48 protein-coding genes and 2 pseudogenes (1 of these 50 running past the window's edge) are annotated in these 57,671 nt (G+C 71.7%); 34 read left to right on the top strand and 16 right to left on the bottom strand.

Going from position 1 to position 57,671, the window contains the following annotated elements:
* The first annotated feature begins 85 nt into the window (after positions 1-85).
* From tsf to HNQ79_RS34795, 9 genes and pseudogenes are all read left to right on the top strand, one after another.
* The gene (gene tsf, locus HNQ79_RS24050; RefSeq protein WP_185034431.1) at positions 86-922 is read left to right on the top strand and encodes a translation elongation factor Ts; all 837 of its coding nucleotides are present in this window, start codon (positions 86-88) and stop codon (positions 920-922) included.
* 186 nt (positions 923-1,108) lie between these two features.
* On the top strand, positions 1,109-1,861 hold the full coding sequence (gene pyrH, locus HNQ79_RS24055) for a UMP kinase (RefSeq protein ID WP_185034432.1): 753 nt from the start codon (positions 1,109-1,111) through the stop codon (positions 1,859-1,861).
* A gap of 121 nt (positions 1,862-1,982) precedes the next feature.
* Positions 1,983-2,540, top strand: a complete 558-nt coding sequence (gene frr / locus HNQ79_RS24060; RefSeq protein ID WP_185034434.1) for a ribosome recycling factor — start codon at positions 1,983-1,985, stop codon at positions 2,538-2,540.
* Entirely contained in the window at positions 2,540-3,718 is a 1,179-nt protein-coding gene (locus HNQ79_RS24065; RefSeq protein WP_185034436.1) for a phosphatidate cytidylyltransferase, read from the top strand. Before frr ends, HNQ79_RS24065 begins: the two co-directional genes overlap by 1 nt.
* Positions 3,719-3,798: 80 nt before the next feature.
* Entirely contained in the window at positions 3,799-4,905 is a 1,107-nt protein-coding gene (gene rlmN / locus HNQ79_RS24070; RefSeq protein WP_185034600.1) for a dual-specificity RNA methyltransferase RlmN, read from the top strand.
* Positions 4,906-5,152: 247 nt separating this feature from the next.
* Entirely contained in the window at positions 5,153-6,241 is a 1,089-nt protein-coding gene (locus tag HNQ79_RS24075) for a thiamine ABC transporter substrate-binding protein (RefSeq protein WP_221508116.1), read from the top strand.
* 128 nt (positions 6,242-6,369) lie between these two features.
* On the top strand, positions 6,370-7,989 hold the full coding sequence (locus HNQ79_RS24080; protein ID WP_185034440.1) for an ABC transporter permease: 1,620 nt from the start codon (positions 6,370-6,372) through the stop codon (positions 7,987-7,989).
* Between the two features lies 1 nt (position 7,990).
* Positions 7,991-9,085, top strand: coding sequence for an ABC transporter ATP-binding protein (locus HNQ79_RS24085; protein WP_185034442.1), 1,095 nt, complete (start codon positions 7,991-7,993; stop codon positions 9,083-9,085).
* A 293-nt stretch (positions 9,086-9,378) separates the two neighbouring features.
* Positions 9,379-10,380 (top strand): annotated as a pseudogene (locus tag HNQ79_RS34795) (glycosyltransferase 87 family protein); the annotation flags it as partial.
* On the opposite strand, the gene HNQ79_RS24095 reads toward HNQ79_RS34795, so the two are convergent.
* The 7 genes and pseudogenes from HNQ79_RS24095 to HNQ79_RS24125 form a co-directional block, all read right to left on the bottom strand.
* Positions 10,372-11,298 carry a DMT family protein gene (locus HNQ79_RS24095; protein WP_229923650.1) on the bottom strand — a complete coding sequence of 309 codons (927 nt, stop codon included), beginning with the start codon at positions 11,296-11,298 and terminating at the stop codon, positions 10,372-10,374. The pseudogene HNQ79_RS34795 and the gene HNQ79_RS24095 overlap by 9 nt on opposite strands.
* 138 nt (positions 11,299-11,436) lie before the next feature.
* Positions 11,437-11,802 (bottom strand): annotated as a pseudogene (locus tag HNQ79_RS24100) (VOC family protein); the annotation flags it as partial.
* Between the two features lie 42 nt (positions 11,803-11,844).
* Complete coding sequence (locus tag HNQ79_RS24105; protein WP_185034446.1) at positions 11,845-12,966, bottom strand: LOG family protein; 1,122 nt, start codon at positions 12,964-12,966, stop codon at positions 11,845-11,847.
* Positions 12,967-13,046: 80 nt separating this feature from the next.
* The gene (locus HNQ79_RS24110; protein WP_185034448.1) at positions 13,047-14,363 is read right to left on the bottom strand and encodes a hypothetical protein; all 1,317 of its coding nucleotides are present in this window, start codon (positions 14,361-14,363) and stop codon (positions 13,047-13,049) included.
* Positions 14,345-15,088 carry an ABC transporter ATP-binding protein gene (locus tag HNQ79_RS24115; RefSeq protein WP_185034450.1) on the bottom strand — a complete coding sequence of 248 codons (744 nt, stop codon included), beginning with the start codon at positions 15,086-15,088 and terminating at the stop codon, positions 14,345-14,347. The genes HNQ79_RS24110 and HNQ79_RS24115 overlap by 19 nt, the downstream gene beginning before the upstream one ends.
* 237 nt (positions 15,089-15,325) lie before the next feature.
* Complete coding sequence (locus tag HNQ79_RS24120; RefSeq protein ID WP_185034452.1) at positions 15,326-16,729, bottom strand: aspartate aminotransferase family protein; 1,404 nt, start codon at positions 16,727-16,729, stop codon at positions 15,326-15,328.
* On the bottom strand, positions 16,714-17,220 hold the full coding sequence (locus HNQ79_RS24125) for an Lrp/AsnC family transcriptional regulator (protein WP_185034454.1): 507 nt from the start codon (positions 17,218-17,220) through the stop codon (positions 16,714-16,716). Before HNQ79_RS24125 ends, HNQ79_RS24120 begins: the two co-directional genes overlap by 16 nt.
* A 170-nt stretch (positions 17,221-17,390) precedes the next feature.
* On the opposite strand from HNQ79_RS24125, the gene HNQ79_RS24130 reads away from it, so the two are divergent.
* Both HNQ79_RS24130 and HNQ79_RS24135 read left to right on the top strand, forming a co-directional pair.
* Positions 17,391-18,830, top strand: coding sequence for a gamma-aminobutyraldehyde dehydrogenase (locus tag HNQ79_RS24130; protein WP_185034456.1), 1,440 nt, complete (start codon positions 17,391-17,393; stop codon positions 18,828-18,830).
* A gap of 72 nt (positions 18,831-18,902) precedes the next feature.
* Positions 18,903-20,108 carry a polyamine ABC transporter substrate-binding protein gene (locus HNQ79_RS24135; protein ID WP_185034458.1) on the top strand — a complete coding sequence of 402 codons (1,206 nt, stop codon included), beginning with the start codon at positions 18,903-18,905 and terminating at the stop codon, positions 20,106-20,108.
* Positions 20,109-20,141: 33 nt separating this feature from the next.
* Here HNQ79_RS24135 and HNQ79_RS24140 read toward each other — a convergent pair whose 3' ends face one another.
* Complete coding sequence (locus tag HNQ79_RS24140; protein WP_185034460.1) at positions 20,142-20,855, bottom strand: glycerophosphodiester phosphodiesterase; 714 nt, start codon at positions 20,853-20,855, stop codon at positions 20,142-20,144.
* A gap of 74 nt (positions 20,856-20,929) precedes the next feature.
* Positions 20,930-21,955, bottom strand: coding sequence for an adenosine deaminase (locus tag HNQ79_RS24145; protein ID WP_185034463.1), 1,026 nt, complete (start codon positions 21,953-21,955; stop codon positions 20,930-20,932).
* Positions 21,956-22,159: 204 nt separating this feature from the next.
* Between HNQ79_RS24145 and HNQ79_RS24150 the strand changes: the two genes are divergently transcribed.
* Positions 22,160-22,852: a DUF4190 domain-containing protein gene (locus tag HNQ79_RS24150; protein WP_185034465.1), complete on the top strand. Its 693-nt coding sequence runs from the start codon at positions 22,160-22,162 to the stop codon at positions 22,850-22,852.
* 124 nt (positions 22,853-22,976) lie between these two features.
* On the opposite strand, the gene ybiA is transcribed toward HNQ79_RS24150, so the two are convergent.
* Positions 22,977-23,540 carry a riboflavin biosynthesis intermediates N-glycosidase gene (gene ybiA / locus HNQ79_RS24155; RefSeq protein ID WP_185034467.1) on the bottom strand — a complete coding sequence of 188 codons (564 nt, stop codon included), beginning with the start codon at positions 23,538-23,540 and terminating at the stop codon, positions 22,977-22,979.
* 205 nt (positions 23,541-23,745) lie between these two features.
* Between ybiA and HNQ79_RS24160 the strand changes: the two genes are divergently transcribed.
* The 7 genes from HNQ79_RS24160 (at position 23,746) to HNQ79_RS24190 (ending at position 31,739) form a co-directional block, all read left to right on the top strand.
* Entirely contained in the window at positions 23,746-25,260 is a 1,515-nt protein-coding gene (locus HNQ79_RS24160; protein ID WP_185034469.1) for a gamma-aminobutyraldehyde dehydrogenase, read from the top strand.
* Between the two features lie 45 nt (positions 25,261-25,305).
* The gene (locus HNQ79_RS24165; protein WP_185034472.1) at positions 25,306-26,571 is read left to right on the top strand and encodes an ABC transporter substrate-binding protein; all 1,266 of its coding nucleotides are present in this window, start codon (positions 25,306-25,308) and stop codon (positions 26,569-26,571) included.
* Positions 26,572-26,749: 178 nt separating this feature from the next.
* Positions 26,750-27,901 carry an ABC transporter ATP-binding protein gene (locus HNQ79_RS24170; protein ID WP_185034473.1) on the top strand — a complete coding sequence of 384 codons (1,152 nt, stop codon included), beginning with the start codon at positions 26,750-26,752 and terminating at the stop codon, positions 27,899-27,901.
* Positions 27,898-28,818 (top strand): ABC transporter permease, encoded by a 921-nt coding sequence (locus HNQ79_RS24175; RefSeq protein ID WP_185034475.1) that lies wholly within the window; start codon positions 27,898-27,900, stop codon positions 28,816-28,818. Before HNQ79_RS24170 ends, HNQ79_RS24175 begins: the two co-directional genes overlap by 4 nt.
* Positions 28,818-29,639 carry an ABC transporter permease gene (locus tag HNQ79_RS24180; protein ID WP_185034477.1) on the top strand — a complete coding sequence of 274 codons (822 nt, stop codon included), beginning with the start codon at positions 28,818-28,820 and terminating at the stop codon, positions 29,637-29,639. Before HNQ79_RS24175 ends, HNQ79_RS24180 begins: the two co-directional genes overlap by 1 nt.
* A 44-nt stretch (positions 29,640-29,683) precedes the next feature.
* Positions 29,684-31,102: an NAD(P)/FAD-dependent oxidoreductase gene (locus HNQ79_RS24185; RefSeq protein ID WP_185034479.1), complete on the top strand. Its 1,419-nt coding sequence runs from the start codon at positions 29,684-29,686 to the stop codon at positions 31,100-31,102.
* A gap of 184 nt (positions 31,103-31,286) precedes the next feature.
* On the top strand, positions 31,287-31,739 hold the full coding sequence (locus HNQ79_RS24190) for a hypothetical protein (protein WP_185034481.1): 453 nt from the start codon (positions 31,287-31,289) through the stop codon (positions 31,737-31,739).
* Here the strand turns inward: HNQ79_RS24190 and HNQ79_RS24195 are convergent.
* Both HNQ79_RS24195 and gabT read right to left on the bottom strand, forming a co-directional pair.
* On the bottom strand, positions 31,672-32,268 hold the full coding sequence (locus HNQ79_RS24195) for a phosphatase PAP2 family protein (protein WP_308437361.1): 597 nt from the start codon (positions 32,266-32,268) through the stop codon (positions 31,672-31,674). The genes HNQ79_RS24190 and HNQ79_RS24195 overlap by 68 nt on opposite strands.
* Before the next feature lie 346 nt (positions 32,269-32,614).
* Positions 32,615-33,958 (bottom strand): 4-aminobutyrate--2-oxoglutarate transaminase, encoded by a 1,344-nt coding sequence (gene gabT / locus HNQ79_RS24200; protein ID WP_185034482.1) that lies wholly within the window; start codon positions 33,956-33,958, stop codon positions 32,615-32,617.
* A 294-nt stretch (positions 33,959-34,252) separates the two neighbouring features.
* Between gabT and HNQ79_RS24205 the strand changes: the two genes are divergently transcribed.
* From HNQ79_RS24205 to HNQ79_RS24220, 4 genes are all read left to right on the top strand, one after another.
* Complete coding sequence (locus HNQ79_RS24205; protein ID WP_185034484.1) at positions 34,253-36,607, top strand: ATP/GTP-binding protein; 2,355 nt, start codon at positions 34,253-34,255, stop codon at positions 36,605-36,607.
* Between the two features lie 103 nt (positions 36,608-36,710).
* A complete protein-coding gene (locus HNQ79_RS24210; RefSeq protein WP_185034486.1) occupies positions 36,711-38,303 on the top strand; it encodes a PucR family transcriptional regulator in 1,593 nt (530 codons plus the stop codon).
* Positions 38,304-38,509: 206 nt separating this feature from the next.
* The gene (locus HNQ79_RS24215; RefSeq protein WP_185034488.1) at positions 38,510-39,961 is read left to right on the top strand and encodes an aldehyde dehydrogenase family protein; all 1,452 of its coding nucleotides are present in this window, start codon (positions 38,510-38,512) and stop codon (positions 39,959-39,961) included.
* 115 nt (positions 39,962-40,076) lie between these two features.
* A complete protein-coding gene (locus tag HNQ79_RS24220; protein WP_185034490.1) occupies positions 40,077-41,354 on the top strand; it encodes an ROK family transcriptional regulator in 1,278 nt (425 codons plus the stop codon).
* Between the two features lie 46 nt (positions 41,355-41,400).
* Here the strand turns inward: HNQ79_RS24220 and xylA are convergent, their stop codons facing one another.
* Entirely contained in the window at positions 41,401-42,570 is a 1,170-nt protein-coding gene (gene xylA / locus HNQ79_RS24225; protein ID WP_185034492.1) for a xylose isomerase, read from the bottom strand.
* 206 nt (positions 42,571-42,776) lie between these two features.
* On the opposite strand from xylA, the gene xylB reads away from it, so the two are divergent.
* The 10 genes from xylB to HNQ79_RS24275 all read left to right on the top strand — a co-directional run bounded on the left by xylB (position 42,777) and on the right by HNQ79_RS24275 (position 54,914).
* On the top strand, positions 42,777-44,279 hold the full coding sequence (xylB, locus tag HNQ79_RS24230) for a xylulokinase (RefSeq protein ID WP_185034494.1): 1,503 nt from the start codon (positions 42,777-42,779) through the stop codon (positions 44,277-44,279).
* 157 nt (positions 44,280-44,436) lie between these two features.
* Positions 44,437-46,395 carry an acyl-CoA dehydrogenase family protein gene (locus HNQ79_RS24235; protein ID WP_185034496.1) on the top strand — a complete coding sequence of 653 codons (1,959 nt, stop codon included), beginning with the start codon at positions 44,437-44,439 and terminating at the stop codon, positions 46,393-46,395.
* A gap of 56 nt (positions 46,396-46,451) precedes the next feature.
* Complete coding sequence (locus HNQ79_RS24240; protein ID WP_185034498.1) at positions 46,452-47,231, top strand: hypothetical protein; 780 nt, start codon at positions 46,452-46,454, stop codon at positions 47,229-47,231.
* Positions 47,228-47,548, top strand: a complete 321-nt coding sequence (locus HNQ79_RS24245) for a hypothetical protein (protein ID WP_185034499.1) — start codon at positions 47,228-47,230, stop codon at positions 47,546-47,548. Before HNQ79_RS24240 ends, HNQ79_RS24245 begins: the two co-directional genes overlap by 4 nt.
* A 133-nt stretch (positions 47,549-47,681) precedes the next feature.
* A complete protein-coding gene (dxr, locus tag HNQ79_RS24250) occupies positions 47,682-48,947 on the top strand; it encodes a 1-deoxy-D-xylulose-5-phosphate reductoisomerase (RefSeq protein ID WP_185034500.1) in 1,266 nt (421 codons plus the stop codon).
* Entirely contained in the window at positions 48,944-50,245 is a 1,302-nt protein-coding gene (locus HNQ79_RS24255; RefSeq protein ID WP_185034501.1) for a M50 family metallopeptidase, read from the top strand. Before dxr ends, HNQ79_RS24255 begins: the two co-directional genes overlap by 4 nt.
* Before the next feature lie 169 nt (positions 50,246-50,414).
* On the top strand, positions 50,415-51,569 hold the full coding sequence (gene ispG, locus HNQ79_RS24260; protein ID WP_185034502.1) for a flavodoxin-dependent (E)-4-hydroxy-3-methylbut-2-enyl-diphosphate synthase: 1,155 nt from the start codon (positions 50,415-50,417) through the stop codon (positions 51,567-51,569).
* A 134-nt stretch (positions 51,570-51,703) separates the two neighbouring features.
* On the top strand, positions 51,704-52,546 hold the full coding sequence (locus tag HNQ79_RS24265) for a GNAT family N-acetyltransferase (protein ID WP_185034603.1): 843 nt from the start codon (positions 51,704-51,706) through the stop codon (positions 52,544-52,546).
* A gap of 32 nt (positions 52,547-52,578) precedes the next feature.
* Positions 52,579-53,181, top strand: a complete 603-nt coding sequence (locus HNQ79_RS24270; protein ID WP_185034503.1) for a GNAT family N-acetyltransferase — start codon at positions 52,579-52,581, stop codon at positions 53,179-53,181.
* Between the two features lie 35 nt (positions 53,182-53,216).
* A complete protein-coding gene (locus HNQ79_RS24275) occupies positions 53,217-54,914 on the top strand; it encodes a proline--tRNA ligase (protein ID WP_185034504.1) in 1,698 nt (565 codons plus the stop codon).
* A gap of 279 nt (positions 54,915-55,193) precedes the next feature.
* Here the strand turns inward: HNQ79_RS24275 and HNQ79_RS24280 are convergent, their stop codons facing one another.
* The 3 genes from HNQ79_RS24280 to HNQ79_RS24290 are packed head-to-tail and all read right to left on the bottom strand — an operon-like array spanning position 55,194 to position 57,050.
* Complete coding sequence (locus tag HNQ79_RS24280) at positions 55,194-56,090, bottom strand: aminoglycoside phosphotransferase family protein (RefSeq protein ID WP_185034505.1); 897 nt, start codon at positions 56,088-56,090, stop codon at positions 55,194-55,196.
* A gap of 31 nt (positions 56,091-56,121) precedes the next feature.
* Positions 56,122-56,556, bottom strand: coding sequence for a ferritin-like domain-containing protein (locus tag HNQ79_RS24285; protein ID WP_185034507.1), 435 nt, complete (start codon positions 56,554-56,556; stop codon positions 56,122-56,124).
* A complete protein-coding gene (locus tag HNQ79_RS24290) occupies positions 56,553-57,050 on the bottom strand; it encodes a hypothetical protein (RefSeq protein ID WP_185034508.1) in 498 nt (165 codons plus the stop codon). The genes HNQ79_RS24285 and HNQ79_RS24290 overlap by 4 nt, the downstream gene beginning before the upstream one ends.
* Positions 57,051-57,203: 153 nt before the next feature.
* Between HNQ79_RS24290 and rimP the strand changes: the two genes are divergently transcribed.
* Positions 57,204-57,671, top strand: the 5' portion of a protein-coding gene (rimP, locus tag HNQ79_RS24295; protein ID WP_185034509.1) for a ribosome maturation factor RimP. 51 nt of this gene lie beyond the right edge of the window; the window shows 468 of its 519 coding nt (coding positions 1-468); its start codon is at positions 57,204-57,206; the stop codon falls past the right edge of the window.

Below are 57,671 nucleotides of genomic sequence, written 5' to 3' on the forward strand. Positions count from 1 at the left end.
GATCACGGCGATCGCGCAGGCCACGAGCTCGTGCGGATCACCTCGATCAACGACCTCCGACTTTCGAGAAGAGATTCACAGACTCATGGCGAACTACACCGCCGCTGACGTCAAGAAGCTCCGCGAGCTCACCGGCGCCGGCATGATGGACTGCAAGAAGGCCCTCGACGAGGCCGACGGCAGCGTCGACAAGGCCGTCGAAGCCCTGCGTATCAAGGGCCAGAAGGGCGTCGCCAAGCGCGAGGGCCGCTCGGCCGAGAACGGTGCCGTCGTCTCCCTGATCGCCGACGACAACACCTCCGGTGTCATCGTCGAGCTCAAGTGCGAGACCGACTTCGTCGCCAAGGGCGAGAAGTTCCAGGCCGTCGCCAACGCGCTCGCCGCGCACGCCGCCGCCACCTCCCCGGCCGACATCGCCGCGCTGCTCGCCTCCGAGATCGAGGCCGGCAAGACCGTCCAGGCGTATGTCGACGAGGCCAACGCCAACCTGGGCGAGAAGATCGTCCTGGAGCGCTTCGCCCAGTTCTCCGGCGCCTACGTCACCGCGTACATGCACCGCACCATGCCCGACCTGCCCCCGCAGATCGGTGTTCTGGTCGAGCTGGACAAGGCCGACGCCGACCTGGCCCGTGGCATCGCCCAGCACATCGCCGCTTTCGCGCCGAAGTACCTGGACAAGGACGACGTCCCGGCCGAGGTCGTCGAGGCGGAGCGCCGCGTCGCCGAGGAGACCACCCGCGCCGAGGGCAAGCCCGAGGCCGCCCTCCCGAAGATCGTCGAGGGTCGCGTCAACGGCTTCTTCAAGGAAGCCACCCTCCTCGGCCAGCCGTACGCGCTGGACAACAAGAAGTCCGTGCAGAAGGTCCTGGACGAGGCCGGTGTCACCCTGAAGCGCTTCGCGCGCATCAAGGTCGGCATCTGAGTCCGTACGTCGGACCCTGTCGACGCAACGCGAACATCGCCAGACCCGGCTAGGGTCTGATGCAGTCGCCCGGCGCACGCGCCGGGCGGCGGCAGATCTGACGAGGAGGCCATTGCCGCTGAGGAACCGCGAGGATCCACCGGCAATGGCCTCCTTCGTATGTGCACGAGGAGAAAGCCCCCCCCCATGAATCAGGCGAATCAGGACAGCGGCAAGAGGACCGGGCGCTTCATGCTGAAGCTCTCGGGCGAGGCGTTCGCCGGCGGCGGGGCACTCGGTGTCGACCCCGACGTCGTGCACGCCATCGCGCGCGAGATCGCCGCGGTCGTACGGGACGGCGCGGAGATCGCGGTCGTCATCGGCGGCGGCAACTTCTTCCGCGGCGCCGAACTCCAGCAGCGCGGCATGGACCGGGCGCGCTCGGACTACATGGGCATGCTCGGCACCGTCATGAACTGCCTCGCCCTCCAGGACTTCCTGGAGAAGGAGGGCATCGACTCCCGGGTCCAGACGGCCATCACCATGGGCCAGGTCGCGGAGCCGTACATCCCGCTGCGCGCCGTGCGCCACCTGGAGAAGGGCCGCGTCGTGATCTTCGGCGCGGGCATGGGCATGCCGTACTTCTCCACCGACACCACGGCAGCCCAGCGCGCCCTGGAGATCGACGCGGAAGCCCTGCTCATGGGCAAGAACGGGGTCGACGGCGTCTACGACTCCGACCCCAAGAAGAACCCGGAAGCGGTGAGGTTCGACGCGCTGGAGTACAGCGAGGTACTGGCCCGTGACCTGAAGGTCGCCGACGCCACCGCCATCACGCTGTGCCGCGACAACGACCTGCCGATCCTGGTCTTCGAGCTGCTGGCGGAGGGCAATATCGCCCGCGCGGTCAAGGGTGAGAAGATCGGCACGCTCGTCAACGCCCAGGGCACCCGCGCCTGACCGGATCCCGGTTCGTACCCCCGGCCCGGCCGGGGGATGGACAATGGCCTGCCGGTCGGACACCGTGCAGGACAAGACGCACGCAGTGCACGCAGCAGTTCCAGACATGCAGGAGTACGTGGTGATTGAAGAAATCCTCCTCGAAGCCGAGGAGAAAATGGAGAAGGCCGTCGTGGTCGCCAAGGAGGACTTCGCCGCGATCCGCACCGGTCGTGCGCACCCGGCGATGTTCAACAAGATCGTGGCCGACTACTACGGCGCGCTGACGCCCATCAACCAGCTGGCCTCCTTCTCGGTGCCCGAGCCGCGGATGGCCGTGGTGACCCCCTTCGATGCGAGCGCCCTGCGCAACATCGAGCAGGCGATCCGCGACTCCGACCTCGGCGTCAACCCGAGCAACGACGGCCGCATCATCCGGGTGACGTTCCCGCAGCTGACGGAGGAGCGCCGCCGCGACTACATCAAGGTCGCGCGCAACAAGGCCGAGGACTCGCGGATCTCGATCCGCGCCGTCCGCCGCAAGGCCAAGGAGACCCTCGACAAGCTCGTCAAGGACAAGGAGTCCGGCGAGGACGAGGTCCGCCGTGCGGAGAAGGAGCTCGACGACACCACCGCGAAGTACGTCGCGCAGGTGGACGAGCTGCTCAAGCACAAGGAAGCCGAGCTGCTAGAGGTCTGATGAACGACTCTCCCTGGGGGGCCCGGCCTGGGGCGGGCTATGCCGGTGAATGGGGAACTCCCGATCAGGGGTCCCTCTCGGCGGGTCCCGCGTACGAAGGGCATGACGCCCAGCACACTCGGCCCATGCCCATCGTGCCCGAGACAGGCCCCGTGCCAGGTTCTGAACCTGGACCCCGGACAGGCAGAGGCGCCGACGACCGCGAGGACCGGATGCGGGGGGCCGCTTCCGCAGGGCAGAGCGAAGGCCAGTACTTCGGCCAAAGCTTTGCCGCTGCCGGGAGCGGCCCCCTGTTCCGCGACGAGAAGCAGCAGGAGCCCATGTCCACCCCGTCGACTCCGGCCCCGCCGCCCCCCGAGAAGAAGCGTGCGGGCCGTGATCTGCGTGCCGCGATAGGGGTCGGCGTCGGGCTCGGCGCGCTGGTCGGCGCGTCGCTGTTCATCTGGCCGCCCGTCTTCGTCGGCGTCATAGCGGTCGCCGTGGTCGTCGGGCTGTGGGAGCTCACCTCCCGGCTGGAGGAACGCAAGGGCATCAAGGCTCCGCTGGTCCCGCTCGCGGTCGGCGGGGCGGCGATGGTGGTCGCCGGTTACGTACGGGGCCCCGAGGGCGCATGGGTCGCGATGGCGCTCACGGCGCTGGCGGTGCTGGTGTGGCGGATGACCGAACCGCCGGAGGGATACCTCAAGGACGTCACGGCGGGAGTCTTCGCCGCCTTCTACGTACCGTTCCTGGCGACGTTCGTCGCGCTGATGCTCACGGCCGACGACGGGCCGGAGCGCGTGCTCACCTTCCTGCTGCTGACGGTCGTCAGTGACACGGGCGCGTACGCCGTGGGCTGGCGCTTCGGCAAGCACAAGCTGGCCCCGCGCATCAGTCCCGGCAAGACCCGGGAAGGCCTGCTCGGGGCGATCGCGTTCGCGATGGCCGCCGGCGTGCTGTGCATGACGTTCCTGATCGACGGCGGCACGTGGTGGCAGGGCGTGCTGCTCGGCCTCGCGGTCGCCGCCAGCGCGACCCTGGGCGACCTCGGGGAGTCCATGATCAAGCGGGACCTCGGGATCAAGGACATGGGAACGCTGCTGCCAGGCCACGGCGGCATCATGGACCGGCTGGACTCGCTGCTGCCGACGGCACCGGTGGTCTGGCTGCTGCTGGTGATCTTCGTCGGATCGGTCTGAGCTGCTGTTCTGTCCCCGAGGGGCCCGCTGTCCACAGGGCGGCGGGCCTCTTGTCGTACATCTGCCACACTGGTATGACCATGCCTGTACCCGGAGAACTCACTTTCGTCGCGCCCCGCGGAGCCAAGAAGCCCCCGCGGCACCTCGCCGACCTCACGCCCGCCGAGCGCAAGGACGCCGTGGCCGAGATCGGTGAGAAGCCGTTCCGCGCCAAGCAGCTGTCCCAGCACTACTTCGCGCGGTACGCCCACGACCCGGCGGAGTGGACCGACATCCCCGCCGGATCCCGGGAGAAACTGCGCGAAGCGCTGCTGCCCGAACTGATGACGGTCGTGCGTCACCTGTCGACCGACCAGGACACCACGCGCAAGACCCTGTGGAAGATGCACGACGGCACGCTCGTCGAGTCGGTGCTGATGCGCTACCCGGACCGGGTGACGATGTGCATCTCCTCGCAGGCCGGCTGCGGCATGAACTGCCCGTTTTGCGCGACCGGCCAGGCCGGGCTCGACCGGAACCTGTCGACCGCCGAGATCGTGCATCAGATCGTGGACGGCATGCGCGCGCTGCGCGACGGCGAGGTGCCCGGCGGCCCGGCGCGGCTGTCCAACATCGTCTTCATGGGCATGGGCGAACCGCTCGCCAACTACAAGCGCGTCGTCGGCGCGATCCGCAGGCTGACCGACCCGGAGCCCGACGGGCTGGGGCTGTCGCAGCGCGGCATTACCGTCTCCACCGTGGGCCTGGTGCCCGCGATGCTGCGCTTCGCCGACGAGGGCTTCAAGTGCCGTCTCGCCGTGTCGCTGCACGCGCCGGACGACGAGCTGCGCGACACCCTGGTCCCGGTCAACACGCGCTGGAAGGTACGGGAGGTGCTGGACGCCGCGTGGGAGTACGCGGAGAAGTCCGGCCGCCGGATCTCCATCGAGTACGCGCTGATCAGGGACATCAATGACCAGGCGTGGCGCGGTGACCTGCTCGGACGGCTGCTGAAGAACAAGCGGGTGCACGTCAACCTGATCCCGCTGAACCCGACGCCCGGCTCCAAGTGGACCGCCTCCCGCCCCGAGGACGAGAAGGCGTTCGTCGAGGCGATCGCCGCGCACGGCGTGCCGGTGACCGTACGGGACACGCGCGGTCAGGAAATCGACGGCGCCTGCGGCCAGCTCGCGGCCACCGAGCGGTAGAGCCCGCTCGAACAGTGCGAGGTAGGGTGGGCTGCACATTTGCATATTCCGACAGGGGAGCGCCACAGCGCTGAGAGTGCGGCACCGCTCGTAGACACGGGCCGCAGACCCTCTGGACCTCGCCCAGGTCATTCTGGGTAGGAAGTTCGGACACTACTCGAGCTGTTGCGCCCTGCCCGCATTTCCCGTGCGGGCAGGGCCGCGTCTCTTCCTGGTCATATCCAGGAGGATTTCTGTGAACAAGACGATGAAGCTCGCTTCGGGCGCGCTGGCCGCGGCGCTGGGCGTCTGCACGCTCACCGCGTGCGGCGGTTCCGATTCCGGTACGGGCGGGAAGAAGCAGGCCGGGGGCGAGTCCAAGACCGTCACCCTGGTCAGCCACGACTCCTTCGACGCCTCGCCCGCCGTCCTGAAGGAGTTCACCCGGCAGACCGGCTACACGGTCAAGGTGCTGGAGAGCGGAGACGCCGGCAGCGCCCTCAACCAGGAGATCCTGACCAAGGGCTCGCCGCGCGGCGACGTGTTCTTCGGCGTCGACAACACCCTCCTCTCGCGGGCGCTCGACAACGGGCTCTTCCAGCCGTACGAGGCCAAGGGACTGGCCCGGATCCCCGACGCGCTCCAGCTCGACAAGGCGGAGCACCGGGTGACGCCGGTCGACACCGGCGACATCTGCGTCAACTACGACAAGAAGTACTTCGCCGACAAGAAGCTGGCTCCGCCGAAGACGCTCGACGACCTGACCCGGCCCGAGTACAAGAACCTCCTCGTCACCGAGAACGCCGCGAACTCCTCACCCGGCCTCGGTTTCCTGCTCGCCACCGCCGCGCAGTACGGCGACAACGGCTGGCAGGGCTACTGGCAGAAGCTCAAGGACAACGGCGTCAAGGTCGTGGACAGCTGGGAGCAGGCCTACAACGAGGAGTTCTCGGGGTCCGCGGGCGGCAAGAAGGCCAAGGCCGACCGGCCGCTCGTCGTGTCGTACGCCTCCAGCCCGCCCGTCGAGGTGCTGTACGCCGAACCGCGGCCCTCCGAGGCGCCCACCGGGGTGGCGACCGGGACCTGCTTCCGGCAGATCGAGTTCGCCGGACTGCTGCAGGGAGCGAAGAACGAGGCGGGCGGCAAGGCACTCCTCGACTTCCTCATCGGCAAGCAGTTCCAGGAGGACCTGCCGCTGAAGATGTTCGTGAACCCGGCGGTCGAGGACACCAAGCTGCCCGAGGTGTACGCCAAGTTCGGCGCGACGGTCGACAAGCCGCTGACCGTGGAGCCGAAGAAGATCGCCGACAAGCGTGAGCAGTGGGTCAAGACGTGGTCCTCGCTGGTGATCAAGTAGAGGGCGAGGGCCGGACCGCCCGCCGGGACGTCCCGGCGGGCACCTCCGCGCCGCCCCCTCACCGCGGGGCCCGCGGCCCCGGGCGCGGGGGAGCGGGCCGGCGGGGGAGCGCCGTACGGCTCGGGCTGATGGCGGCGCCCGTCGCGTTCTTCGCGCTGTTCTTCGCCTACCCCGTCGTCGCGATCGTGGGCCGGGGACTGAAGCCCGGCGGCACGTGGCAGCTCGGGCGGATCGCCGAGGTGCTCGGCGACCCGGACATCCGCGGGGTGCTGTGGTTCACCACGTGGCAGGCGGTCGCCTCCACCGTGCTCACCCTGCTGATCGCCCTGCCGGCGGCCTACGTCTTCGCGCGGCTGGACTTCCCGGGCAAGCAGGTGCTGCGGGCGGTGGTGACCGTGCCGTTCGTCCTGCCGACGGTCGTGGTGGGCACCGCCTTCCTGGCCATGGTGGGACGCGGCGGCCTGCTGGACGAGCTGTGGGGCGTACGGCTGGACACCACCGTGTGGGCGATCCTGCTCGCCCACGTGTTCTTCAACTACGCCGTGGTCGTACGGACCGTGGGCGGGCTGTGGTCCCAGCTCGACCCCCGGCAGGAGGAGGCCGCGCGGGTCCTCGGTGCGGGGCGGTTCGCCGCCTGGCGGCGGGTGACGCTGCCCGCACTGGCGCCCGCGGTCGCCGCCGCCGCCCTGATGGTCTTCCTGTTCACCTTCACGTCCTTCGGCGTCGTGCAGATCCTGGGCGGTCCCGCGTTCTCCACCCTGGAGGTGGAGATCTACCGGCAGACCGCCACCTTCCTCGACCTGCCCACCGCCGCGGTGCTGACCCTGGTGCAGTTCGCCGCGGTCGGCGCGATCCTCGCCGTGCACGCGTGGACGGTACGGCGCCGGGAGACCGCGCTGAAGCTCGTCGACCCCGAACAGACCTCGCGCAGGCCGCGCGGGGCCGCGCAGTGGGCACTGCTCGGCGGAGTGCTGGCGACCGTACTGCTGCTGATCCTGCTGCCCCTCGGGGTGCTCGTCGAGCGGTCGCTGGACGGACCCGACGGGTACGGATTCCTCTACTACCGGGCGCTGCGAGGGGCGGTGGACGGCGGCGGCGCCTTCCTCGTGCCTCCGCTGGAAGCGGTGTGGAACTCCCTGGAGTACGCCGTCGTCGCGACCGCCATCGCCCTGGTCGTGGGCGGACTGGCCGCCGCCGCCCTCACCCGGCGGGCGGGACGGCTGGTGCGCGGCTTCGACGCGCTGCTGATGCTGCCGCTCGGCGTGTCCGCGGTGACGGTGGGTTTCGGCTTCCTCATCACGCTCGACAAGCCGCCGCTGGACCTGCGGACCTCGTGGATCCTGGTGCCACTCGCGCAGGCCCTGGTGGGGGTGCCCTTCGTCGTACGGACCATGCTGCCGGTCCTGCGGGCCGTCGACGGGCGGCTGCGGGAGGCGGCGGCCGTGCTCGGAGCGTCGCCGCTGCGGGCCTGGCGTGAGGTGGACCTGCCGCTGGTGCGGCGGGCTCTGCTGGTGGCGGCGGGGTTCGCGTTCGCCGTGTCGCTGGGCGAGTTCGGGGCGACCGTCTTCATCGCCCGGCCCGACAACCCGACGCTGCCGGTGGCCGTGGCACGGCTCCTGGGGCGGGCGGGCGACCTCAACTACGGGCAGGCGATGGCCCTGAGCACGATCTTGATGGTGGTGTGCGCGGTGTCCCTGCTGGTGCTGGAGCGCCTGCGGCCCGCCCGATCCGTATCCGGGGAGTTCTGACATGACCGACTTCGCCGACCGCACGGGCACCGGAGGTCCGCCCGTCGCCGACGCACCGCCCGTCGCCGACGCCCTGCTGGACCTGGAGGGTGTCACCGTACGGTTCGGGGCACGGCCGGCCCTCGACGCGGTGGACCTGCGGGTCGCCGCGCACGAGATCGTGTGCGTCCTCGGACCGAGCGGCAGCGGCAAGTCGACGTTGCTGAGGGTGGTGGCCGGGCTCCAGACGGCGGACGCCGGACGGGTGCTGCTGGACGGCGCCGACCAGGTGGGAGTGCCGGTGCACCGCAGGGGGGTGGGGCTGATGTTCCAGGACCATCAGCTCTTCCCGCAGCGGGACGTGGCCGGCAACGTCGCCTTCGGGCTGCGGATGCGCGGCGCGGGGCGCACCGAACAGACACTCCGCGTCGAGGAGTTGCTGGAGCTGGTCGGGCTTCCCGGAGCCGGACGGCGGGCCGTGGCCACCCTCTCGGGCGGCGAACAGCAACGCGTCGCCCTCGCCCGGGCACTGGCTCCGCGTCCCAAGCTCCTCATGCTCGACGAACCGCTCGGCCAGCTCGACCGCAGCCTGCGTGAACGCCTCGTCGTGGAACTGCGGCAGCTGTTCGCACAGTTGGGCACCACGGTCCTCGCGGTCACCCACGACCAGGGCGAGGCCTTCGCACTGGCCGACCGGGTGGTCGTCATGTGCGACGGCCGGATCGCCCAGGCGGGCAGCCCGCTCGACGTCTGGCAGCGGCCCGCCTCGGAGTTCGTGGCCCGCTTTCTCGGCTTCGACAACGTGGTGGCGGCGACGGTCAGCGGGGAGGCCGCGGACACGGTGTGGGGCAAGGTGCCGGTCCCGGCCGGCTCCCCGCAGGGCGCGGGGCGACTGCTGGTGCGCCCCGCCGGGGTGCGGCTGGTGCCGGTCGCGGACGGACTTCCCTGCACGGTGTTCGCCCGTACGTTCCGCGGTCATCACGTCGCCGTCCAGCTGCGCCCGGCGGACGGCGGCCCGCGCCTGGAGGCGGAGTGCCCGCTGCGGGACGCCCCGGCGGAAGGCGCCGACGTGGGCGTCGCGTTCGCGGCGGACGAGGTCGTGCTGCTGCGGGAGTGAGGGCCCGCGGGCCGGTGCGCCGCACAGCGTGTGCGCGTGGTCCGTGTCGGGCCACGGGGTGACACGGAGGTTGGCACCACGGTGTGACGCGCGGGTGCCGGGGTGTCGCCGATCGTGCGGCCATGGTCGACACGACGGCAGTTCTCGGCGCTGAAGGGCCCGGTCCGGCAGGGGAGTTGACGGAGAGGGCGGCGTGGCGTCGGCCGGCCCCCTGGGCCGGGCCGGCCGGATGGACGGGGTGCGCCGTAGCCTCTCTCGTCTTCGGCCTGGTGTCGGGGCTCGGACCGCACCGGATGTGGGGCCTGATGGCCGCGTTCGGGTACGTGGCCGCCGCAGGGACGGCCGTGCGTCCCGTGGCTCTCGCGGGCCGGCGGGTGCGACCGGCGCTCGTCGCGGTGGTGGGAGCGGTGGTACTGCCTCTTTTCGTGCTCGTCCTGCTCGGCCAGGGGCAGTTGGAGGTGCACGTGGTGGAGAGGTCCGCGGAGCTGCTGCTCGCCACGGGCAGTCCTTACGTGCCCGATCCGGCCGTGGTCGCGGACTTCAACCCGTACCTGCCGGGGATGGCCGTCTTCGGGCTGCCGCACGTCCTGTCCGGCGGAAGTCCGCTCGGGGATGCGCGGTGGTGGATGGCGGCCGGGTTCCTGGCGGTGCTGCTGGTGGCGGCCCGGCGGGGCGCGGGGGCGTGGATCGCGGCCTGCCCGCTCGTGGCGCTGCCGCTCGCTGTGGGCGGGGTGGATCTGCCGGTGGTGGGGCTGATGTGCCTGGGGCTCGTGTGCGCCGGACGCGGCCGGGGCGGCTGGGCCGGGGCGGCGCTGGGGGTGGCGGCCGCGCTGAAGTGGACGGCCTGGCCCGCGGTGCCGGTGGCGTTGGTGCTGCTGGCGGGGTGTACGGGACGCCGGGGGGCGGGGCGTTGCGCCCTGGTCGTGACCGGGGTCGCGGGGGCGCTCGTGGTACCGGCGGCGTGCGCGGATCCGGCGGCGCTCTTCCGCAACGTGGTCGCGTTCCCGCTGGGGCTGAGCGGGGTCGAGTCCCCGGCGGCGAGCCCGCTGCCGGGGCGGCTGCTGGCCGAGTACGTGCCCGGTGGTGCGCTCCTCGCCACCGTTCTGCTGGCGGCCGGTGCCGTGCTGGTCGCCGGATCGCTGCTCGTACGGCCGCCGCGGTCCGTGCGGGCGGCGGCCGTCCGGCTGGCTTACGGGCTGACCCTCGCCATGGCTCTCATGCCGGCCAGCCGCTACGGGTACGTCGTCTACCCGCTGGTACTGCTCGCGGCGCTGGGGCGCGTCCCGCTACCCGGGCGCGTCCACCAGGTGCAGAGGCCGCTCCGTGGTCGCCGTGTCCGACTCCTCGCCGTGCTTGCCGAACCAGGCGACGGCGACCGCGCCCGCCACGGCCAGCAGGAAACCGACGACCGCGACCCAGCCGAAGCCGGGCCGGGAGGCGTCGCCCAGCCACACGACGCCGATCGTTCCCGGCAGCACGGTCTCGCCGACGACCAGGGCGGCGGTGGCCCCGTTGACCGAGCCGATCTGCAGCGCCACCGTGTGCAGGTACATGCCGCCGATGCCCGCCACCAGGATGGCGTACAGGGCCGGGTCCGACAGGAAGGTCACCAGGTCGAAGGGGTCGACGCCGTCGAGGATGCGGACGCCCACGCCCAGAGCGCCGAAGCCGAGTCCCGACAGGAGACCCGCCAGGATCGCCGCGCCCGCGCCCATCAGCCGCACGGCGACGGTGCCGCCGACCATCAGCAGCACCGAGATCGCCAGCAGCCACCAGTGGGTGGCCATGTCGGTCTGCCCACTGCCCTCGTGTCCCGCCGCCGTCGCCAGCATGACGAGTGAGCCGCAGACGACCGCGATCGAGGTCCATTCCCTGCGGGAGAGGGTGATGCCGAGCATCTTCACGCTGAGCACCGCCGTGACCACCAGGTTGGCGCTGATGACCGTCTGGGAGAGGAACAGCGGGAGCATGCGTGCGGCCAGCGCGCCGAGCCCGAAGCCGACGAAGTCCAGGATGGTCCCGACGATGAACTCCCACGTCATCGCCGCCTTGGCGGTGGAGGACAGGCTGGGGCCGCCGTGCTGGGTGACACCGGCGGTGGACGCCTTGGCCGCCTCCCGGCGGGCGGACTTCCGCGATCCGACGGCTTGCAGGACCGAGCCTGTGCCGTAGCAGATCGACGCCAAGACGGCGGTGATGAGGCCGATGAGCACCTAGAGCTCCGTTCACGGATGTACAGGTCGCACGGGTCGCGTGCGGGAGACGCGTGTTGTTCTCCGACTGCGAGACGTGGGATTCGACGAGTACGTTGCCTCCGGCACGCGCCGATGTGGCGAGGGCGGTCAGCCGGTGCGCTCGGCGGTGCTGCGCTCGACGCAGAACTCGTTGCCCTCGGGGTCGGCGAGCGTCACCCATCCCGCGCCGTCGGGCCTGCGGTGGTCGCCGACCAGGGTGGCGCCGAGGGCCAGGATCCGGTCGACCTCCTCGTCGCGCGTGCGGTCCTGCGGCTGGACGTCGAGGTGTACCCGGTTCTTGACGGTCTTGGGTTCCGCGACCCGGACGAAGAGGATCCCGACGCCCGGGGCGTTCACCAGGGCCTCGGGGTCACCGGGGAAGTCGTCGTCGGCGAGGGGGGCGTCGAGCACCTCCGCCCAGAAGCTCGCGAGCTGGTAGGCGTCGGCGCAGTCGAGGGTCACGTGGCGTACGAGAGAGGACATGGGCGCCACTATGGCGGGCCGGGCGGGCCGGTACCACCGGGTTTACCCGGAGGCTGTGGCGGCCCGGAGCCGTTCCAGGGCCGCGGGTGCTTCGGCGACCGTGTCGACCAGGGCGATCCGGGGTTCCATCGAGCGGCCCCGGGCGAGGGACTGCAGGAGGGGCCAGGCGGGCAGGTGTTCGGTCCAGTGGGCGCGGTCCACCAGCACCATCGGGGTGGGCTCGCCGCGCGACTCGTAGTAGTTCGGGGTCGCGTTGTCGAAGATCTCCTGGACCGTGCCGGCCGCGCCCGGGAGGAAGACGACGCCCGCGGTGCAGCGGGCCAGCAGTCCGTCCTCGCGGGTGGCGTTGGCGAAGTACTTGGCGATGTGGGTGGCGAAGGCGTTCGGCGGTTCGTGACCGTAGAACCAGGTGGGGATGCCGACCGAGTCGCCGCCGGCCGGCCAGCGGGACCGGACGGCGAAGGCCGCCGACGCCCACTCCGTGACGGACGGGACGAAGGAGGAGACCTTGCCGAGGAGGGTGAGGGCCTCGTCGAGCATGTCGTCGGGGTGCGGGGCCGCGTACGCGCCGAGGTTCGCGGCCTCCATCGCGCCGGGGCCGCCGCCGGTGGCGACGGTCAGGCCCGCGCGGGCGAGGGTGCGCCCGAGCCGGGCCGCACCCGTGTAGGCGTCGGTGCCGCGGGCTATCGCGTGCCCGCCCATGACGCCCACCACCGGGACGTTCCTGAGGTGTTCGTCGAGGGCGTCGGAGATCGCGTCGTCGTGGATCGAGCGCAGCATGGAGGCGAATATGTCGCCGTCGGTCCTGGTGCGCCGGAACCAGGCGTAGCCCAGGGCGTCGGGGGTGGCCTCGTAGCCGTCGTGCGCGAGCCCCTCGAAGAGGGCCTCGGGCGTGTAGAGCAGCCCCCGGTACGGGTTGAAGGGGAGGTCCGGCACCGGCGGGAAGACCAGCGCACCGTCCGCCCGGACCTTGGCGGTGGCTTCGTCGGCCATCGGGCAGCCGAGGAAGACGGCGTCGGCGGTGTCGGTGGCCAGCAGCACCGCGGTCCGGTCCGTGAGGTCCACGGACTGGACGCGGTATCCGTTGAGCGGGCCGTGGGCGACTGCCTGGTCGAACTCGGCCAGGTTCTCGATCTCGTGGTCGTGATCCGGGTGGTGAGGCACGGGGACATCGTAGGGGGACCCGCCGAACGGGCGACCGTACGGGGTGGGGCGTGGCGCGGGCGGGCCGGACGCCGGGGGGTTCAGGCGGCCAGCGGAGCTGCCGCCAGGGTGGCGACGGCCCAGGTCAGCGGGGCGAAGAGAGCCAGGAGTACCAGGGCCCGGAGGAGGGCTGCGACGCGGAGGGTACGGGTGGGTGCGCCCTGACGGACGAGGGCCTGGGTCAGCGGGGCGCGGGACTGTTTCGTCTCCAGGGCCACGGTGAGCAGGGTCGCCGTCGTGCAGGCCAGGACCAGGCCGGCGCCGAGGCCGGTGAGGGGGCCGAAGGAGGGAGCGGCGTCGGCGCCGGTGTACAGGGTCCTGGCGGCCAGGACGCCGGAGGCCGTGGCGCAGACCACGCCGAGGGGGCGGCCGATGCGGCGGGCCTCGCCCTGAAGCGTGCGGCCCGCGAGGAGGCGCACCGCCCCGGGACGGACGGCCTGCAGGAGGAAGCCGCACAGGTGCACCAGTCCGGGCCCGGCCAGCGCCAGCCCCAGCGCGGTCAGCGCCCACCCCGCGAGAACCCCGGCCGGAACGATCTCCGGGTGGCCGGGGAGCGGCAGGGGCCGGGAGGAGCCGGTGCCCCGGCTCGCGTACGTCTCGACCGCCAGGCCAGCGGCGGTCAGCGCGACGCCCCAGGGAAGCCCGGCCGGGGGAGACGCGGGAACGGGCGGGGCGGGGGCGGGCGATCCCGCGGCGGAGTTCCTGCCTACGCCGTCGGCCCCCGAGCCCCACAAGCCCATGCCCGAGCCCGAGCCGGGACCGGGGCGCGGGTCCGAGCCGGAGACGGCGCCGCCGGAGCCCGCACCGAGCTTGACGGCCGCACCGGCTCGGGCCCCGGCATCGCGGCGCGGGCGCAGCGTCAGGGCGGTGGCGGCTGCCGCGGCAAGGGGCACCAGTGCGAGGAGGGTGAGGACCGCGGCCAGCGGCAACGGGCGGTCGGCGGCGAGGAGTCCGGCGGCCTTGCCGTCGAAGGGGAGGCCCGTCAGATCGCCCCGCAGGTGCAGGAAGACGAGCAGGGCGAGCATGCTGCCGACACCGCAGGACAGGGCGGAGGAGGCGGCGGCGACGGCGGCGATGCGGGCCGGTCCCAGGCCCACCGCGGAGAGACCGGGGCGGGGGCGGGCGGTGGGGTCCGTACGGGCCACCACCGCCGCGAGCTGGACGGTGGCGGCGAGCGGCGCCAGGCACCACAGGAGCCGCAGAGCCGAGGAGCCGGTGTGGTCGGGGCCCGGGTGGGAGAGGGCGTGGCCGAGGGTGCACAGGAGGAGGAAGCCCACACCGGCGGAGGCCGCGGCGACCATGAGCCGGCGCAGCAGGACCAGCGGGCGGGAGCCGCGGACTAGACGGAGAGCGAGCACGCCGCCCGGCCTTCCACGTCCTCGGCCTGCGCGGAACTGACCCGGCGGCCGTCCAGCAGGGTCACCGTGCGGTCCGCGAGCGCGGCGGTCCTGGCGTCGTTCGTGGCCAGGACCACGGTGGTGCGGTGCGAGCGGGCCGCCGCGGTGAGGGTGCGCAGGACGTGGACGCTGTCGGCGCGGTGCAGCGGGGCGGTCGGCTCGTCGGCGAACAGGACCGTGGGGGCGGAAGCCAGGGCGCGGGTGATGGCGACGCGCTGGCGTTCGGACTGGAGGAGGGCGGCCGGGCGTTTGCGGGCCAGGGCGCCGATGTCGAGGCGCTCCAGCCACTCCAGGGCCGTCGCCTTCGCGGCACGGTGGCCTTCGCCGCGCAGGAGAAGGGGCAGGGCGGTGTTCTCCCAGACGGTGAGTTCCGGCACGAGGTCGGGTTCCGGGGAGATCCAGGCGAACCGGTCGCGGCGCAGCCGTTCCCGGGAGAGCGCGCCCATGGTGTGCACGGGGACGCTGTTGAACCACACCTCGCCCTGCTCGGGGACGATCCGGCCGGACAGACAGCCCAGGAGGGTCGTCTTGCCGCTGCCGCGCGGGCCCGTCACCGCGAGGATCTCGCTCTCGCGGACGCCGAGCGAGACATCGGTGAGCGCGGGGGACCCGCTGTGGGTGTGGTGCAGGGAGCGTGCCCAGAGGACGTCGTTGTCCGGTGGGGCGATGTCCGGCGGGACCGCCATGGCGTACACCTCGGTTCACGGGTTCCTGGTTCGGTGACAGACCTCATTTTCGTTCCCCCTGGCGGGGGAACGAAAGTCGGAGCCGGTCGGTCACTGGGCACCGTAAGGATTGCGTGGTCCGCGGGGCGCGTCGGCGCGGCACGGGGACGGCCCGGAGGCGCCGTTCTCACTGGAACGGGCGCATCCGGGCCGCAGGGGCTCGTTCCGCCGATCGGGTGGCCGGAACGGTTCGGCCGGTTAGAGCTTGGTCCAGGCCTCGGTGAGCACCGCGCGCAGGATGCCCTCGATCTCGTCGAAGGTCTCCTGGGTGGAGATCAGCGGCGGGGCCAGCTGCACGACCGGGTCGCCGCGGTCGTCGGCCCGGCAGTACAGGCCGTTCTCGTACAGCGCCTTGGAGAGGAAGCCGTACAGGACGCGCTCGGTCTCCTCGTCGGTGAAGCTCTCCTTGGTGGACTTGTCCTTCACCAGCTCGATGCCGTAGAAGAAGCCGTTGCCGCGGACGTCGCCGACGATCGGCAGGTCGTGCAGCTTCTTCAGGGTGTTGAAGAAGGCGCTCTCGTTGTCGAGCACGTGCTGGTTGAGGCCCTCGCGCTCGAAGATGTCGAGGTTGGCGAGGCCGACGGCGGCCGAGACCGGGTGGCCGCCGAAGGTGTAGCCGTGCAGGAAGGTGTTGTCGCCCTCGTAGAACGGCTCGGCGATCCTGTCGGAGATGATGCAGGCGCCGATCGGCGAGTAGCCCGAGGTCATGCCCTTGGCGCAGGTGATCATGTCCGGTACGTAGCCGAACTTGTCGCACGCGAACATGGTGCCCAGGCGGCCGAAGGCGCAGATGACCTCGTCGGAGACCAGCAGCACGTCGTACTTGTCGCAGATCTCGCGGACCCGCTGGAAGTACCCGGGCGGCGGCGGGAAGCAGCCGCCGGCGTTCTGCACCGGCTCCAGGAAGACCGCGGCGACGGTGTCCGCGCCCTCGAAGAGGATCTCCTGCTCGATCTGGTCGGCGGCCCAGCGGCCGAAGGCCTCCGGGTCGTCGCCGTGGATCGGCGCACGGTAGATGTTGGTGTTGGGGACCTTGTGCGCGCCCGGCACGAGGGGCTCGAACGGGGCCTTGAGCGCGGGCAGCCCGGTGATGGACAGGGCGCCCTGCGGGGTGCCGTGGTAGGCGACGGCACGCGAGATGACCTTGTACTTGGTGTGGTGGCCGCGCAGCTTCCAGTACTGCTTGGCGAGCTTCCACGCGGTCTCGACGGCCTCGCCGCCGCCCGTCGTGAAGAAGACCTTGTTCAGGTCGCCCGGCGCGTAGTCCGCGAGCCGCTCCGCCAGCTCGACGGCCTTCGGGTGGGCGTACGACCAGATCGGGAAGAAGGCCAGTTCCTGGGCCTGCTTGTAGGCGGTCTCGGCGAGCTCGTGCCGGCCGTGGCCGGCGTTCACCACGAACAGGCCGGACAGACCGTCGAGGTAGCGCTTGCCCTTGTCGTCGAAGATGTACGTTCCCTCGCCGCGCACGATGGTCGGCACGGGGGCGTTCTCGTACGACGACATGCGGGTGAAGTGCATCCACAGGTGGTCGTACGCGGTCTTCGAGAGGTCCTTGCCGGTGGCAGGGTTGCTGGTGGCACTCACGGCTATCGGGTTCCCCACATGTAGGTCTGCTTCTTGAGCTTGAGGTAGACAAAGCTCTCGGTGGAGCGCACGCCGGGAAGGGTCCGGATGCGTCTGTTGATCATCTCCAGGAGGTGGTCGTCGTCCTCGCACACGATCTCCGCGAGCAGGTCGAAGGAGCCCGCCGTCACGACGACGTACTCCACCTCCGCCATGTCGGTGAGCGCGTCGGCGACCGGATCGAGGTCGCCCTCCACGTTGATGCCGACCATCGCCTGACGCCGGAAGCCCACGGTGAGCGGGTCCGTGACGGCGACGATCTGCATCACGCCCTGGTCGAGCAGTTTCTGCACGCGCTGGCGCACGGCCGCCTCGGAGAGGCCGACCGCCTTGCCGATGGCGGCGTACGGACGGCGGCCGTCCTCCTGGAGCTGTTGGATGATCGCCAGGGAGACGGAGTCGATCGCCGGGGAGCTGCCGCTGCCGGGCCTGGGTTCTGCGCTACGACTGACCACGGAGCCACTGTGCATCACGTATCGCCCGTCCCGCAAGAGCAGACCGATGAAATCCGTTGTTCGCGGCCTGTGATTTAACTGAATCCGAAGTTGCTGCCCTGTGGGTATGTCGAAAGCGTCAAGTCTCTGACTAATGTGGGTGTCTCGCCCACCGGACATCGACACATCGACAAGGGAGAGTGGCCGTGACCACCGAGCTGCGCCGTCTGCGCAACTACATCGCCGGGGAGTTCCGGGACGCCGCCGACGGCCGGACCACCGACGTGATCAACCCGGCGACCGGCGAGGCGTACGCGACCGCGCCGCTCTCCGGCCAGGAGGACGTCGACGCCGCGATGGCCGCCGCCGCCGAAGCGTTCCCCGCCTGGCGCGACCAGACGCCCGCCGAGCGCCAGAAGGCCCTGCTGAAGATCGCGGACGCCTTCGAGGAGCGCGCGGAGGAGCTGATCGCCGCCGAGTCGGAGAACTGCGGCAAGCCGCTGGGCCTGACCCGCACCGAAGAGATCCCGCCGATGGTCGACCAGATCCGCTTCTTCGCGGGCGCGGCGCGTCTCCTGGAGGGCCGCAGCGCCGGCGAGTACATGGAGGGCCTGACCTCCATCGTGCGCCGCGAGCCGGTCGGCGTCTGCGCGCAGGTCGCACCGTGGAACTACCCGATGATGATGGCCGTGTGGAAGTTCGCCCCCGCGCTCGCCGCGGGCAACACGGTCGTCCTGAAGCCGTCGGACACCACCCCCGCGTCGACCGTCCTGATGGCCGAGATCATCGGCTCCATCGTCCCCAGGGGCGTCTTCAACGTCGTCTGCGGCGACCGTGACACCGGCCGCGCGATGGTCGAGCACAAGGTCCCGGCGATGGCCTCCATCACCGGCTCCGTACGGGCCGGCATGCAGGTCGCCGAGTCCGCGTCCAAGGACCTCAAGCGGGTCCACCTGGAGCTGGGCGGCAAGGCGCCGGTCGTCGTCTTCGAGGACACCGACATCGCCAAGGCCGTCGAGGACATCTCGGTGGCGGGCTTCTTCAACGCCGGCCAGGACTGCACGGCCGCCACCCGCGTGCTCGTGCAGGCCTCGATCCACGACGAGTTCGTGACCGCGCTCGCCAAGGCGGCGGCCGACACGAAGACCGGACTGCCGGACGACGAGGACGTGCTCTACGGGCCGCTCAACAACGCCAACCAGCTCCAGCAGGTCTCCGGCTTCGTCGACCGGCTGCCCGCGCACGCCAAGGTCGAGGCGGGCGGCCACCAGGTCGGCGACAAGGGCTACTTCTACGCTCCGACCGTCGTCTCCGGCCTCAAGCAGGACGACGAGATCATCCAGAACGAGGTCTTCGGCCCGGTCATCACCGTGCAGTCCTTCACCGACGAGGCGCAGGCGCTGGAGTGGGCGAACGGCGTGGAGTACGCCCTCGCGTCCTCGGTGTGGACCAAGGACCACGCGCGCGCCATGCGCATGTCCAAGAACCTCGACTTCGGCTGTGTGTGGATCAACACCCACATCCCGCTGGTCGCGGAGATGCCGCACGGCGGATTCAAGAAGTCCGGTTACGGCAAGGATCTGTCCGCGTACGGCTTCGAGGACTACACCCGGATCAAGCACGTCATGACGTCGCTGGACGGCTGAGACGCGTAGCGGGGCGGGCGGTAGACGAAGTGTCTATTGCCCGCCCCCGCGCATCGGGGAAGGGTGGGCCCCATGGGTGATCCTGGTCGCGTCTCGCGTCGTCTCTCGCGCCGTACGGTGCTCCGCGGCATCGGGTACGGAATAGGCACGACGGGCGCGCTCGCCGCGCTCACCGGGTGCGGTGTCCCCGCCGCTTACGTGGAGCCGGGCGACCGGGCCGGTACGGACACCTCCGACCGGGACAGGAGCCTGCAGTTCGCCAACTGGCCGCTCTACATCGACACGGACGACGAGGACGAGTCCAGGCGCCCCACCCTGGAGGAGTTCCAGAAGCGCACCGGGATCTCCGTCCGGTACACCGAGGAGATCAACGACAACGACGAGTTCTTCGGCAAGATCAGCCCGGCCCTGATGAACCACCAGGAGACCGGCCGCGACCTCGTCGTCATGAGCGACTGGATGGCGTCCCGCTTCGTACGCCTGGGCTGGGTGCAGGAGATGGACCGCGCCAAGCAGCCCAACGTCGCCAAGTACCTGGATCCGCAACTGCTCTCGCCCGCGTTCGACAAGGGCCGGCTGCACACCGTCCCCTGGCAGTCCGGGATCACCGGCATCGCGTACAACCGCAAGAAGCTCGGCCGCGAGATCAAGCACGTCGCGGACCTGTGGCGGCCCGAACTCAAGGGCCGGGTCACGCTCTTCTCGGGACTGGACGAGAGCTTCGCGCTGCTCATGCAGGGGGAGGGTGTGGACGTCACCCGGTGGACCGCCGACGACTTCCACCGCATGTGCGACCGGGTCGGCAAGCTGGTGGACGGCAAGCACATCCGCCGCTTCACCGGCAACGACTACGTCAAGGACCTGTCCTCGGGCGACGTCCTGGCCTGCCAGGCGTACTCGGGCGACGTCGTCCAGCTCCAGGCCGACAACCCCGACATCGAGTTCGTCGTCCCGGAGGAGGGCGCGGAGCTGTGGGCGGAGTCCCTGATGATCCCCAACCGCGCCAAGCACAAGCGCAACGCCGAGAAGCTGATCGACCACTACTACGACCCCGGGATCGCCGCCGAGCTGGCCACCTGGGTCAACTACGTCTGCCCGGTCCCGGCCGCCCGCGACATCATCGCGTCCTCCAAGGACGAGGAGACGGCTGCCCTCGCCGAGGACCCGCTGATCTTCCCGGACGACGAGATGCGCAAGCGGCTCGCCATCGCCCGGGACATCACGGCGGAGGAGCGGCTGGAGTTCGCGAAGACGTGGAACGGGATCGTGGGGCTCTGACGCCTCCCCGCGCCGGTCATCGTCCCATCTGCGTCAACTCCCTTGCGTGCGGCGGAACTCGGCCACTTCCCCGGTGAGTGCGCGGAGCCGGTTGGTGGTGATGGCGTCGACGCCGGCCGCGAGCAGCCGGCGCATGGTGCGGCGGGTGTCCGCGGTCCACGCACCGACCAGCAGGCCGCTGCGGTGCGCGCGCTCGACGAGTGCCCGGTCGACCAGGGCGAAGCGGCAGTTCAGCCAGCGCGGGCCGATCGCCGCCAGCAGTTCCGGGCGGGGCGGAGCGGTGGACTTCCAGGTCAGGGCGATCTCGGCGTGCGGGTCGGCGGCGCGGACACGCATCATCGCGGCGGGGCCGCCGCAGTAGTACATCCGCTGGCCGGCCCCTGCCACGTGCAGCACCTCCACCACCTCGCGCACCAGCGGTTCGTGCGCGCCGGGCAGGTCGATCAGCAGGCGACGCGCCCCGACGGCGAGCACCGCCTCGCGCAGGGTCGGCACCTCACCGCCGGTCAGCGCGTCGAGCTCGGCCTTCGTGAGGTCGGCCAGCCACCGCTCGTGACCCCACAGCCGCTCCAGCGTCTCGTCGTGCAGCAGGACCGGGACGCCGTCGCGGGTCAGCCGTACGTCGACCTCCACCGCGTCGGCACCCAGGGACAGCGCCGAGCGGATCGAGGGCAGCGAGTTCTCGCGGAAGCGGTACGGATCCCCGCGGTGCCCCACGGCGAGGAAGCTGCGCCTGTCGGTGCTCATGAGGTCATTGTTGGCGAAACGGGGGTACGGCGCTCAGCGGGCGCGCACGGTCCGCACGTCCAGCCGGGCGGTGCTCAGCCGGCGAGCCACCGCGCCGTGTAGGAGTCGATCTCCGCGGCGAGCGCCGCCTTGCCCGCCGGGTCCAGGAAGGATGCCCCGACGGCGTTCTTGGCGAGCTCCGCCACGCCGCGCTCGTCCAGGTCCAGGAGGCGGGCGGCCACCGCGTACTCGGTGTTGAGGTCGGTGCCGAACATCGGCGGGTCGTCGCTGTTGATGGTGACCAGGCAGCCCGCCGCGACCATCGCCTTGATCGGGTGCTCGTCCAGCGAGGCGACGGCGCGGGTGGCGATGTTCGAGGTGGGACAGACTTCGAGCGGGATCCGGTGCTCGGCCAGGTGGGCGAGGAGTTCCGGGTCCTGGGCGGCGCTGGTGCCGTGGCCGATGCGCTCGGCGCGCAGGTCGTTCAGCGCGTCCCAGACCGTCCCGGGGCCCGTGGTCTCGCCCGCGTGCGGGACGGAGTGCAGCCCCGCCTCGATGGCCCGGTCGAAGTACGGCTTGAACTGCGGGCGCGGCACACCGATCTCGGGGCCGCCCAGACCGAACGAGACCAGCCCCTCGGGACGGTGCTCCAGTGCCAGCCGCACCGTCTCCTCCGCCGACTCCAGACCCGCCTCGCCCGGGATGTCGAAGCACCAGCGCAGGATGACGCCGAGCTCGGACTCGGCGGCCTTGCGGGCGTCCTCGATGGCGTCCATGAACGCCTGCGCGTCGATGCCCCGGCGGGTCGAGCTGTACGGGGTGACGGTCAGCTCGGCGTACCGGATGTTCTGCCGGGCCATGTCGCGGGCCACCTCGAAGGTGAGCAGCCGGACGTCCTCGGGGGTGCGGATCACGTCCACGACGGACAGGTACACGTCGATGAAGTGCGCGAAGTCGGTGAACGTGAAGAACTCGGCGAGCGCGGCCTCGTCGCTGGGCACCCTGGAGTCGGGGTGCCGGGCGGCCAGCTCGGCGACGATGCGCGGGGAGGCGGACCCGACGTGGTGCACGTGCAGTTCGGCCTTGGGCAGGCCCGCGATGAAGGGGCGCAGGTCTGACATCGGATCCTCCTGGAGCAGCGGGGCGGTACGGGGTGCGGTGACGGTGAGGGGACGCCGTGGCGGTCGCCGACGACGCCGCGCACGGGGTGCGGGGCGGCCGGCCGGAGAACGGGACACGGAGTGGCTGGGGATCATCGTAGGCGGGACACTGGGCCATGTGGGGTACGCCGTAGCATGACCGGGGAACCGCGATCGGGAGGGCCCATGTCAGACAACACGCCGCAGTATCCGGAGGCACCGGACCCCTGGGCGCCGCCGGAGAGCTCCGGGAACCGGGCGCCGCTGGACAAGCCGGGCGCGTCCGCGCCGGGCGGGCCGCTCCCGAACCCGGTGCACGACCAGCCGACGGTGACGTCGATGCCGGCCGCCCCGTCGGACGCGGTGCCCGGCGTGCCCCCGGCCCCCGGTCCTTCCGCGGCGTACGGATACCCCGCGGGCCAGGGTGCGCCCGGACCCACGCCCGGGGCCTACGGCTACCCGCCCGCGTCGCCCTACCCCACCGGCGGCGGGTATCCGGGGTACCCGGGCTACGCCACACCGGGCGGCTGGACGGGCCAGGGGCAGCCGCGCAACGGTTTCGGCATCACGGCGATGGTGCTCGGGATCGTGTCGATCCCCCTGTTCTGCGCCTGGGGCGTCGTGAGCATGGTCCTCGGCATCATGGCCGTGGTCTTCGGGGTCCTCGGGCGCAAGCGGGCCGCGCAAGGAGAAGCGACGAACGGCGGCATGGCGCTGGCCGGGATCATCACCGGATCGGTCGGCATCCTGGTCGGGGCCGTCTTCCTCGCCTTCATGGTCTGGGCCATCGTGCAGAGCGAATCGCGGGCGGGCGCCGACCCGTGGGGCGCGGACTCGCAGCGCGCCTCCGCCGGTGTCGTGGCGGCAGCCGCCCGCTAGAGCGGCCGACCGCCGGCGCCCGCTGGACCGGCCGAGCGCAACCGCCCGCTGCCACCGCCGACTGCCGGGGCCTGCCGCGGGCGGCCCGGTTACCCCTCCGCCCGCGGCCCCGGCGGCCGGGGCGTCAGTGCGTCGGCAACGGGAGGGTCAGCAACCGGTTCCTGACCTCCATGAGCGCGAAGCCCAGGAGGTTGTGCCCCCGCCACTGCGCGGGGTCCGCGGCCCGCGGGTCGTCCGCCGTCAGGCCGATGCCCCAGACCCGGTCCACGGGACTCGCCTCGACCAGCACGCGGCCGCCCGTGCCCAGGAGGTAGGCACCCAGGTCCGGATGCCGGGTGAACTTGTGGACGTTTCCCTCGACGACGATGTCGAACCGGCGGTCCTGCCAGAGGGCATCGTCGAAGCCGCGGACGAGGCGGCCGGCCTTCTTCGCGGCGGCGGGCGAGGTGGCCTCCAGCGCCGCCCGCCGCGCCTCCTCGTCGCCGAAGAGCTCCGCCTTGCGGGCCATCATCCAGTGCTCTGCGGTCGCGTACCGCACGCCGTCCACGGTGAACGGCGACTCCCACCACTGGCTGAAAACGCTCGGGCCGAGCGAGCCGTCCGGTCGCGGACGGTGACCCCAGAAGTACAGGAACTCCACCCTCTCGCCCCTGTTGACCTGCGCCGCCAGCTCCTCGATCCGTCTCATGCATGCGAGTCTGGCATCCGCCACGGACACTCCGTACGGTATTTCCACGCCGACTCGACACTCGGTCGACCGAATCCGTCGCGTAACCAAAAGGCAACAACGGAATCACTTGTTGGCGGCGTTCGGCTCTGCCAGGATCGGCAATCAAATCAAGCTGGAGCTACGCCGACCTCCGTATGACGGGGTGAACGGCGGAGGAGAGCGCATGGGCAACCGCTTCCAGGTGCAGGACCGTTTCGAAGGCGGCGCACAGTACATCGGCGGGCAGTTGCGTCCCGGTACCTCGGGTCGTACTCACACGGTCGTGAACCCCGCCACCGGCGAGGGGATCCACACCTACGAACTGGCCGGAACCGACGACGTCGACGCGGCCGTGGCGGCGGCCAAGGCGGCTTTCCCCGGCTGGTCCGGCGCGACCCCCGGTGAGCGTTCCGACGCCCTGCACGGATTCGCGGCCGTCCTCGCCGAACAGGCCGAGGACTTCGCGTACGCGGAGTCGCTGCAGTGCGGCAAGCCGATCAAGCTGTCGCGGGAGTTCGACGTCCCCGGCACGATCGACAACGCGGCCTTCTTCGCGGGCGCGGCCCGGCACCTGGAGGGCAAGTCCGCCGGTGAGTACGACGGTGACCACACCTCGTACATCCGCCGTGAGGCGATCGGCGTCGTGGGCTCCATCGCTCCCTGGAACTACCCGCTCCAGATGGCCGCCTGGAAGGTGCTGCCCGCCATCGCGGCGGGCAACACCATCGTGCTCAAGCCCGCCGAGCTGACTCCGTTCACCTCGCTGATGTTCGCCCAGGCCGCCACGGAGGCAGGGCTGCCGGACGGCGTCATCAACGTCGTCACCGGCGCGGGCAAGGACGCCGGCGAGCACCTCGTCGGTCACCCCGACGTCGCCATGACCTCCTTCACCGGCTCCACCCCGGTCGGCAAGCGGGTCGCGGAGATCGCCACGGCGAGCGTCAAGCGGCTGCACCTGGAGCTGGGCGGCAAGGCCCCGTTCCTGGTCTTCGACGACGCGGACCTCGAAGCCGCGATCCACGGCGCGGTCGCGGGTGCGCTCATCAACACCGGCCAGGACTGCACCGCCGCCACGCGCGCGTACGTCCAGCGTCCGCTGTACGACGCCTTCGTGAGCGGGGTCGCGGAGCTGATGGAGTCCGTCCGGCTGGGCGACCCGTTCGACGAGTCGACCGACCTCGGCCCGCTCATCAGCTTCGCCCAGCGCGACCGCGTCGCCGCCGTCGTCGACCGGGCACGCTCCTACGCCCGCATCGTCACCGGCGGCGAGGCCCCGCAGGGTGCCCTCAAGGACGGCGCCTACTACCGTCCGACCCTGATCGCCGACGCCGCCCAGGACAGCGAGGCCGTCCAGGACGAGATCTTCGGCCCGGTGCTCGTCGTACTGCCCTTCGACAGCGACGACGAGGGCATCGCTCTCGCCAACGACACCCCGTACGGCCTGGCCTCCTCGGCCTGGACGCGCGACGTGTTCCGCGCCCACCGCGCCACCCGCGAGATCAAGGCGGGCTGCGTATGGGTCAACGACCACATTCCGATCCTCAGCGAGATGCCGCACGGCGGGTACAAGGCCAGCGGCTTCGGCAAGGACATGTCGGCGTACTCGTTCGAGGAGTACACCCAGGTGAAGCACGTCATGTTCGACAACACCGCGGTGGCCCGCAAGGACTGGCACCGCACGATTTTCGGGGACCGATAAAGAGTCCGCCTGACCAGCGGCAACCACCCGGAAGGGCAATTGCGCATGGAGCAGTTCCAGCACGGGAGATTCTCCGTACCGGGCCCCGGCGACCCCGTGGCGAATGCCGTGCGGCGCAGCATCAGCAGCGGCCGGGGTGCTCTCACCCGCCGATCGCTGCTGCGCGCCGCCGGCGGTGGCGCCCTGGCCGTCGGTGGCGTCGGCGCGCTGAGCGCCTGCGGCATTCCGGCCGCGGGCGGCAAGGGCGGGGAAGCAGCGGTCGCGGACGACTTCTCGGCCAAGGAGAAGCAGGTCGTCTTCTCCAACTGGACCGAGTACATGGACGTGGACGAGAAGACCAAGAGGTATCCGTCACTGGACGGCTTCACCCGGCGTACCGGGGTGTCCGTCAAGTACACGGCGGACATCAACGACAACAACGAGTTCTTCGGCAAGATCCAGCAGCAGTTGCACAACGGCCAGGACATCGGCCGCGACCTGATCTGCGTCACCGACTGGCTGGCCGCCCGGCTGATCAGGCTCGGCTGGGTGCAGAAGCTCGACCCCGCACACCTGCCGCACGCGTTCGCGAACCTCAGCGCCCAGTTCCGCGACCCCGTCTGGGACCCGGGCCGCGCCCACTCGTACCCCTGGACCGGTATCTCCACGGTCATCGCGTACAACGAGAAGGCCACCGGCGGCCGCAAGGTCGACTCCGTGACACAACTGCTCGACGACCCGGCCCTCAAGGGGAAGGTCGGATTCCTCTCCGAGATGCGCGACAGCGTCGGCATGACGCTCCTGGACCTCGGCAAGGACCCCGCGAAGTTCACCGACGACGACTACGACGCGGCGATCGCCCGGCTGCAGAAGGCTGTCGACCGCAAGCAGATCCGCCGCTTCACCGGCAACGACTACACCGCCGACCTGGAGAGCGGGAACCTGGCGGCGTGCGTCGCCTGGGCCGGTGACGTCGTACAGCTCGCCGCGGACAACCCGGCGATCAAGTTCGCCGTCCCCAAGGCGGGTTACATCTTCTCCTCGGACAACCTGCTGGTGCCCGCCAGGGCCCGGCACAAGACCAACGCCGAGAAGCTGATCGACTACTACTACGAGCCCGGCCCCGCCGCACAGCTCGCCGCGTACATCAACTACGTGTGCCCCGTCGACGGCGTCCGCGAGGAACTGGCCAAGATCGACGAGGAGTTGGCGAAGTCGCCGCTGATCCTCCCGGACAGGGCGATGGCCGAGCTGTCGCACCCCTTCCGGCCGCTCAGCGAGGCCGAGGAGAAGTCGTACGAGGAGAAGTTCGCCAAGCTCATCGGGGCGTAACCGCCCGTCGCGCCCACCGGCCCCCCGCACGCGCATCCGGACCCTCCGGCTCCCGCCGCACGACGCTCCGGCTCCGCCCCCGCACGTACGCACAGAGGCCTCGCCCCGCACGCATGCCCAGCGGCTCCGCCGCCCCCGCACTCCCTGACGCACCCCGACTCCCCTGGGACCGCAACCCATGACTCAGAAGACCGAAGGCGGCGACGTCCGCCTCGCCGGGATCAGCAAGACCTACGGCGCCTTCACGGCCGTGCACCCGCTCGACCTGACCGTCCCGCAGGGCTCCTTCTTCGCCCTGCTCGGCGCGTCCGGCTGCGGCAAGACGACCACGCTGCGCATGATCGCCGGCCTGGAGGACCCCTCCACCGGCACCGTGTCGCTCGGCAGCACCGACGTCACGCACCTGCCGCCGTACAAGCGCCCGGTGAACACCGTCTTCCAGAGCTACGCTCTCTTCCCGCACCTGGACATCAGCGAGAACGTCGCCTTCGGGCTGCGCCGGCGCGGCATCAAGTCCGTGCAGAAGCAGGTCGACGAGATGCTTGAGCTGGTCCAGCTCGGCCAGTTCGCGCACCGCAAGCCGCACCAGCTCTCCGGTGGCCAGCAGCAACGGGTCGCCGTCGCCCGCGCGCTGATCAACCACCCCCAGGTGCTCCTCCTGGACGAGCCGCTGGGTGCCCTGGACCTCAAGCTGCGCCGCCAGATGCAGCTGGAGCTCAAGCGCATCCAGACCGAGGTCGGCATCACCTTCGTGCACGTCACCCACGACCAGGAGGAGGCCATGACGATGGCCGACCAGGTCGCGGTGATGAACGGCGGCCGGGTCGAGCAGCTCGGCGCCCCCGCGGACCTGTACGAGAACCCGAGGACGACCTTCGTCGCGAACTTCCTCGGCACCTCGAACCTCATCCAGGCCGAGATCGCCGCGACCGCCTCCGACGTCACCACCGTGACCTGCGGCGACGTGAAGCTGAAGCTGCCCGCCGGCCGATGTCGGGCGCAGACCTCCCCCGGCGACCGGATCCTCATCGGCGTACGCCCGGAGAAGGTGTCGATCGCGCACGCCGACGACGACGCCACGGTTCCCGACAGCCGCAACCGCCTCACCGGCCGCATCGTGGCCTCCAGCTTCATCGGCGTCTCCACGCAGTTCATCGTCGACAGCCCCTCCTGCGCGGACTTCGAGGTGTACGTGCAGAACGTCGAACGGGACGCCCGGCTGACCCCCGGCACCGAGGTCGTCCTGCACTGGAACCCGGAGCACACGTTCGGCCTCGACGCCGACCAGGCCATCGACGCGGGCGTGCAGTCGGTGGAGGACGCCTCGTGACGCTCACCGAAGCACGGCCCGTCAAGGCGGAACCCCCCGTGCACAAGCCGTCGACGCGCAAGCGCCTGGTGCCGTACTGGCTGCTGGTGCCCGGCATCCTGTGGCTGCTGGTCTTCTTCGCGCTGCCGCTCGTCTACCAGGCGTCGACCTCCCTGCAGACCGGTTCGCTGGAGGCGGGGTTCAAGGTCACCTGGCACTTCCGGACGTACCTGGACGCGTTCGGCGAGTACTGGCCGCAGTTCGTCCGCTCGCTGCTGTACGCGGGCACCGCCACGATCCTGTGCCTGCTGCTCGGCTACCCGCTCGCCTACCTCATCGCGTTCAAGGCGGGCCGCTGGCGCAACCTCGTCCTGGTGCTGGTCATCGCGCCGTTCTTCACCAGTTTCCTGATCCGCACGCTGGCCTGGAAGACGATCCTGGCCGACGGCGGCCCGGTGGTCGACGTCCTCAACACCCTGCACATCCTGGACCTCACCGACTTCCTCGGCTGGACCGAGGGGAGCCGGCTGCTCGCCACGCCGCTCGCGGTGGTCTGCGGACTGACGTACAACTTCCTGCCGTTCATGATCCTGCCGCTCTACACCTCGCTGGAACGCATCGACGGCAAGCTCCACGAAGCGGCCGGTGACCTGTACGCGAGCCCCGCGACGACCTTCCGGAAGGTGACGTTCCCGCTGTCCATGCCGGGTGTCGTCTCCGGCACGCTGCTGACCTTCATCCCGGCGGCCGGCGACTACGTGAACGCCGAACTGCTCGGCTCGACCGACACCAAGATGGTCGGCTCGGTCATCCAGTCGCAGTTCCTGCGGGTGCTCGACTATCCGACGGCCGCCGCGCTGTCCTTCATCCTGATGGCGATCGTGCTGGTCATGGTCACCGTCTACATGCGCAAGTCCGGGACGGAGGACCTCGTCTGATGACGCAGCTTTCGAAACGACCCGTCACATGGCTCCGGCGCAATCTCGTCGTGATCGCGGGGCTGCTGACGCTCGCCTACATGATTCTGCCGAACGTCGTCGTGATGGTGTTCTCGTTCAACAAGCCCAACGGGCGCTTCAACTACGCCTGGCAGCAGTTCTCGCTGGACGCCTGGAAGGACCCGTGCGGCGTCGCCGACCTGTGCGGCTCGCTCGCCCTCTCCCTGCAGCTCGGCTTCTGGGCGATGCTGGGCGCGACCGTGCTCGGCACGATGGTCGCCTTCGCGCTGGTCCGCTACCGCTTCCGGGCGCGCGGTGCGATCAACTCGCTGATCTTCCTGCCGATGGCGATGCCCGAGGTCGTCATGGCGGCCTCGCTGCTGACGCTCTTCCTGAACATGGGTGCCCCGCTCGGCTTCTGGACCGTGCTCATCGCGCACATCATGTTCTGCCTCAGCTTCGTGGTGACGGCGGTCAAGGCACGCGTGATGTCCATGGACCCCCGGCTGGAGGAGGCGGCCCGCGACCTGTACGCGGGGCCGCTCCAGACCTTCCTGCGGGTGACCCTGCCGATCGCCGCCCCCGGCATCGCGGCCGGTGCGCTGCTCGCGTTCTCGCTGTCGTTCGACGACTTCATCATCACGAACTTCAACGCGGGCTCGACTGTCACCTTCCCCATGTTCGTCTGGGGCTCCGCACAGCGCGGCACGCCCGTACAAATCAACGTCATTGGTACAGCTATGTTCGTCATCGCTGTGCTGGTGGTCCTCGGCGGTCAGCTCCTCGCGAGCCGCCGGAAGAACAGTGCGGCACCCGAGTAGGGCCGCCGCACCGCCCGAGCAGTTCCCCGAAGGAGTTGGAAACCATGGCCCCGGTAGCCATGCGTAGTGCCGCACAATCCCTTTCCGGCGCGAAGCCGCTGTCGTTCTGGCTCGACGACCCCGCCCGCCCCGCCCCCGAGCAGTCCCTCACCGGGGACGAACGCTGCGACCTGCTGGTCGTCGGCGGCGGCTACAGCGGACTGTGGACCGCGCTGATCGCCAAGGAGCGCGACCCGCAACGCGACGTCGTCCTCATCGAGGCGCACGAGGTGGGCTGGGCCGCCTCCGGGCGCAACGGCGGCTTCTGCGCCGCCTCCCTCACCCACGGCCTGGGCAACGGCATCGCCCGCTGGCCCGAGGAGATCGGCAGGCTCGAAGAGCTGGGGGCACGCAACCTCGACGCCATCGAGGAGACCGTCGCCCGGTACGGGATCGACTGCGCCTTCGAGCGTACGGGCGAGATCGACGTGGCCACCGAGCCGCACCAGCTCGACGAACTGCGCGAGATGTACGAGGAGGCCGAAGGCCTCGGTCTCGCCGCGCACATGGAACTGCTCGACGCGGACGCCGTGCGCGCCGAGGTCGACTCGCCGACCTTCCTGGGCGGCCTGTGGGACAAGCGCGGCGTGGCCATGCTCAACCCGGCCCGGCTGGCCTGGGGCCTCAAGCGCGCCTGCCTGGAACTCGGGGTGCGCGTCTACGAGAACACCAAGGCCACCCAGCTCGCCTCGGACGACAACGGGACGGCCGTCCGTACCTCGTACGGGCGCATCTTCGCCCGCCGCGTCGCGCTCGGCACGAACGTTTTTCCGTCGCTGGTGAAGCGGCTGCGCCACTACACGGTGCCGGTCTACGACTACGCCCTGATGACCGAGCCGTTGACGGACGAACAGCTGGCCGCCGTCGGCTGGCGCAACCGGGCGGGACTCGGGGACAGCGCCAACCAGTTCCACTACTTCCGGATCTCCGAGGACAACCGGATCCTGTGGGGCGGCTACGACGCGGTCTACCACTTCGGCGGCAGGCTGAGCGCCGAGCTGGACCACCGCCCGGAGACCTACCTCAAGCTGGCCGAGCACTTCTTCACGTGTTTCCCGCAGTTGGAGGGGCTGCGCTTCACCCACGCCTGGGGCGGCGCGATCGACACCTGCACCCGTTTCTCCGCCTTCTTCGGCACCGCGCACGCGGGCAAGGTCGCATACGCGGCGGGCTACACCGGCCTCGGCGTGGGCGCGACCCGCTTCGGTGCGGAGGTGATGCTCGACCTCCTCGACGGGAAGAAGACGGAGCGCACCGAGCTGGAGATGGTGCGCAGCAAGCCGCTGCCGTTCCCGCCGGAGCCGGTCGCCTGGGCGGGCATCGAGATCACCAAGCGCTCGATGGCCCGTGCCGACGACAACGGGGGCAGGCGCAATCTCTGGCTGAAGGCCATGGACAGGGCGGGCCTCGGCTTCGACAGCTGAACCCCGGCGTCCGCCCCGTGCGCCCCCGGCCGCTCCGGGGGCGCACCACCGCGTCGTGCGCCGACGCCGGATTCACCCCTACGGGTGAGCGCAACCCGCGTCATGACGGCGTCCGGACCCCCTCTCTCCCTGTGTACGCACCGTCCGTCGGTGCCACGGGGAAACGAGAAGGAGGCCGAGAACGATGGCTGGCTCGGAAGCGAAGACCGCGGTGGAGTGGCTGGCCTCGGCCGCCCCGGATCCCGGTGCCTGCCGCTGGGAGTGGGAACGCAACCCGTTGGGCGTCGCCCTGCTGCCCGCCGGCCGCCACTGGGACGTGCTGATCCTGCCCGGCGGACTGGGCTGCCCCACCCTCGGCGTGCTGACCCGCCTGGTGGAGCGGCCCGGCCCGGTCCTCGCCGACTTCGGCGACGCGCGGATGGGCTTCTTCGTCCCCGCGGGCACGGCCGCCCGCTGGCTCGGCACGGGGGTGCGGGGCGCCGGCCGCGGCACCTGGATCGTGGTGCCCTACCCGGGCAGGACCACCGGCGGCGTCCGCTGGGTGGTCGCCCCGGACGGCCGGGGCACCCTCACCGACCCGGCGCTGCTGGAGCTCGCGATGCACGAGGCGGCGAGCCGGCTGCCCCGCGACCACTGAGCCACCGTGCCGGGGCGAGCAGGATCACCCCCAGGCATCCGGCGGCCAGCACGTCCAGCGGCCAGTGGTACCCGCGCAGGACGAGGCCGGTGCCGGTCGCCAGGACGAGCACGAGCGCGACGGGCAGCGGCCATCGCGGACGCCCGCCGTGTGCGTGGGCCAACAGCAGCGCGGCCCCGCCGTAGGCGACGGCCGCCGTCGCGCCGTGCCCGGACGGGAAGTAGCCGGTGGCGGCCGCATCGAGCGGCGACGGCCGGCCGGTGAGCGCCTTCAGCGGTACGACGACGGCCGGCACCGCCGCCATCGCCAGGGCGACGGCGAGCGCGGGCAACCGTACGCCGCGCCGCAGCGCGTACCCGAGGGCGAGGGCCAGGGCCGGGAGCGCGACCTGCGGGTTGCCCAGGTCGGCACAGAACTCGGTGACGACGCGGGGACCGCGGCCGACCAGCAGGTGGTCCAGACGAATGTCGGCGTCGAGCAGGGGGCCCCGTACGAGAACCTGCCAGGTGCACAGCGCGAACAGGAGCACGGCCGACAGCAGCGGCCACGGACATGCCGACCGCCCCGGAGCAGGGGGGGTGGCTCCGGGGCGGTCGGTCGGACCGGAGGACCGGCCGCCCCGGGGGGTGTGGGGCGGGCCGCCGTCCGATCGAGGAGATCCGGAGCGCGAGGCTCCGGAGGTGTGCGCGAAGGCACGGCCAGGGAAGTGCCGGGAAAGCGCCGCCCCGGATCCGTTCGCAGTCCCCTGCGAGCGGGGTGTTCCTCTCATCTGCCAGGAACCGTACGACAGGAGAGAGGGGGCCGACAACGGGACCGCGATCCCGCCATCGGCCCCCCACAGCTTCTTCACAGGGGCAGTGTCTCCCGGACGCGGATCAGATCGCGGCGAACGCGCCTTCCAGGATGTCCAGGCCCTCGTTGAGCAGGTCCTCGCCGATGACCAGCGGCGGCAGGAAGCGCAGCACGTTGCCGTAGGTGCCACAGGTCAGGACCAGCAGGCCCTCCTGGTGGCAGGCCTTGGCGAGCGCGCCGGCGGCGGCCGCGTCCGGGGTCTTCGCGCCGTCCTTCGTACCGGACTCGACCAGCTCGATGGCGATCATCGCGCCACGGCCGCGGATGTCGCCGATGACGTCGAACTTCTCCGCCATCGCGGCGAGGCGGTCCTTCATGACCTCCTCGATGCGCTTCGCCTTCCCGTTGAGGTCCAGCTCCTTCATCGTCTCGATCGCGCCGAGGGCACCGGCGCAGGCCACCGGGTTGCCGCCGTACGTGCCGCCGAGGCCGCCCGCGTGCGGGGCGTCCATGATCTCGGCGCGGCCGGTCACCGCGGCGAGCGGCAGGCCGCCCGCGATGCCCTTGGCGGTGGTGATCAGGTCGGGGACGACGCCCTCGTCCTCGCACGCGAACCACTGGCCGGTGCGGCAGAAGCCGGACTGGATCTCGTCGGCGACGAAGACGATGCCGTTGTCGGTGGCGAACTTCGAGATCGCGGGCAGGAAGCCCTTCGCGGGCTCGATGAAGCCGCCCTCGCCGAGCACCGGCTCGATGATGATCGCGGCGACGTTCTCCGCACCGATCTGCTTGTTGATCATGTCGATGGCCTGGGCGGAGGCCTCGGCGCCCGCGTTCTCGGCACCGGTCGGCCAGCGGTAGCCGTAGGCGACCGGGACGCGGTAGACCTCGGGGGCGAACGGGCCGAAGCCGTGCTTGTACGGCATGTTCTTGGCGGTCAGCGCCATCGTCAGGTTGGTCCGGCCGTGGTAGCCGTGGTCGAAGACGACGACCGCCTGGCGCTTGGTGTACGCGCGGGCGATCTTCACCGCGTTCTCGACGGCCTCGGCGCCCGAGTTGAACAGTGCCGACTTCTTGGCGTGGTCGCCCGGGGTCAGCTCGGCGAGCTGCTCGCACACCTCGACGTAGCCCTCGTACGGCGTCACCATGAAACAGGTGTGCGTGAAGTCCTGGAGCTGCGCGGAGGCGCGGCGCACGACGGCCTCGGCGGACGCGCCGACCGAGGTCACGGCGATGCCCGAACCGAAGTCGATCAGACGGTTGCCGTCGACGTCCTCGATGATGCCGCCGCCCGCGCGGGCCGTGAACACGGGAAGCACGGAACCCACCCCGCCGGCGACCGTGGCCGTGCGGCGGGCCTGAAGCTCCTGCGACTTCGGGCCGGGGATGGCGGTGACGACGCGGCGCTCCTGCGGGACTGCGCTCATGAGGGGCTCCTCGGGAAAGGGGTGTGGGGTGAATCCGGCGGAGGTGGGTCCGACGGGGTGAAACCGCCTGCGGCGATCCGACGGGGACGCATCCGGCGCTCGGGCTACTTCGCAGGCTAGGGGCGGGCCCGGGGTGCGGGCATGTTCCGTCTCGGAGAAGTACGGGCGCCGCCTTGTCCGGTACGGACATAGCGGGCCCGCGGGGTGCGGGAGCGGCGCTACGGCGGGCCCGGCCACTAGATTGGCCGCCTGTGGGCAGGACGTACAGCTGGTTCGTGGGGACGAGGGGCACACATGAACACCGGTGACAGGCACGACGGAGCGCACACCACCCGGGCCGCGGGCTCGGTACCGCGCCCGGCCGGGCCGCCGCCACCGGACCTGCCGCCCGTACCGCAGGCCGCCCCGCCGCTGTCCCCGGTCGAGGACTGGCTGACCACGCCCCGCCCGCCCGCGGAGCCCGGCTACTGGCGCCTCGGCCACCGGCCGCGCCCCGAACAGCCCGAACAGGACGGGGCGAGCGACCGCTCCCTGCTGGTCGGCGCGGTCATCTCGCTCCTGTCCGGGCTGCTGATCTGGTCGCTGTGGTGGAACAACTACATCCCGTACTGGCTCGTTCCCATGAAGCTCGTCACCCCGGGGGACTGGTGGAACGCGGGAATGTACGGCGGCCCCAGGACGCCGGAGGCCGCGGAAGGCGTCGTCGTCTACACGGGGATCTTCGGGGCGCTCCTCATCTACTGGTTCGGCCGGCTCGGCAACTGGACGGAGGTCTTCCGGCGCTTCGTCCGCAGCCGTGAGCAGCCCTTCCGGGCGCTGACCGCCGCCTCGCTCGCCTTCCTGGTGCAGGTGCTGGTGTGGACGCGCAACCTCCCCGTGCTCGACCCGGTGCTCATCCTGCTGCCGGACGCCTGGCTGGGCGGCGGCGGCAACCGGCTCGTGGCCACCCTCGTCAGTTACGCCGTCTACGCCGGGATCACCGTCGCCCTGCTCTGGCCCTTCGCCAGGATGGGCGGCTGGGCGGGCGCCGTACGCCGTACCGGCGCCACGCAGCCGCCCCCGCTGCCCACGCACCCCGCCGCCGACCCCGCCCGCTGGCCCGAGCTGCGTGCGGCCGGTGAGCGGGAGGCCGCCGACCTGCTCACCGCCGAGGTGCGCGGGGGCCGGATGAACGACGTCGACCTCGTGCGGATCAAGCGGGCCTGGGCGGCCGCCGGCGACGACCCGGAGCGACGCGCCCTCTTCGCCGCCACCGTCCTGCGCGACGGCGCCGCCGCCTTCACCCACCCGTCGGGCGCCCGCGACCTGCCGCGCCGCACCGCCCGCCACGACCTGCTCACCGGCCAGGTCCGCGTCGGCCACTACGTCGACGGCGACCCCAACCCGTACCGGCGCGGCGGCGCGGGCACCGCCCTCGAACCCGCCGTCCTCGGCACCTCCCTCCTCGCCGTCGGGCCGCCGGGCGCGGGCAAGACCGACCGGCTGACCGTCCCCGTCGTCGAGTCCCTCGCCCTCCAGGCGCTCGCCGGAAAGTGCAGTGTGATCGTCGTGTGCGCCGCCGGGGCCGACCCGCTCGGCGTCGGGGCCTACGACGTCGTCGTCAAGGTCGGCGACCCCGGCTCGGTCCACGACCTGGACCTGTACGGCGGCACCACCGACGCCGAAGCCGCCTCCACCGTCCTGGCCGAAGGCCTCGTCGGCGACCTCGACGCGGCCGACACCGGGCGCGCCGCGACCGCGCTCGCCCAGCTCATCGGCCCCTACCGGGAGGTGCACGGCCGCTTCCCCGGCGTGCCCGAGCTGTACGAACTCCTGCGCGGCGACCCGGCCGCGCTCCAGCGCCTGGCCGCCGAGCTGGACGCGGCGGGAGCCTCGGCGATGCTGCGGGACCTGTTCTCCCGGGTCCGGCAGATGGGTACCGCGGCCGACCCCTGCCCCGCCCTCGCCGACCGGCTCGCCCTCCTGGACCGGCCCGCCTTCGCCGACTTCTTCGACACCTCCCCATCGGCCCGCCCGTTCTCCCTGCGTGCCCTCCAGCACCACCCGATGCGGGTCCGCGTCGAGCTGCCCGAGCGCGGCCACGCGGAGGCCTCCCGGCTCCTCGCCCGGCTGCTGCTGGCCCAGTTCCTGCTGTCCGTCACCACCCGCGCCGACCGCTCGCTGTTCAGCTGCCTGGTCCTGGACGACGCGACGGCGACGCTGACCCCCGAGACCGTACGCGGAGTGAGCCGTCTGCGCTCCGCCCACGCGGGCGTCGTGCTGAACCTGCGTACCGTCGACGACGTACCCGAGCCGCTGCACATCCCGCTGCTCGGCGCGGTCGGCTGCCACATGGCGTTCTCCGGGGTCAGCACCTGGGACGGGCGGCGCTTCACCGAGGCGTGGGGGACGGAGTGGGTGGAGACCAGGGAGGTCGCACAGCACACCGTCTTCGCCCACCAGCCGCTGACCCGGGCCCTGCACGCGCTGCGCAAGCTCGTCACCGGCAAGGCCGTCGTCACCAACGCGGTCACCATCAAGAAGGTGGAACGGGAACGCTGGTCGGCCTCGGAGCTGGCGCGCGGGGTGCCCGCCGGGCACGCGGTGCTGTCGCTGACGACGGTACGGGGCGAGCACGCGCCGCCGCTGCTGGTGGACCTGCGGGACTGAGCAGCCTCGCCGGAACGCGCGCCATACGTACGTCCTGGCAGAATCGGAGGAGCCGTTCGTACGGGACGGCGCACTTCCCTCCCGGAGAAGGTCCCCCGCACTGATGCCGCCCACCCTTGCCTCCCTCGTCCACCACTCCGCGCTCAAGCTCGTCGTGCGCGCCGGGGAGGACCGGCTGGAGACCCCGGTGCGCTGGGCGCACGTCAGCGAGCTCGCCGACCCCGTCCCCTACATGGAGGGCGGCGAACTCCTCCTGATCACCGCGATGAAGCTCGACGCCGAGGACCCGGAGGCGATGCGCCGTTACGTGCGCAGGCTGGCCGGCGCGGGAGTCGTCGGCCTGGGCTTCGCGGTGGGCGTCAGCTACGACGAGATCCCGCAGGCCCTGCTCGCCGCGGCCGAGGCCGAGGACTTCCCCCTCCTGGAGGTACCGCGCCGCACCCCCTTCCTGGCCATCTCCAAAGCGGTCTCGGCCGCCATCGCCGCCGACCAGTACCGGGCCGTCACGGCGGGCTTCGAGGCGCAGCGCGAACTGACCAGGGCGGCCCTGGCGGGCCCCGCCGATCTCGTCGCCAAACTGGCCGCGCACGTCGACGGCTGGGCGGCCGTCTACGATGCGTCCGGCGCGGTCGTCGCGGCGGCCCCCGACTGGGCGGGCCGCCGCGCCGCCCGCCTCACCGCCGACGTCGAACGGCTCCGGGAGCGGGCGGCGCCCGCCAGCGCGGTGGTCGGCGGCGCCTGTGGCGACGACGACGGCACGGACGACCGGGTCGAGCTCCAGTCGCTGGGTGCCGGACGGCGGGCGCGCGGCGCCCTCGCCGTCGGCACGGCCGCCCCGCTGGGGACGGCGGAACGGTACGCGGTGCACTCCGCGATCGCCCTCCTCACCCTGACCACCGAGCGGACCCGGGCCCTCCAGGCGGCCGAGGCGCGGCTGGGCGCGGCCGTCCTGCGCATGCTGCTCGCCGGGGAACCCGACCACGCCCGCGCGGTGGCGGGCGACCTCTACGGCAGCCTGCTGGACGCCCCCTTCCGCATCCTGATCGCCGAAGCGGCCGGTGAGGGCACGGACGGCGCGGAGTTCCTCCAGGCACTCGTCGACGCTCTCGAATCGGCGGCGGCGCGGGCGGGCGAGGCCGTCCTCGTCGTTCCGGACGGAACCCGGGTGGTGGTCCTCGCGTCCGACGGCGGCGAGGCGGTCGCCGCGTGCACCCTGCACACGGCGGTACGGCGCGGGGACGCGGCCCGGCCCCTGGAACCGGCCGAGGCGGACGACCTCGTCGTCGGTCTGTCCGCCCCCGCCGGGCCGATCGCCGCCGCGAGCGCCTTCAAGCAGGCGGAACAGGCGCTGTCGGTGGCACGGCGGCGGGGACGCGCGCTCGTCGAGCACGAGGAGCTGGCGACCGGTTCGGTACTGCCCCTTCTGGCGGACGACGCGGTCCGGGCCTTCGCGGACGGGATGCTGCGGGCGTTGCACGAGCACGACGCGACCGGGCGAGGCGATCTGGTCGCCTCGCTGCGGGCGTGGCTGTCGAGGCACGGCCAGTGGGATGCGGCGGCGGCCCAGCTGGGAGTGCACCGGCACACGCTGCGGTACCGGATGCGGAGGGTCGAGGAGATCCTCGGGCGCTCCTTGGACGATCCGGATGTGCGGATGGAGCTTTGGCTGGCGCTGAAGGCGACTGGGGGGCAGTAGGGGCGCGTGCTGTGTGGGGGTGGCAGGGAGCGTGCGGTCTCGCCGCCCGAGGGGCGGATGGGGAGGGGTGGGGCTTGGGTGCCAATACGGAGCCTCGGTGGTGGGCAACACTCCACGCCGGACAAGCGACGGTGCTCCGCCCCCGTCCTACGGTGGGACCCGTAAACCCTCAGTCCCCCCACCTCTCGGAAGGGCCGGAACCCCCTATGACTTCCACTTCCACCCACGCCTTCTGGCTCGCCGGCCGCCAGGCCACCGGTGACGAGACCTTCGACGTCACGTCCCCGTGGGACGGCCGGACCGTCGGCACGGTGTCCGTGCCGACCGACGCCCAGGTCGAGGAGGCCGTGGCCGCCGCGTACGCCGTCAAGGACGAGTTCGCCGCGACCCCCGCGCACGTCCGCGCCGCCGCCCTCAACCACGTCGCCGACCGGCTCGGCGAGCGCACCGAGGAGATCGCCCAGCTGATCTCCGCCGAGAACGGCAAGCCGATCAAGTGGGCCCGCGGTGAGGTCGGCCGCGCGGTGTCCGTCTTCCGGTTCGCCGCCGAGGAGGCCCGCCGCTTCAACGGCGGCGAGGCCCAGCGCCTCGACACGGACGCGGGCGGCGTCGGCCGTCTCGCCCTGACGCGCCGCTTCAGCCGCGGTGTCGTCCTCGGCATCGCGCCGTTCAACTTCCCGCTCAACCTGTGCGCCCACAAGGTGGCCCCCGCGCTCGCCGTCGGTGCGCCGATCATCCTGAAGCCCGCCCCGGCGACGCCGCTGTCCGGTCTGATCCTGGGCGAGCTGCTCGCCGAGACCGACATTCCGGCGGGTTCCTGGTCGGTGCTGACGGTCGCGAACGACAAGATGCCCGCCCTGGTCCAGGACGAGCGCCTGCCGGTCATCTCCTTCACGGGTTCCGACAAGGTCGGCTACGCGATCATGGACTCCGTCCCGCGCAAGCACTGCACCCTGGAGCTCGGCGGCAACGGCGCGGCCGTCGTCCTCGGCGACTTCTCCTCGGAGGAGGACCTGGACTGGGCCGCGACCCGGATCGCGACCTTCTCCAACTACCAGGGCGGCCAGTCCTGCATCTCCGTGCAGCGCGTGATCGCGGACGCCTCCGTCTACGACCGCCTGGTCCCGAAGATCGTCGCGGCCGTCGAGGCCCAGGTCACCGGCGACCCCTCGGACCCGTCCACCGAGGTCGGCCCGCTGGTCGACGAGAACGCCGCCAAGCGCGTCGAGTCCTGGGTGGACGAGGCCGTCGAGGCCGGCGCCCGGCTCCTCACCGGCGGCAAGCGCGACGGCGCGTCCTACGCCCCCACCGTCCTCGCGGACCTGCCCGCCGACGTCACCCTCTCCTGCGAGGAGGTCTTCGGCCCGGTGCTGTCCGTGCAGAAGGTCGACGGCGAGAAGGAGGCCTTCGAGGCGGTCAACTCCTCGAAGTACGGCCTCCAGGCGGGCCTGTTCACCCACGACATCCAGGCGGCCTTCCGCGGGCACCGCGCCCTGGAGGTCGGCGGCGTGATCGTCGGCGACGTTCCCTCGTACCGTGCCGACCAGATGCCGTACGGCGGCGTGAAGCAGTCCGGCGTCGGCCGCGAGGGCGTCCGCTACGCGATGGACGACTACACGTACGAGCGCGTCATGGTCCTCACGGGCATCGACCTGTAGGCGGCGCGCCGGGAACGGTCCGCGGGAAGCGGCCCGGGCACGGTACGCGCACCACCCACGGGAAATCCCACAGCGGCTGAACCCGCCCGGGGAGGCCAGTAGGCTCGTCAGCACCATGACGATCAGCCCACCGGCCTCCCCTTCCGGTTCCGCCGCGCACTCCGGGAAGCCGCCCGCGCCGCGCTCCCTGGGCGCCAAGGCCGACAAGGACACCGTGCGGCGCAGCAACCTCAGCCTCGTGCTGCGTGCCGTGCACGACACGGGGGAGAGCACCCGCGCCCAGGTCGCGGCCCGGGTGGGGCTGACCAGGGCGGCCGTGTCCTCGCTCGTCGAGCAGCTGCTGGAGGGCGGGTTCCTCGCCGAGTACGGCAAGACGTTCAGCGGGCAGGCGGGACGCCCCGGCACCGTGCTGAAGGTGGCCCGTACCGGGGTCGCCGGGCTCGGCGTCGAGATCAACGTCGACTACCTCGCCGTGTGCGTCGTCGACCTCGCGGGCACCGACCGGGTCCGGCTCACCGAGCACCTCGACAACCGCACGAGGCGCCCCTCCGACGTCCTGTGCCGGGTGGCGGAACTCGCCCTGCGCGCCATCGACTCCGCGACCGCCCAGGAACTGCGCCCGGTCGGCGTGCAGTTGGCGCTCCCCGGTCTGATCTCGGAGGGCACCGTCCGGCACGCCCCCAACCTGGGGTGGAACGACATCACCGTCGTCAGCCGCTTCCACCGGATCCTGGCCGTGGAGCGCCGCCCCCTCCCGCCCCTGCCGGTCAGCGCCGACAACGAGGCCAACCTCGCGGCACTCGCCGAACTGTGGTTCGGGGACCCGCAGGAGACGCCCCGTTCCTTCCTCTACCTCAGCGGCGAGGTCGGGGTGGGCGGCGCGCTCGTCCTGGGCGGTGAACTCCTGCGCGGGGCCCACGGGTTCGCCGGGGAGATCGGGCACGTCGTGGCACAGGCCGACGGCCCGCCGTGCCGCTGCGGGGCGCGCGGCTGCCTGGAACAGTACGCGGGCCAGCGCGCCCTGCTGCGCAACGCGGGCCTCGACGAGGACGCGGGCGTCCCCGGCGTCGTCGAGCTGGAACGCCGGGCGGTGGACGAGGACGGCCCCGCCCTCACCGCCCTGTACACGGCGGGCGAGAAGCTGGGCCTGGTCCTGTCCGGGGCGGTGAACCTGATCGATCCGGAGGCGGTGGTGCTCGGCGGCGCCTACCGCGGGCTCGCGGAGTGGCTTGTCCCCGCGGCCGACCAGGTGCTCTCCGAGCGGGTGGTGTCCGGTCTGTGGCGTGTCGGCTCCGGCCGGGTGCGCGCCGCCTCCCTGTGCACGGACGCCGCCCGGGGCGCCGCCGCGCAGGCCGTCCAGGCCGTACTGAACGACCCGCTGGCGTACGCCTAGGCCCGGCGGCCCCGCGGAGGGCGCCGGGCCGCGGGCGGCCCCGGTGTCACCGCACCGCGAGCAGGTGCTCCATGGCCAGCTGGTCGAGACGCTCGAAGGCCATCGACCGCTCGGCCGCCGCGGTCACGTCGAAGTCCTCGTACGCGTCGCGGTCCGCGAGCAGCCCGGACAGGCCGTCCTCCGCCGTCGGCTGCGCCAGCTCGTGCAGCCGCGAGTCCCGCAGCGCCTGCCGCACCGCCGGGTCGGCGCGGAAGGCCGCCGCCCGCTCCTTGAGGATCAGGTAGTTGCGCATGCAGCCTGCCGCCGACTCCCACACCCCGTCGAAACCGTCCGTGCGGACCGGCTTGAAGTCGAAGTGCCGCGGACCCTGGTACCCGGCCGTCTCCAGCAGGTCCACCAGCCAGAACGCCTGACGCAGGTCGCCCGCGCCGAAACGCAGGTCCTGGTCGTACTTGATCCCGCTCTGGCCGTTGAGGTCGATGTGGAACAGCTTTCCGGCCCAGAGCGCCTGCGCGATGCCGTGCGGGAAATTGAGGCCCGCCATCTGCTCGTGCCCGGTCTCCGGGTTGACGCCCACCAGCTCCGGCCGCTCCAGGCGCTCGATGAACGCCAGGGCGTGACCGATCGTCGGCAGGAGGATGTCGCCGCGCGGCTCGTTGGGCTTGGGCTCGATGGCGAAGCGCAGGTCGTAGCCCTGCTCCGTGACGTAGTCGCCCAGCAGGTCGAAGGCCTCCTTCATCCGGTCGAGGGCGATACGCACGTCCTTCGCCCCGCCGGACTCGGAACCCTCCCGGCCGCCCCACGCCACGTACGTGGTGGCGCCGAGCTCCACGGCCAGGTCGATGTTGCGCAGCGTCTTGCGCAGGGCGAAGCGCCGTACGTCGCGGTCGTTCGCGGTGAAGCCGCCGTCCTTGAACACGGGGTGCGTGAAGAGGTTCGTGGTCGCCATCGGCACCTTCATGCCCGTCGCGTCCAGCGCCTGGCGGAACCGCTTGACCAGGGACTCGCGTTCGCTGTCGCCCGCTCCGAACGGGATCAGGTCGTCGTCGTGGAAGGTCACCCCGTACGCCCCGAGGTCCGCGAGCCTGCGCACCGACTCGACCGGGTCGAGCGCGGGCCGGGTCGCGTCGCCGAAGGGATCACGCCCCTGCCAGCCGACGGTCCACAGACCGAAGGTGAACTTGTCGCCGGGGGTGGGGGAGTAGCGCTCCGTCATGCCGACACCTTTGTCCTCGGGGGTTGGGCCCTATTTGTTTTTTTACATGACTAATACTGCACGAGACGGCTTCGGAAGGCCAGAGCCGGTGCGTTCCGCTCCTGGGCGCGCGCATTTGTTCTGTGTACGATCCAAGCCGCCGCACCCACCCGGCACGCACCGCGCGCCTTCCGCCCGTCCCCACCGCACCCAGGGAGATCCACCCGATGGCAACCGCCCCGCACGCCCCCGTCGTCATCGGTGTGGACAGCTCCACCCAGTCGACCAAGGCCGCCGTCGTCGACCTGGAGAGCGGCCGCATCCTGGGTCTCGGCCGCGCCCCGCACACCGTCACAGGCAGCGACGGCGCCCGCGAGAGCGACCCCGAGCAGTGGTGGCGGGCGCTCGGCGACGCCGTCACCACCGCACTCGGGGCGGCAGCCGTACGGTCCGACCAGGTCACCGCCCTCGCGGTGGCCGGCCAGCAGCACGGCCTCGTCGCCCTGGACGCCCACGGCCGCCCGCTGCGCCCCGCGGTCCTCTGGAACGACACCCGCTCCGCCCCCCAGGCCGCCCACCTCGCCGACACCCGCGGCCAGGACTGGTGGCTCGCCCGCACCGGCTCCGTCCCCGTCGCCTCGATCACCGCCACCACCTGGCAGTGGCTGCGCGAGAACGAGCCGCACCTCGCCGCCGCCACCGCCGCGGTGCGCCTCCCGCACGACTACCTCACCGAACGCCTCACGGGCGTCGCCGCCACCGACCCCGGCGACGCCTCCGGCACCGGCTGGTACTCCACCGCCGACGGCGCGTACGACGCGGAGATCCTCCAGCTCCTCGGCCTCGACGAGAAGCTGCTCCCCGAGGTCGCCCCCACCGGCGCCACCCGCGTCGGCACCCTCACCCCGCGGGCCGCCGCTGCCCTGGGCCTCCCCGAAGGGCTCCCGGTCGCCGCCGGGACCGGCGACAACATGGCCGCCGCCGTGGGCCTGGGCCTCGGCGGCGAAGGCCTCCTCGACCACCCCGTCGTCTCCCTCGGCACCTCCGGCACCGTCTTCGCCGCCACCCGCGCCCGCCCCGTCAGCCCCGGCATCAACGGCTTCGCCGCCACCGACGGCACCCACCTCCCGCTCGGCTGCACCCTCAACTGCACCCTCGCCGTCGACAGGGTCGCCGACCTGTTGCGCCTGGACCGCGAGGACGCCGCACCCGGCGAAGGAGCCGTGCTCCTGCCGTACCTCGACGGCGAACGCACCCCCGACCTGCCGCACGCCAGTGGCCTGCTCACCGGCCTGCGCCACGCCACCACCCCCCAGCAGATCCTCGGCGCGGCCTACGAGGGTGCCGCCTTCACCGTCCTGCGCGCCCTGAACGAACTCCTCGCCGCCTGCGGCGCCGACCCGCACGCCCCGGACGTCGCGTCCCGCCCCCTGCGCCTCATCGGCGGCGGTGCGCAGGGCCGCACCTGGGTGAACACCGTCCGCCGCCTCTCCGGCCGCCCCGTCGTCCTGCCCGCCGCCACCGAACTGGTCGCCCTGGGCGCCGCCGCCCTCGCCGCCGGAGCGGCCACCGCCGCGGACCCCATCGCCGTCGCCGTCGGCTGGGGAGCGGACAAGGGCACCGAACTGCCCCCGCTCACCAGGGACTCGGCAGCCTGGGACCGCATCGAGGGCGTGCTGGGGCAGGCCGCCCGGACCTGGACCGCGCCCTCCGCGGCCGGCCGGCAGTAGGGCGACCGCCCGGTGCGAGGGCTGTGCGAGGACTGGTGGGGATGGGCGCGATGGGGTACATACGATCGGGTAGCACCGGTCGGTAGCCGTACAGGCAGATCGTTACGGTACGCAGTCGTCCGGGCCCTTGATCCCGACTCGCGGCGAGGTGAGCCTCATGTCCGCACCACACGCGCACAACCAGCCCCCAGGTCAGCCCAAAGTCACCGAACGCGAAGCCCGCCGGGTCGCCGAGGACGCCCGCGAGCAGGACTGGCGCAAACCGAGTTTCGCCAAGGAACTCTTCCTCGGCCGCTTCCGTCTCGACCTCATCCACCCGCACCCGATGCCGCCGACCGAGGACGCCGAGCGCGGCGAGGCCTTCCTCGCCGGGCTCCGCGCCTTCTGCGAGAACGAGATCGACGGCGCCCGCATCGAGCGCGAGGACCGCATCCCCGACGAGACGGTCAACGGGCTCAAGGAGCTCGGCGCGCTCGGCATGAAGATCGACCGGAAGTACGGGGGACTGGGCCTCACCCAGGTGTACTACAACAAGGCGCTCGCCCTGGTGGGCTCCGCCAGCCCGGCCATCGGCGCGCTGCTCTCCGCCCACCAGTCCATCGGCGTACCGCAGCCGCTGAAACTGTTCGGCACCCAGGAGCAGAAGGACGCGTTCCTGCCCCGGCTGGCCCGTACCGACATCTCCGCGTTCCTGCTCACCGAGCCGGACGTCGGCTCCGACCCCGCACGGCTCGCCACCTCCGCCGTACCGGACGGCGACGACGCGTACATCCTCGACGGCGTGAAGCTGTGGACCACCAACGGCGTCGTCGCCGACCTCCTCGTGGTGATGGCCCGCGTACCGAGGACCGACGGGAACAAGGGCGGCATCACCGCCTTCGTCGTCGAGGCCGACTCCCCGGGCGTCACCGTCGAGCACCGCAACGCCTTCATGGGCCTGCGCGGCCTGGAGAACGGCGTCACCCGCTTCCACCAGGTCCGCGTCCCCGCCGCGAACCGCATCGGACCCGAGGGGGCGGGACTCAAGATCGCGCTGACGACGCTGAACACCGGCCGCCTCTCGCTGCCCGCCATGTGCGTCGGCGCGGGCAAGTGGTGCCTGAAGATCGCCCGCGAGTGGTCCGCGGTCCGCGAGCAGTGGGGCAAGCCGGTCGCCCACCACGAGGCCGTCGGCTCGAAGATCTCCTTCATCGCCGCCACCACCTTCGCCCTGGAAGCCGTCCTCGACCTCTCCTCGCAGATGGCCGACGAGGACCGCAACGACATCCGCATCGAAGCGGCGCTCGCCAAGCTGTACGGCTCCGAGATGGCCTGGCTCATGGCCGACGAACTGGTCCAGATCCGCGGCGGGCGCGGCTTCGAGACCGCCGACTCCCTCGCCGCGCGCGGCGAACGCGCCGTACCCGCCGAGCAGATCCTCCGCGACCTGCGGATCAACCGGATCTTCGAAGGGTCGACGGAGATCATGCACCTCCTCATCGCGCGCGAGGCCGTCGACGCGCACCTGAAGGTGGCCGGCGACATCATCGACCCCGACAAGTCCCTCTCCGACAAGGCGAAGGCGGGCGTGCAGGCGACCGGCTTCTACGCCCGCTGGCTGCCCAAACTGGTCACCGGCCCCGGACAGCTCCCGCGCACCTACAGCGAGTTCCACCCCGACGGGCACACCGACCTGTCCGGCCACCTGCGCTACGTCGAACGCACCTCCCGCAAACTGGCCCGCTCCACCTTCTACGCGATGTCGCGCTGGCAGGGCCGGATGGAGACCAAACAGGGCTTCCTGGGCCGGATCGTCGACATCGGCGCCGAACTCTTCGCGATGAGCGCGGCCTGCGTGCGCGCCGAACTCCTGCGCACCACCGAGGAGTACGGCCGCGAGGCGTACCAGCTCGCCGACGCCTTCTGCCGGCAGTCCCGCATCCGCACCGAGGAACTCCTCAACCGGCTGTGGACCAACACCGACGACCTCGACCACAAGGTCGTCAAGGGCGTCCTGTCCGGTACGTACACCTGGCTGGAGCGGGGCATCGTCGACCCGAGCGGCGACGGCCCGTGGATCGCCGACGCCACCCCCGGCCCGGCGAAGAACGACAACGTCCACCACCCCGTCCGCTGACCGCCGACCGCTCGGGGCGGATGACACCGCACCTTCCCGTGCCCCACGATGTGCACATGAACAAGGGGTACGGGAAGCACGCGGTGGTACGGACGATGGCCGGTGCGCTCTGCTGCGCGGCCGCCCTGACGGGCTGCGCCGGTTCCGCCGAGCCGTCCGCGGACGGCAGGCCCGCAGCCGGCCCGCGGCCCCTCACCCAGGCCGCGCTCAACGTCCGCGCCCTCAGCCCGGGGGAGGCCGTCGGCCCGTACCGCACCGGCGAATTCACCGTATCCGGGGGCCCGTTGAGCGACCGCTACTCGGCCACCCCGCCCGTCTGCCAGCCCCTCGTCGGCCTCACCTCCGTCCGGGGCGGCCCGGTCGCCCAGGTGCACCGCCGGCTCGGCGACCCCGCGAAGCCGCAGGGTGTGGACGTCGCCGTGCAACTGCGCTCGTACGGGGCGGGGCGCGCGGCCGCGGTGATGGAGGAACTGCGCACGGCCGGCGCCGAGTGCAGGGACGGCTTCGCCGAGAGGCGGGGCGCAACGGCCGGCGGTGCGGTCACGGCGACGTACACGGCCGTGCGGAAGCTGCCCGCCCCGGCCGGGCTCGGCGACGAGGCACAGGCGTACCGGCTGACCCTGCACGACGTACGGGACGCCGGGCGCACCACGTACGAGTACCTGACCGTCCTGCGGGACGGCGCGAGCCTTCTCTCCTTCCGGGCCGAGGCGCTGGCGGCGGCCGACCCCGGCGGGGTACCGAAGGACGTCCTGGACGCCCAGTGGGAAAAATGGTCCACGACGAACGGACAGCGAGGGTACGGGCGGGGGCGAGTGGCAGACTCACGCCCGTGACAGGCGACGCCAGGCAACCCCCGCACACACCCGACGGCCGGTACATCGTGGTCAACGGCCGACGCTGGCGGGCCACCGACCCGCACATCCCGGAAGAGGCCGGCGCCCGGCTGCGCGCACACCTCATGGCCGCCCGCCGCGCCATCGCCGCCGCCCACCGCGCAGAGGACCCCGAGGCCGAACGTACCGCTCGGGCCCGCGTCCAGACCGCGAAGGTCGCCCTCGGCGAGCGCGGCACCCCCTGGTGGGAGCAGAGCGAAGCCGAGCGCAGGGCCCGCTGGGAGGAGGGGCTGGCGGCACTGGACGCGCAGAGCTGAGCGCCCGGCCGGGCCGGCCGCGCCTCCGCACACGACGAGAACCGGCCATCGGGCGCGGCGGCCGACGGCCGGGAAGCGACCCGTGCGGGGGATCCCTGTCCACCGGCCCCCGCGCGCGGGACACAATGGGAGGATGACCGACAGTCCAGCCCCCCTCGCCGACCCGCACCTCCGCTACGGAGCCGTGACCGAAGGGCCGCGCGACATCGTCGTCCTCGGCTCCACCGGCTCCATCGGCACCCAGGCCATCGACCTGGTCCTGCGCAACCCCGGCCGCTTCCGGATCACCGCCCTCTCGGCGGCCGGCTCCCAGGTCGGCCTGCTCGCCGGCCAGGCGCGGCAGCTGCGGGTACGCGCGGTCGCGGTCGCCCGCGAGGAGGTCGTCCCCGCGCTGCGCGAGGCACTGAAGGAGCGGTACGGCAGCGATCCGCTCCCCGAGATCCTGGCCGGCCCCGACGCAGCCACCCACCTCGCCGCGTCCGACTGCCACACCGTTCTCAACGGCATCACGGGCTCCATCGGTCTCGCGCCCACGCTCGCCGCCCTCGAAGCGGGCCGCACCCTCGCCCTCGCCAACAAGGAGTCGCTGATCGTCGGCGGCCCGCTGGTCAAGGCCCTCGCGAAGCCGGGACAGATCATCCCCGTCGACTCCGAACACGCCGCCCTCTTCCAGGCGCTGGCCGGCGGCAAGCGCAGCGACGTGCGCAAGCTCGTCGTCACCGCCTCCGGCGGCCCGTTCCGCGGCCGTACCCGGGCGGAGCTGGCGGGCGTCACCCGCGAGGACGCGCTCGCCCACCCCACCTGGGCGATGGGCCCCGTCATCACCGTCAACTCCGCCACCCTCGTCAACAAGGGCCTGGAGGTCATCGAGGCGCACCTCCTCTACGACATCCCCTTCGACCGCATCGAGGTCGTCGTCCACCCGCAGTCCTACGTCCACTCGATGGTGGAATTCATCGACGGCTCCACACTGGCCCAGGCCACCCCGCCCGACATGCGCGGCCCCATCGCGCTCGGCATCGGATGGCCCGAACGGGTACCCGACGCGGCGCCCGCCTTCGACTGGTCCAGAGCCTCCACCTGGGAGTTCTTCCCGCTGGACACCGAGGCGTTCCCCTCGGTGGGACTCGCCCGCCACGTCGGAGAACTCGCGGGCACGGCCCCGGCGGTGTTCAATGCCGCGAACGAGGAATGCGTCGACGCGTTCCTCGCAGGACGGCTGCCCTTCACAGGAATCGTGGATACGGTCGCTGACGTGGTCGCCGAACACGGCACACCCGCTCCGGGAACTTCCCTCACGGTCGCGGACGTCCTGGAAGCAGAAACCTGGGCGCGCACCCGCGCCCGCGAACTGGCAGCCGGCAAGGCAACGAAGGCAACAGCGGAGGCCCGCGCATGACGTCCATCCTGTTGACGGTCCTCGGGATAGTCATCTTCTTCGTCGGGCTGCTCGTCTCGATCGCCTGGCACGAACTCGGCCACCTCTCCACCGCCAAGCTCTTCGGCGTACGGGTGCCGCAGTACATGGTCGGCTTCGGTCCCACCCTCTGGTCGAAGAAGAAGGGCGACACCGAGTACGGCATCAAGGCCATCCCGCTCGGCGGCTACATCCGCATGATCGGCATGTTCCCGCCCGGCAAGGACGGCCGCATCGAGGCCCGCTCCACCTCGCCGTGGCGCGGCATGATCGAGGACGCCCGTTCGGCCGCGTACGAGGAACTGCAGCCCGGCGACGAGACCCGGCTCTTCTACACGCGCAAGCCGTGGAAGCGCGTCATCGTGATGTTCGCCGGCCCGTTCATGAACCTGATCCTCGCCGTCGCCCTGTTCCTCAGCGTGTTCATGTTCGTCGGCATCAACAAGTCGACGACCACCGTCGACTCCGTCGTCCCGTGCGTGGTCTCGCAGAGCGACAACCGCGCGTGCACGGCCGCGGACAAGCCGTCCCCCGCCAAGGCCGCCGGACTCCAGAAGGGCGACCGGATCGTCGCCTTCGACGGACAGCCGATCGCCGACTGGGCCACCCTCTCCGACCGCATCCGCGCCACCAAGGGCGCGGCCACCCTCACCGTCGAGCGCGACGGCGAGCAGAAGGTCCTGAACGCGACCCTGACCACCAACAAGGTCCTCAAGAAGGACGCGAACGGCGACCCGGTCAAGGACGAGTACGTCGAGGCCGGCTACCTCGGCTTCGGCCCGGCCAGCGCCACGATCCCGCTGACCTTCACCGAGTCCGTCGACCACATGGGCGTCATCGTCCAGTCCGGTGTCGACTCGCTCCTCGCCCTGCCCTCCAAGATCCCCGCCCTGTGGAACGCGGCGTTCCTCGGCGAGGAACGGCAGGCCGACTCCCCGATGGGCGTGGTCGGAGCGGCCCGGGTCGGCGGCGAGATCCTCGGCCTCGGACTGCCGATGGAGAACACCGTCGCGATGATGCTGTTCCTCGTCGCGGGCTTCAACCTCTCCCTGTTCCTGTTCAACATGCTGCCGCTGCTCCCGCTCGACGGCGGGCACATCGCGGGAGCTCTGTGGGAGTCGCTGCGGCGCAACGTGGCGAAGGTGTTCCGGCGGCCCGACCCGGGCCCCTTCGACGTCGCGAAGCTCATGCCGGTGGCGTACGTCGTCGCGGGCCTGTTCATCTGCTTCACCGTGCTGGTGCTGGTCGCGGACGTGGTCAACCCCGTCCGCATCTCGTGACGCGGCGGGAGCCCCGGTACGCAGCGGGACATCCCGTAACGCTCCATTGAGTGGATTTGTCGACGTGGTGTACTCCGGTCGTGCAGGGTGACGTACGCTCGAAGCCCTGTAAGACCGGAGCCCGCCGATCGTCCCGGGACCTAGATCCACACTTGGGGTTGCACAGCAGATGACTGCAATTTCTCTCGGAATGCCGTCCGTTCCGACGAAGCTCGCCGACCGGAGGGTCAGCCGCAAGATCCAGGTCGGTACCGTGGCGGTCGGCGGGGACGCTCCCGTGTCGGTGCAGTCGATGACGACCACCCGGACGTCCGACATCGGCGCGACGCTCCAGCAGATCGCCGAGCTCACCGCGTCCGGCTGCCAGATCGTGCGCGTCGCCTGCCCCACGCAGGACGACGCCGACGCGCTCGCCACCATCGCCAAGAAGTCGCAGATCCCGGTGATCGCCGACATCCACTTCCAGCCGAAGTACGTCTTCGCCGCGATCGACGCGGGCTGCGCGGCCGTGCGGGTCAATCCCGGCAACATCAAGCAGTTCGACGACAAGGTCAAGGAGATCGCGCACGCCGCGCGCGACAGCGGCACCCCGATCCGCATCGGCGTCAACGCGGGCTCCCTCGACGCCCGCCTGCTCAAGAAGTACGGCAAGGCCACCCCGGAAGCCCTCGTGGAGTCCGCCCTGTGGGAAGCCTCCCTCTTCGAGGAGCACGGCTTCGGCGACATCAAGATCTCGGTCAAGCACAACGACCCGGTCGTGATGGTCAACGCCTACCGCCAGCTGGCCGCCCAGTGCGACTACCCGCTGCACCTCGGCGTCACCGAGGCCGGACCCGCCTTCCAGGGCACCATCAAGTCGGCCGTCGCCTTCGGCGCCCTGCTCTCCGAGGGCATCGGCGACACCATCCGCGTCTCGCTCTCCGCCCCGCCGGTCGAGGAGATCAAGGTCGGCATCCAGATCCTGGAGTCCCTCAACCTCCGCCAGCGCCGCCTGGAGATCGTCTCCTGCCCGTCCTGCGGCCGCGCCCAGGTCGACGTCTACAAGCTCGCCGACCAGGTCAGCGCCGGTCTGGAGGGCATGGAGGTGCCGCTGCGGGTCGCCGTCATGGGCTGTGTCGTCAACGGCCCCGGCGAGGCCCGCGAGGCCGACCTCGGCGTCGCCTCCGGCAACGGCAAGGGCCAGATCTTCGTCAAGGGCGAGGTCATCAAGACCGTCCCCGAGTCGAAGATCGTGGAGACCCTCATCGAAGAGGCGATGAAGATCGCCGAGCAGATGGAGAAGGACGGCATCCCGTCCGGCGAACCCGAGGTCTCCATCAGCTGACCCCGCCGCGTTCCCCGAGGAGCCCCGCCCCGGCACCGGCCGGGCGCGGGGCTTTTCCGTCCGGGTGGGTGCTTTCGAACGGCGCGGGTACAGTGCGGAGATCAGCGAATCCGTACCGGTGAGGCCTCCACGTGTTGACGACGACCACCACCCGCGTCCTCGCACCAGCCGATCTGGACGAGGCCATGGACCTGTTGGAGAGCGAGCCCGTCAACAACGCGTTCGTGACCTCCCGGGTCAAGGTCGCGGGCCTCGATCCCTGGCGGCTCGGCGGCGAGATGTGGGGCTGGTACGAGGGCGGGCGGCTGCGCAGCCTCTGCTACTCGGGCGCCAACCTCGTGCCGATCTGCGCCACCCCCGAGGCGGTACGCGCCTTCGCGGAACGGGCCCGGCGCACCGGCCGCCGCTGCTCCTCGCTCGTCGGTCCCGCCGAGCCCACCGCCGAACTGTGGCGGCTGCTCGAACCCAGCTGGGGCCCCGCCCGGGACGTCCGCCCCCACCAGCCGCTGATGGTCGCCGACCGGATGCCCGACGACATCACGCCCGACCCGCTCGTCCGCCGCATCCGCAAGGACGAGATGGACGTGATCATGCCCGCCTGCGTCGCCATGTTCACCGAGGAGGTCGGCGTCTCCCCGATGGCCGGCGACGGCGGGCTCCTCTACCAGGCCAGGGTCGCCGAACTCGTCGGCGCCGGACGCGCCTTCGCCCGCACGGAGGACGGCAAGGTCGTCTTCAAGGCCGAGATCGGCGCCGTCACCCCCGACGCCTGTCAGATCCAGGGCGTCTGGGTCGCCCCCGAACACCGCGGCCGCGGCCTCTCCGTGACCGGCATGGCCGCGGTCCTGCGGCACGCCCTCGCCGACGTCGCGCCCGTCGTCAGCCTCTACGTCAACGACTTCAACGCCCCCGCCAGGGCGTCCTACCGGCGGGTCGGATTCCGCGAGGTCGGCGAGTTCATGAGCGTCCTGTTCTGAAGCCCGGGTGCCGCGGCGGCTAGGGTGCGGCCATGACGGATGACGTACGGGTCGGCCCCCTCGACCTCGCCGCCCACGTGGACGAGGCGCTCGCCGTGCAGGCGGTCGCCTTCGGGCTCGGCGCGGACGAGGTGGGGGTGCGCCGCCACATCGTCCTGCGCCACATGACGAATCCCGGAGCGCGGGCGCTCGGCGCGACGACGCCCGACGGACGGCTCGCCGGATTCGTGTACGGGATGCCGAACGACCGCGCGCACTGGTGGTCGACGGTCGTCGAGCCGTACCTGCGCCGGTACGACCGGGACGGGTGGCTCGACGACTCCTTCGTCATCACCGAACTGCACGTCCACCCGGACTTCCAGGCCCGGGGCGTGGGGCGGGCCCTGATCACGACGATCACGGACGGGGCCGCGGAGCCGCGGTCGATCCTCTCCGCGATCGACATCGAGAGTCCGGCGCGGGCGCTGTACCGGTCGCTGGGCTACACGGATCTCGCCCAGCAGGTCCTCTTCCCGAGCGCGCCGCGCCCGTACGCGGTGATGGGCGCGCGGTTGCCGCTGCGGCGCCGCGCGCGGCCCGGCGACGGCCCGGCCCCCTCCGGAACCGATTTCCGCCCGCCCCCACCCCCCGGCTAACCTCCTGACATCACCCTTCCGAGCAGGAGTTCACCATGGCCCAGGTCCAGCGCATGTCCCGTTTGATGGTCAAGACATTGCGCGACGACCCGGCGGACGCCGAGACCCTCAGCCACAAGCTGCTGGTCCGCGCCGGTTACGTACGTCGCAACGCGGCCGGCATCTGGACCTGGCTGCCGCTCGGCAAGAAGGTGCTGGACAACATCTCGCGCGTCGTGCGCGAGGAGATGGACGCCATCGGCGCCCAGGAGGTGCTGCTGCCCGCCCTCCTGCCCAAGGAGGCCTACGAGGCGTCCGGCCGCTGGGAGGAGTACGGCGACCTGCTCTTCCGCCTCAAGGACCGCAAGGGTGCCGACTACCTCCTGGGCCCCACCCACGAGGAGATCTTCACCCAGACGGTCAAGGACCAGTGCACGTCCTACAAGGACCTGCCCGTGATGCTCTACCAGATCCAGACCAAGTACCGCGACGAGGCCCGCCCCCGCTCCGGCGTCCTGCGCGGCCGCGAGTTCCAGATGAAGGACTCGTACTCCTTCGACACCACCGACGAGGGTCTCGCCGAGTCGTACCGCCTGCACCGCGAGGCGTACATCAAGATCTTCAACCGGCTCGGCCTGGACCACCGCATCGTGTCCGCCGTCTCCGGCGCCATGGGCGGCTCGGCATCCGAGGAGTTCCTGGCCCCGGCCGCCGCCGGCGAGGACACCTTCGCGGACTGCCCGCACTGCGACTACGCCGCGAACACCGAGGCCGTCACCTTCCCCCTCAAGGCCGTCGAGGGCGCCACGCACCCCGCCGCCGAGGATCTGGACACGCCCGACACCCCCACCATCGAGACGCTCGCCGCGCAGCTCGGCGTCGACGCCTCGGCGACCCTGAAGAACCTCCTGGTCAAGGTGGACGGCGAGATCGTCGCCGTCGGCGTGCCCGGCGACCGCGAGGTCGACCTCGGCAAGCTGGGCGAGCACCTCGCCCCGGCCGTCGTCGAGCTGGTCACCGCCGAGGACTTCGAGGGCCGCGACGACCTCGTACGCGGCTACGTCGGCCCGCAGGGCCTCGCCAAGGTCCGCTACATCGCCGACCCCCGCGTGGCCCCCGGCACCGCCTGGATCACCGGCGCCAACAAGGTCGACACGCACGCCAAGAACGTTGTGGCCGGCCGCGACTTCGAGGTCGACGACTACCTCGACGTGGTCGTCGTCGAAGAGGGCGACCCGTGCCCCACCTGCGGCACCGGCCTCAAGCTGGACCGCGCCATCGAGATCGGCCACATCTTCCAGCTCGGCCGCAAGTACGCCGACACGTTCTCCCTGGACGTGCTCGGCCAGCAGGGCAAGCCGGTCCGCGTGACCATGGGTTCGTACGGCATCGGCGTCTCGCGCGCCGTGGCCGCACTCGCCGAGCAGTCCGCCGACGAGAAGGGTCTGTGCTGGCCGGCCGAGGTCGCCCCGGCCGACGTGCACGTCGTCGCGGCGGGCAAGGCCCTCCAGACGGAGCTGGCCGTCGAGGTCGCCGAGAAGCTGGCCGAGGCGGGCCTGCGCGTCCTGGTCGACGAGCGCCCCGGCGTCTCGCCCGGCGTGAAGTTCACCGACTCCGAGCTGATCGGCGTCCCGAAGATCCTGGTCGCGGGCCGCCGTGCCGCCGACGGCGTCCTGGAGCTGAAGGACCGCCGCACCGGCGAGCGCGAGGAACTGACGGTGGACGAGGCGATCGCCCGCCTGACCGCCCAGTAGCCGACAGATTGGCACCTCAGCAAGGCCGAAGGCCCCGCACCGGCATCCGGTGCGGGGCCTTCGGCGGTACGTGCACGGGCCGTACGTGCACGGGCCGTGTGTACACCCGCCCTACGTGTACCGGCAGCCCTACCCGTACGACCTGATCAGCCGCGCCAGGTGACGCCCCACCGCAGCTCACCAGCCTCGTCGACGTCCTGGCCAAGGGCGCCTGACCCACATGCCGGGCACGTGGGGGCGGGGTGCGCGCACACCCGCCCCCAGGCTCCACCCCACGGCCTACAGCCAGCTCGCGAACTCCAGCAGCATTTCGCCGTCCTGCGTCCGGCCCGCCGCGAGGGCGCGGGTGCCCGACTCCACCGCGCGGAACAGGGTCCAGCCGTGCAGCCGCTCGCGGTCCACGTCGAGGGAGTCGGCGAGGCGGTTGATCCGGCGCCGGGTGGCGGGGGAGCCGGCGGCGGTGGCGATCTGGTCGTCGATGCGGTCGCGGACGAGCCGGGCCAGGTCGTACGCGCGCTCGCCCACCAGCGGGTCGGGGCCGACGGCCAGCCATGGGGTCCGGTCGCCGCCGAGGACCTTGCCCTGCCGGAAGTTGCCGTGCAGAAGCAGGAGTTCGGGGGAGGAGGCCACCAGGGAGTCGCGGGCCGCGAGCGCCGCGTCGACCAGCGGCGTCAGCTCCTGCGGCGCCTCGCGCATCGGGCCGCTCTGCCGGCCGGTGCGCTCCTCGACCGTTTCGAAGGGGTGCCCCTCGGCCGGGGCCACCCACAGCTTCCGTACGAGGTCGGCGGCCTCCAGCAGCGCCTTCGCCTCCGGCAGCGAGCGCAGCGACACCTCGCAGTGGAGGCGTTCCAGCAGCAGTGCACCGTCGGGGGACTCGACCTCGGCGAGCTGGACGGCACCCCAGCCGTTCCAGTGCGCGAGCGCGGCCCGTTCCCGCTCGGGGTGCGCCGCCTCCGGGGCGAGTTTGAGCGCGCCCTGGGTGCCGTCGGGCCGTCGTACCAGCACCACCATGCTGCTGCGGCCCCCCGGCGCCTGGACGCGTTCGACCGTCAACTCCCGCCCGTCGATGGCCTCCTGGGCCAGCGAAGGAAGCCGCTCCAGCCAGTCGGCCGCGGCCGATTCCCCCTGCGCCTCGGCCAGCGCCCTCACCAGGCGTTGCGACGGTTCGAAAGCCATAGGTGGCGTGCTCTCCTTTGATTCGTAGGGCTTACACGCCTTCGCGTACCGAAGTGGTCAGTTCGGCGAGCCCAGGAAAGGCTACGCTGCTGCCCCGCCAGCGGACCGCCCGCACCGCCGCCTCCCGCAGCGCCCCGGCCGCCTCCCGCCGCAGCGGGCCCTGGGCGGCGCGTACGAGGTCCGAGTACACCCCGGCGATCCGGTCCTCCAGTACCGCGGCAAGCTGCGCGGCCGTCGCCGCGTCGGGCACCGGGAAGGGCAGGGCGTACGCGGCCTCCGCGACGACCGGCGTGCCGCCCAGGTCGCGCACCGAGCGGACCAGTGCGTCGCGCCGTGAGCGGTGGGCGTCGTGCGCCTCACGGGCCTCGGCGCGGCGCTCGGCGCCGAGCCGGCCGCCGACCACCCCGTACCCGTACAGGGCCGCGTGCTCGGCGGCCAGCGCCGCCTGTACCGCGTCCAGCGTCATCCCTCGGCTCCGTCCGTCAGCAGGTACGCGTGGGCGGCAGCCGCCGCAGCCACCGACGCCAGCAGGCGTGCCAGCTCGGGGGTGGCCCCGCCGAGAGCGGCCAGATGGGCGTCACTGGCGCGCTGTTCGGCCGCCGCGAGTTCCTGCACGGCGGCGCGGGGGTCGGCGGCCACCGACACCGGGGGCCGCCCGGCGACGCGGCGGCCCTCGCCGCGCAGCACCTCGGCGTGCCGGGCCACCTGGGTGCGCAGCGGCTTCAGCCGGGCCCCCTGGGCGGGGTGCCTCTTCAGCAGGGCGTCGTAGTGGGCCAGCAGGTCCAGGCTGGTCCGTGCGGACGACTCGCGGAGCCGGACGGCTGCCTTCCGTGCGGTCGGGCCCGTCTCCGTACCGGCGGAACCGGCGGGTCCTGAGCCGTCCGAGCAGCCGGCCAGGAGGCCCGCCGCGGCGGCTGTGCTCCATGCCAGCGCACGTCTGCGAGTGGTGGGCGTGCGCACGTGTCCGTCTCCCTCGGTTCCCGGGTGATCACCGCAGGCGAGCGTACCCGCGGTGTCCGGTGGACTGACGGCAACACCCCTCCGGACCGGATACCCTTTGATCTGACACACGACGAAACAGACAACAGCACACGCGGCCGAGGAGTCACCCGGATGAGCACCACCCAGAGCGACAGGCTGCGCGAACTGCTGGCACCGCTGGTCGCCGCCCAGGACCTGGACCTCGAAGAGATCGAGGTGGCCAAGGCAGGCAGGCGCCGCGTGCTGAGAATCGTCGTGGACTCGGACGAGGGCGTCGAACTCGACGCGTGTGCCGAGGTCAGCCGGGCGATCTCGGAGAAGCTCGACGAGAGCGACGTGATGGGCGACGAGGAGTACGTCCTCGAAGTCGGCTCCCCGGGCGCGGACCGCCCGCTCACCGAGCACCGCCACTACGTACGGGCCACCGGCCGCCTCGCCAGGCTCACGCTGAGCGACGGCGCCGAGCTGACCGCCCGCATCCTCGTCGTCGACGAGGACGGGCTCGACCTGGAAGTGCCGGGCGTGAAGGGGCGCAGGCCCACCGCCCGCCGCGTGGAGTTCGCCGACATCGCGAAGGCCCGCGTCGAGGTCGAGTTCAAC

Source organism: Streptomyces candidus, from assembly GCF_014207445.1.
Taxonomy (GTDB): Bacteria; Actinomycetota; Actinomycetes; order Streptomycetales; family Streptomycetaceae; genus Streptomyces; species Streptomyces candidus.

Coding starts and splice junctions, on each gene's coding strand:
- xylA (WP_185034492.1), bottom strand. CDS start 42,570: ATGACGGAGCGCTACTCCCCCACCCCCGGCGACAAGTTCACCTTCGGT.
- HNQ79_RS24125 (WP_185034454.1), bottom strand. CDS start 17,220: ATGCACAGTGGCTCCGTGGTCAGTCGTAGCGCAGAACCCAGGCCCGGC.
- HNQ79_RS24240 (WP_185034498.1), top strand. CDS start 46,452: ATGAACAAGGGGTACGGGAAGCACGCGGTGGTACGGACGATGGCCGGT.
- HNQ79_RS24180 (WP_185034477.1), top strand. CDS start 28,818: ATGACGCAGCTTTCGAAACGACCCGTCACATGGCTCCGGCGCAATCTC.
- HNQ79_RS24275 (WP_185034504.1), top strand. CDS start 53,217: ATGGCCCAGGTCCAGCGCATGTCCCGTTTGATGGTCAAGACATTGCGC.
- HNQ79_RS24135 (WP_185034458.1), top strand. CDS start 18,903: ATGGGTGATCCTGGTCGCGTCTCGCGTCGTCTCTCGCGCCGTACGGTG.
- HNQ79_RS24185 (WP_185034479.1), top strand. CDS start 29,684: ATGGCCCCGGTAGCCATGCGTAGTGCCGCACAATCCCTTTCCGGCGCG.
- HNQ79_RS24080 (WP_185034440.1), top strand. CDS start 6,370: ATGGCGGCGCCCGTCGCGTTCTTCGCGCTGTTCTTCGCCTACCCCGTC.
- HNQ79_RS24205 (WP_185034484.1), top strand. CDS start 34,253: ATGAACACCGGTGACAGGCACGACGGAGCGCACACCACCCGGGCCGCG.
- HNQ79_RS24075 (WP_221508116.1), top strand. CDS start 5,153: ATGAAGCTCGCTTCGGGCGCGCTGGCCGCGGCGCTGGGCGTCTGCACG.
- ybiA (WP_185034467.1), bottom strand. CDS start 23,540: ATGAGACGGATCGAGGAGCTGGCGGCGCAGGTCAACAGGGGCGAGAGG.
- HNQ79_RS24085 (WP_185034442.1), top strand. CDS start 7,991: ATGACCGACTTCGCCGACCGCACGGGCACCGGAGGTCCGCCCGTCGCC.
- HNQ79_RS24215 (WP_185034488.1), top strand. CDS start 38,510: ATGACTTCCACTTCCACCCACGCCTTCTGGCTCGCCGGCCGCCAGGCC.
- HNQ79_RS24170 (WP_185034473.1), top strand. CDS start 26,750: ATGACTCAGAAGACCGAAGGCGGCGACGTCCGCCTCGCCGGGATCAGC.
- ispG (WP_185034502.1), top strand. CDS start 50,415: ATGACTGCAATTTCTCTCGGAATGCCGTCCGTTCCGACGAAGCTCGCC.
- HNQ79_RS24160 (WP_185034469.1), top strand. CDS start 23,746: ATGGGCAACCGCTTCCAGGTGCAGGACCGTTTCGAAGGCGGCGCACAG.
- HNQ79_RS24115 (WP_185034450.1), bottom strand. CDS start 15,088: ATGGCGGTCCCGCCGGACATCGCCCCACCGGACAACGACGTCCTCTGG.
- pyrH (WP_185034432.1), top strand. CDS start 1,109: ATGAATCAGGCGAATCAGGACAGCGGCAAGAGGACCGGGCGCTTCATG.
- HNQ79_RS24280 (WP_185034505.1), bottom strand. CDS start 56,090: ATGGCTTTCGAACCGTCGCAACGCCTGGTGAGGGCGCTGGCCGAGGCG.
- xylB (WP_185034494.1), top strand. CDS start 42,777: ATGGCAACCGCCCCGCACGCCCCCGTCGTCATCGGTGTGGACAGCTCC.
- HNQ79_RS24165 (WP_185034472.1), top strand. CDS start 25,306: ATGGAGCAGTTCCAGCACGGGAGATTCTCCGTACCGGGCCCCGGCGAC.
- rlmN (WP_185034600.1), top strand. CDS start 3,799: ATGCCTGTACCCGGAGAACTCACTTTCGTCGCGCCCCGCGGAGCCAAG.
- gabT (WP_185034482.1), bottom strand. CDS start 33,958: ATGAGCGCAGTCCCGCAGGAGCGCCGCGTCGTCACCGCCATCCCCGGC.
- HNQ79_RS24235 (WP_185034496.1), top strand. CDS start 44,437: ATGTCCGCACCACACGCGCACAACCAGCCCCCAGGTCAGCCCAAAGTC.
- HNQ79_RS24145 (WP_185034463.1), bottom strand. CDS start 21,955: ATGTCAGACCTGCGCCCCTTCATCGCGGGCCTGCCCAAGGCCGAACTG.
- dxr (WP_185034500.1), top strand. CDS start 47,682: ATGACCGACAGTCCAGCCCCCCTCGCCGACCCGCACCTCCGCTACGGA.
- HNQ79_RS24220 (WP_185034490.1), top strand. CDS start 40,077: ATGACGATCAGCCCACCGGCCTCCCCTTCCGGTTCCGCCGCGCACTCC.
- HNQ79_RS24065 (WP_185034436.1), top strand. CDS start 2,540: ATGAACGACTCTCCCTGGGGGGCCCGGCCTGGGGCGGGCTATGCCGGT.
- HNQ79_RS24210 (WP_185034486.1), top strand. CDS start 36,711: ATGCCGCCCACCCTTGCCTCCCTCGTCCACCACTCCGCGCTCAAGCTC.
- HNQ79_RS24270 (WP_185034503.1), top strand. CDS start 52,579: ATGACGGATGACGTACGGGTCGGCCCCCTCGACCTCGCCGCCCACGTG.
- HNQ79_RS24150 (WP_185034465.1), top strand. CDS start 22,160: ATGTCAGACAACACGCCGCAGTATCCGGAGGCACCGGACCCCTGGGCG.
- tsf (WP_185034431.1), top strand. CDS start 86: ATGGCGAACTACACCGCCGCTGACGTCAAGAAGCTCCGCGAGCTCACC.
- HNQ79_RS24140 (WP_185034460.1), bottom strand. CDS start 20,855: ATGAGCACCGACAGGCGCAGCTTCCTCGCCGTGGGGCACCGCGGGGAT.
- HNQ79_RS24285 (WP_185034507.1), bottom strand. CDS start 56,556: ATGACGCTGGACGCGGTACAGGCGGCGCTGGCCGCCGAGCACGCGGCC.
- HNQ79_RS24190 (WP_185034481.1), top strand. CDS start 31,287: ATGGCTGGCTCGGAAGCGAAGACCGCGGTGGAGTGGCTGGCCTCGGCC.
- HNQ79_RS24255 (WP_185034501.1), top strand. CDS start 48,944: ATGACGTCCATCCTGTTGACGGTCCTCGGGATAGTCATCTTCTTCGTC.